Source organism: Micromonospora sp. SL4-19 (genome assembly GCF_047921475.1).
Taxonomy (GTDB): domain Bacteria; phylum Actinomycetota; class Actinomycetes; order Mycobacteriales; family Micromonosporaceae; genus Micromonospora.
The window spans coordinates 1-57,671 of sequence record NZ_JBLROB010000018.1 but is presented as its reverse complement, the minus strand read 5'-3'; the positions used below and the strand labels follow the sequence as shown (position 1 = coordinate 57,671).

Here is a 57,671-nt window from a genome sequence, read left to right as displayed (position 1 = left end):
TCTCGACTACCTGGTGTGCCGCGACGTGGGAGAGTCGACGCTGCGGGGGAGAGGCAAGATCTCGCTTCCCCGTCACATCCTGCATCAGTCCCCCGACCCCAGACCCGACGTCCTTGGTGCCAGGATCTCCACCAGCCTCGAGGATGCCTGGCGCGCGGAACTGAGCCGACACGCACTACCGGGCGGCGTGGAAGTCTCGGTGGCGTGGGTCGAGTACCGGCTCAACAACTCGACCACGTTGATGTGACGTCGATGGACCAGACCCTCACCCAGGCGGTCCAGCCCGCGAGCATCGCGTCCCGGTTCACGTCGAGAGCAGCTTACGGAGTTGGTCGTCAAGCCCGATGAGCCGTTGCAGCGACGACGGCGCGTCGGTGGCCAGCGTGCGTACGGTGTGCATGACGTCGTGACGGAGGTTGATGAGGGGCGCCGATACCTCTTTCTCCCACTGGCCGGCGCTGTAGCTTCCAAAGCCGCTACGAATCGGCTCGGTCTTCTTCACCACGTTCATCAGGTCGGTAAAGTCCATCGCCGCGACTACATCCGCCACGACATCGTCACGTGCCTCGGCGGCGAGGCGTTCCCGGATGCGTTCCCGCCGCGACTCCCGCAACAGCTCCAGCGCCTTGTCCTGGTCGTCGAAGAACCCCCGCGTCCGCTCGGCGAGGGTGAGTTCCAGTGTGCTGACCAGCAGGTAGAAGTACGTCCGTGCCGGCTGTTTGTTGAGGTCGGCCGGGCTGACGATCCCGACGATGTCGTGGCCATCGACGACGAACAGGAACTCGGCGTTACGAAGGGCGGGCAACAGAGCGGCCAGCGGGGTGTCGCCGGCGATGACCCGGGATGCGGTCAGCGGGCGGGCCTGCGCGGCCAGGGGACCACTGCAGTCAACCAGGTCGACGCGGCGTACGTAGCCGCAGATCTCCCCGTCTCGGGTGACGGGCGCGTAATCGAAGCCAGCATCGGCCAACGCCCCGGCGACGTCCGAGGCGGGCGTGTCGACGCCGTAGCAGAGCACGCGAGCGATCGGTGTCTGCAGGTGTCGGGTGCGGATCGCGGTCGCAATGTCATCCGAGTACGGCAAGATCATGCCGACAGTGTGATTGCGCCGCCGGCCACGTTGACGGCGGGGTCGACGCGGCACTCGAGGGTCAGCTCCAACTGAACCGGCAGGGACACTCGGGCGAGATGCGGCTGCGGCGGAAGACCGCAGGCCCGGCCCAGCGCGGCCTCGCCGATGTCACCCGGGCAGCGTCCGCACCGGTCGGCGCGGCGTTCACGCGGACCGCCCACCGCGATCGCCCCGCTGACGGGCCACATCGAGCAACTGGTCGAGGGCATCCCGCGAACGGCCGGTCGCGATGGCCAGTGCCCCGAGCGGGTCGGCGTGCCCACGACCGGCCAGGTCCTCGAAGACCGCGAGCAGGTCGGACTCGAAGCCGTGGGCAGTCGCACCCCGTACCTCGGCCAGGTCGGCGAGCCGGCCTTCGATGTAGCGGCGCACCATCATCTGGTACGCCCCGACGCTCGGCAGGTCGTGGAACTCGGCCACCATGTCGTCGACCTGCCGGCCTATCCGGTGCAGAAGCGCCGAGGTGACGCCCCGTCGCCGGGTCTCGGGCGCCGCGTGGTCGGCGACGCGGATGACGACCTCGTCCGGTCCGGTGATCTCGTGCGATCCGACGTCGGTGTGCCAGCGGGCCGTGATGATGCAACCGTTGTCCTCGCGGGTCAGTTCACCGGCCCGGTCGCGCTTCTCCTGGGGCATGTGCTCCTGTCCTTCCTGCGCCTCGTGGGCGCCTGTTGCCCGGCCGCGGTGGGGCCGATGTCGTACCTGGTGCTTCTCAGGGCGTGGGGCTGGCCGCGGTCAGGACGCTGCCGAAGAACACCATGACGGTGAAGGCGATCATCGGGCCGACGAAGATGTAGCCCAGGACGAGACCGGCGACCGCCATGCCGTGCCCCGACCGGGTGCCGTCCCGGGTCTCCCGCAGGGCGAGGTGGCCGAGGACGACGGCCAGGATGCAGGGCAGCCCGAACAGGCACCAGCCGCCGAGCACGCCGAGAATCCCGAGCACCAGCGACGCCGTCGCCATACCCGACGTCAACGCGGGCTGCCCGGCGACCCGGAGCGCCGCCTGCGGGTAGCCCGGCTGGTAGGGCGCGACCGAGACCGGCGGGTACGCGCCGGCAGGTGCGGACACCGGCGGGTAAGGCCCAGGAGCGGCGGACACCGGCGGGTACGGCCCCGGGATCGCGGGGACCGGCGGCTGCGGGCGGGTGGGGTCGAAGCCGGGCTGCGGGTAGGTCATCGTTCGGGTTCCGTTCTTCCGTCGAGTCGGGTGAGCAGGAGGCTCACCTCGGTGTGCAGGCGACGCAGCTCGGCGGCCGTCGGCGCCAGCTCGTAGCAGTGGTGGTGAGCGGCTGCCGAGAGAGCCGCCCAGGCGAAGGCGACGCGGCGGGCGACGCCGACGCCGGGTCCGAGCCGGCCGTGCAGCATCAGCTGCTTCGCCCGGCCCTGCCGGCACGCGGCAACCGTCGGCTTGACCCGCCGCCAGTAGGCGTCGACGCCGCCCTCGAGCGCGAGCCGGATCAGGCAGGCGCACGCCCGCGGCCACCAACCGCCAATCACCGCGGTCGCGCCGAGCCCGCCGGCGCCGCGCAGCATCTGGTCGGCCGCCGCCAGGCAGCGCTGCGGCGCCGGCGCGGTCACGACCGGACCTCCGCGCCACCTGGGACCGTCACGCGAGGCGGTGACAGCACCTCCGTGAGGTGGCGGGCGTCCGCGACCAGACCGGGCAGGTCGAACAGGTACGCCCCGTGCACCCCCTCCTTGCACGCCCTGTACGCGCCCACCGCCCGTGACCCGTGCCAGCGGCCCAGGTAGCCGAGCACGTCACCGCCCCGGTCGGCGTCGTCGAACAGCGCCAGCGCGAGCGTGGTGTTCAGCCGCCGGGACGCGCCCACGATGGCCGCCTCGATCTCGTCGTGCGGCACACCACGGGCCACCCGCCGCCGCCACACGATCCGGTGGCAGGCCGCCTCGATCGCCGAGCGGCACAGCTCCGCCACCACCGGCCCGCGCACCTCGGCGGCGATCTCCTCGTTGCCGGCGAGGGCGTACGCGTCATCGAGGTGGCGGCGCACCGGGTCGGAGCCCGGCCGCAGCGTCACCACGGACCGCTCGGCGCGGGTCACCTCGACGATGCGGGACTGACCCAGGTCGAGCCGGCCGAGTGCGTCGGGCAGCCGGGTGTCGTGGGTGAAGACCACCACCTGCCGCTGCTCGGCCAGCTCGGCGAGCACCCGCGCCAGTCCGTCCACCTTGCCCGGGTCCATGCTCTGCACCGGGTCATCCACCACGATGAACCGGAACGGGCTCTCCGGCGCGCAGCCGCGCGGGAGGAACGTCGCCAGCCCGAGGGCGTGCATCTCACCCTGGCTCATCACGCCGAGCGCGGTGCCGTTGTCGGCGCCGTCCACGCTGACCGGGATCACCACCCGCCGTCGGGTGTTCGTACCCTCCAGAGTCATCGCCCCAAGTTCGACGTTGCTCTCCTGGCGCAGCTGCGCCCAGATCCGCTGCGAGTGCTCCGCGAACGGCGCCACCCGCTGGTTGCGCAGCTCCGCCCCGGTCGCCTTCAGCCACGCCCGCGCGGCCTTCACCCGGGCGAGGGCTCGTTCCCGCTCCGGCAGCCTCTCGGCCGCCGCGACCCAGGCCCGCAGCTCCCCGGCCGCCGCCGCCCAGCCCGTGTCGCGCCGGCGGAGCAGACCCTTCGCGTACGCCTGTGCGGGCTGCGCCGCCGCGAGCAGCGCCGGGTACCGCGCGGTCAGATGGTCGGCCAGCTCCTCCGGGCCGCCGGGAGTCAGCTGCAGCGCCGCAGCGGCGGCGTGCAGCTCGTCGACCGGCACGCCGGCAGCGTCGCCGTCGGGCACGTCCAGGTCATCGATCAGGTAGTGCGCCCGCTGCAGCAGCGCGGTCAGCCGGGCCGCGGCGGCCTGGGCGGCGAGCGTACGGTCGCGCAGCTCCGCCAGGGACGCCGCCGCGCTGGCCCGCCATTCGCCGTCGAGGCGGCCCGTGGCGCAGACCGGGCACGGTCCGTCACCCTGGTCGTCGTGGTGCTCGATGGCGAGGCGGAGCAGTTCGGCGCTGCGCAGCGACGCCCGCGACCGCCCGCCGTCGTGCCGGCGCGCGTCGGCGGCGGCCTCCCGCAGCTGCCCGGCGAGGCGGGTCACCTCGTCGGCGTCGGGCAGCTGCATCGCCACCAACCGCCGGCACAGCAGCACCGCCTCGTCCGCGGTCAGCTCGTCCGGCTCGTCGAGGATCGCCGTCAGCGCCGCCAGGTCGGGACGGGTCACGAGCAGTGCTGCCGCCCGGCGCGCCCGGTCGTCCGGCACCTCGGCAATGGTGGCGGCGAGGGTGGCGCGCTGTGCGCGTACCCCTTTGATGGCGGCGTCGAGAGGGCGTCCGGCGGCCATGAGCCGCCGATCGGCGTCGGTGATCGCCTCCAGGCCGAGGATCGCCGAGATGGCGTCGAAGAGCTGGCTCTGCGTGCCGGCGGTGAGCCGGCCCAGCTCGGCGGCGGTGAGGAACGGGCGGTACAGCTCCAACGGCCGGGCCAGCCCCAGCTCGGCGAGATCCTTGTGGCTGCCGTGCGCGCTGGTGACGCTCACCTCGGCCTCGCCCAGCTCCGCCCCCGCCGGCCATTCGCGGACCACCCGGGTCGGCGGGGCGACCCCGTCGATCCGCAGCTCGACGGCGATGCGGCACGGGTCTCCGGCGTGCAGGTTGCGCCACCCGGTACGCCACACGCTGTTGCGGTCGGCCCAGCGGGCGCTGTCCCCGGTCAGGGCCAGCTCCACCGCCTCGGCGAAGCTGGACTTGCCGGAGCCGTTGCGGCCGACCACCACGGTCAGCCCCGGGCCGGGTTCGATGGGGAGGGTGCGCTGCGGGCCGACGCCGCGGAACCCGGCGACGGTGACCGACGAGAGCCAGATCCGCTCCGCCGGCTCGTCCGCCGCCGTACGCGGCGGCTCCAGGGCGGTCCGCTCGCCGGTGAGCGCCGCGTCCAGGTCGTCCTCACCACTGAGCGCGGCGAGGACCACCTCGGCGGTGTCATCGGGTACGCGGTCGGCGGCGAGCCGATCGAAGATCAGGTCGACCAGGGGTTCGGTGCGGTTCATCGGACCTCCGCTGTGAGCGGGCGGGCAGGGCGTGTGGTGCCGCCGCCGCGACTCGGCCTGTGCTGGCTGCGGTGGCGATGCGGCAACGTCGGGTAACTGCCTCTATCTGTGGATCGGTGCTCAAGCCGCCAGTGCAACGTGCCAGTCGCGCAGGAACGCCTCGACCAGGTCGTGCGCCCGGACAGCCTCTTCGACCGGGCTGACCGGGTGGATCTCCTGATCGGCGGAGCAGGACACGGGCTTCGCGGCCCAGACCTCGGTGAAGTCGGGGCGGCCGTCGTTGCCGGTGAGGATGGTGAACGGACTGTTCTCGTCGAAGTCGTCGGTGAGGTAGCAGGTGATGACGAAGGGCTCCTGCTGGGGGATGTTCTTCGGGTCGTACGGGTAGGTGTCGCTGCTGTCGGGGATGCCGTCGCCGTCCTGGTCGGCCGGCGGCGTCAGGCTCGGAGTCGGGGAAGGCGGCGAGGTCGACGGGCTGGCCGACGGCGTCGACGGGGCAGCTGCCGTCGTGCCGTCGTCGCTGCACTCGGTGAGGCCAACTGCCGCGAGCGCGGCGGCGAGAATCAGACCAGCAGGCCGGCACCCAAGCAGGCCGGGACCGGCCCAACGGGCGTGGTCGGAGTCGGGGCGAATGAACGTCATCGTCGTCTCCAGGCGCGTGCGGTCTACGGATCGACAGCTCGTCGATCCGCTGCTGGTGGATGGTGGGATCCGCCGGAAGCGGACTGCCGACCACCTGCCCGCCGTGAAGCGACGGGCGGGTGCGTGGTCGCGAGGGGCGTCGCCAGAGTCGCTGTGGAGCTGATGCCGGCGGCGAAGCAGGCGACGGCACTGGGCAGCCGAGCGCCAGCTAGCGGGCGAGGCTGGCGTGCCAGTCCCGCAGGAACGCGTCGACGAGGGCGTTCGCTCGCGGGCGCACGTCGAAGGCCTCGTCGAGCCGGCGCCGGGCCATGTGGGAAAGGCCGTCGGCGGCCTCGTTGAGGGCGTGCCCGCTGTGCCCCTTGACGTGCTGGAAGCACAGATCGGGCCGCCGGCTCACCTGCTCGGCGAGCCGGACCAGTGTCGGCTGGTCGGCCCACCGGCGCGGCCGCAGGCTGTAGCCGGCCGGCATCGCGGCCACCTCGCCGGCCTGCCAGCGGCACAGCCAGCGCAGCGCGACGACGCTGTCCAGCAGCACCGTCATCCCCGCCGGCACCTCCTCGTACGCCGACAGCAGGAAGTCGACCGCCCGCAGCTCGCTGATCAGCACCCGGGACGGCCCGGTCGGGTCGAGCCGACCGGTGCCCCGGCCGCGCAGGCCGTAGTGGCCGTCGCTGACCACGTACGCGATGCCGCCGGCGCGCCCCTTCCAGCTCGCGTCGGTTGCGGCGACGACCGGCGCGGACGCCGCCGCCCAGCGGTTCACCCGGCCGCAGCCTCGCTGTTCGTCCGGCTGCGGCCGGCAGGCCGTGCCGTGGGCGGCGGCGAATCGCTCGGCGGTGTGGAGGAGATGCTCGGCCGAGGCGAGCTCGTCGTTGTGGACGGCGGTGAGCGCGAGGGCTAACGCGTCGCCGATCCGCTGGCACTCGTCACAGGTGGTGCGGCGGGCGTAGTGGCGGAGCGGAACGGCACGGGCGTGCAGCGGAGCGGGGAGCAGCTGCAGGGCGCGGAGGAACTCATCGGGACGCACGACGCCTCCTGACGTCTCGCGGGTGGGGGATGGAGTCAGAGCACCTTGATCGAATCGACCTGGAGCAGCGGCACCGTCGTCGAGCCGCCGATCTGGGTGTCGTAGCTGTACGAGCCGAGGACCGTGACCTTGGCGCGGAAGATGTCGTCCTCAACGAGGTTCGCCAGGCCCGACTCAGAGCCGGAGAGCATGGTGTTGGTCTCGTAGTCGTACTTGTCCGGCATCCGTCGGTCGGCCACGTCGGCGCGGAACGTCTCGGTCCCGGTCGCCGCGTCGAACTGGGTCACCCGGCCGTACACGACGTAGTGCTCGCCGAGGTGAGCGTCGGGATTCTTGGCGATGAGCTTCCACTGCCGGGCGCTCAGCGTCTTGTACGACGGCGGCTTCGGCTTGAGTGGCGGCGTGGTCGTCGTCGGCGACGGAGCGGCGCTGGTGGGAGCCGCCGTCGTGGGGGCGGCGCTGGTCGGCGTCACGGTGGTTGGCGCGACGGTGCTCGGGCTGGCGGACGTCATGGCGCTGCCGGCGGTGGGCTTCGCGCCATCGCCCGTTGTAGCGATGACGGCGCCGCCGATGCTGAGGGCGATGACGAGCGCGATGCCACCGACCGCCCAGGGGATCACGGTGGAGCGCCTGGCCAGGCTGGGCGGACCGGCGAGGGTGGTGCCCTGAGGCGGGCTGGCGGGCGTGGGATCGGCAGCGGCCGCCGGATCGGGCATGTAAGGCGGTACTCCGGACTGGTCGGCCGGCTGGCCAGGCGACGTCGGGCTGGTCTGATCGGTCATGGCGATCTCCTCGGTGAGCAGGGGTGACGGGCACAGGAAAGGAGCGGGGCGGGCGATGGTGCCCGCCCCGGGCCGAGCGGTGGATCAGGTGAGGGAGACGGTCACGCCGCCGGAGAACATCGAGTCGTGGAGCTCGAGCTTGGCGAGCTTCACGTCCTTCGGGATGTCGAACACGAACACACCGGTCACCTGGTTGCCCGGGTTGATCTCCTCGAAGAAGGTGCTCTGCTCCTTGTTGGCGTAGAGGCCCGCCTCGGTGTCGGACGAGTACTCGGTGCCATCGGCGGTGTAGGCCTTCTGGCTGCTGCCGTCGAGGGTCTGCGGCTCCTTGCCGATGTTCTTGACGTTGATGGTGATCAGGCAGAACTGACCCTGGGCCTTGTCGCCGAGCATCGAGGTCCCGACCTTCGCGACGCCGCACTTCGACGACTTCACCGTGAACTCGAACTTCCCGTCCCGGGCCGGCTGGCCGATCTTCGCCGTCTTCGGCTTGTCGTCGCCCTTGGCGCCGCCGGCGTCGGCCTTGGTGTCGGTGCCCTCGTCGGTGCTGCCGGCGCCGCAGCCCAGCGCGACGAGGCCGGTGGCGATCAGGGCGAGGGTCGTGGTCTTGCGCATCGTTTTCCTCCTGCTGTGAACGTGGCGGCGTCAATAAGAGCATCATCCGTGAACGCTGTCAACAGACATGATGCTTGACAGGTGTGACACACTACGGAGGTGCAGGAGACACCGACCATCACGGCGGCGGAGATCGCCCGGCTCGCCGGGGTCGGTCGTGCCGCAGTCAGCAACTGGCGCAAGCGGCACGCCGACTTCCCCGCCCCGGTGGGCGGCACGGCGGCCAGCCCAGAGTTCGACCTGACCCAGGTCGAGCAGTGGCTACGCACCCAGGGCAAGCTCCCCCAGCTGGCTACCGCCGACCGGTTGTGGCGGCACCTCGCCGCGGCCAGCGAATCCCCAGCCGCCGGCCTTGCCGCCATCGGGGCCTCGCTGCTGGCGCGGCAACGCGGGCAACGTCCCCGCCGACCAGCGGATTCGTACCTGAAGTCGCTGCTGCCCGACGTTGACGCTCTCGCCGAGGAACTTGGTCCGCTGGGCGCCTTCGATGAGCTGTGGCAGCGGTTCTCCGCACCGGGGCCCGGCCGCCCGTTTGCCACTCCCGACAACCTGGCCGACCTGATGGTCGGGCTCGCTGGCGTCGGTGGCGGCACCGTCCTCGACCCTGCCACCGGCTCCGGCGCCATTCTGCGGGCCGCCGTCCGCGCAGGCTGCACCTCGGTGTACGGACAGGAGATCGACGAGGACCTGGCCCAGCTCGCCGGACTGTGGCTGGCCCTGCGTGATGTGCCTGCGGAGATCCGCACCGGCGACTCGCTGCGCGCCGACGCGTTCGCAGGCCGCACCTTCGACGCGGTGGTCTGCCACCCGCCGTTCGGCGTCACGAACTGGGGCGACGAGGAACTTGCCCATGATTCCCGCTGGATTGTCGGCACCACTCCGCGTACCGAACCCGAGCTGGCCTGGGTGCAGCATGCCCTGGCCCACCTGCCGGTCGGCGGGCACGCCGTGCTGCTGATGCCGCCCACTGTGGCCAGCCGGCGCGCCGGCAAGCGAATCCGCGGGGAGTTGCTGCGTAGAGGGCATCTGCGCGCTGTCATCGCGCTGCCGTCGGGGGTCGCCGCGCCGCACGGCGTACCGCTGCACCTGTGGGTGCTTCGGCGGGCTGCGGCCGACGCGCCGCCACTGGCGCGGGCGCTGCTGGTCGACGCGGCGGGCAAGGATCTGGTCACCAATGCGTCCCGCGTGCTGGCCCTGTGGCGGGCCTTCAACGCCGCACCTGACACGGAGATCGAAGAGGCGGGCTTCGCCCACGCGGTTCCGGTGATCGAGTTACTTGACGAGGAGGTGGACCTCACCCCTGCCCGCCGCCAACCCGGCATCACGGACAAGGCCACCGAGGAACACCTAGTACGCACCCGGGAGCGTCTTGCCGCCATCGTCGGCGACCTGCCGGCGCTGATGCCGCAGGTCACCCCCGCAGCCGACGGACCGGAGGGCGAGTTTCTCTCGGTTGGCGAGCTCGCCCGGGCCGGTGCAGTGCAGTTGATGGGCCCGATCCGTGCCGCGTCCCCTGAAGGCGGGGAGCCGCCAGCGTTTGGGCTACCGGTGCTGAACGTGGAGGACGTGCTCAGCGGTGAGGGCCCCACGAGTCGGGACGACGCCCGGCTCGGGCAGGACGTCCGGCTCGCGGTCGGGGATGTCGTGGTGCCGATGACCGCGCGGCAGCTCACCGCGCGGGTCGTGACCGCCGAGGGGGCGCTGCTGGGGCGGAACCTCTACCTGTTACGTCCCAACCCTGCCGCCTTGGACTCATGGTTCCTCGCCGGGCAGTTGCGGACGTCGGCGAACGAGAAGCAGGCGTCCAGCCTGTCCGGGACGCTGCGCTTCGATATCCGGCGGGCGCAGGTGCGGCGGCTGTCGCTGGATGAGCAGCGGGTGCACGGGGAGGCGTTCCGGCGGCTGGAGGCGTTCGAAGCGGCGATCCGGCAGGCGGCGTCGTTGGGCGCGGAGTTGGTGCAGCTCACCGCCGACGGCTTGGCCCGCGGCGCGGTCCGCCCCGACGGGGCGTCGAAATGACGTCAGATCTCCAGAATTCCCAGCCGTCGCCGAGCACGACCTGCCCGTCAGCAACGCCCCGCTAACACTCCCGGTTGATCATCTTGGCCAGACGGCGGACTACAAGGCACGGTCACGCTGCTTGACTTAAGGCAATCGAAAGGAAAACGATGATCTCTTCGGCGGCAAAGTCGCTTCTGATCTGAACTGTGTCCAAGTGACGGTGAAGTACGGATAACGGCTGATGGGGGATGTAAGGGTGGCCGTGGACCTGGAACTGGTGGCGAACCGATTCCGTCTGCTGAACGCACTCGGCAGGGGCAACATGGGGGAGGTCCACCAGGCGGAGGACCTGCAGGCGCAGGAGGACTCGTCGGATCGCGTCGTCGCGGTCAAGCTGATCCTCCGGAGCCGGTCCGGCGCGGTCATCGACTCGACCGCCGACAGCAAAGCGGTCCAGAGATTCGAGCGTGAGGCCCGCATCATGCGCCGCCTCACCCACGCGAACCTGCCGCGTTCGATCGCAGGCGGCGTCGATTCGTCCGGCCTTCCGTACATCGCCATGGAGTTCCTCGACGGCGAGACGCTGCGCGACCTGATCTCCGAGCAGCCGCAACTGCCGATCTCGTGGGTCGCCGCGATCGGCGCCCAGATCGCCGACGCCCTCACCGCAGCACACACCGCCGGTGTCATCCACCGCGACCTCAAGCCGTCCAACGTGATGCTGTTGCGTGGTGGAGTCGTCAAGGTCCTGGACTTCGGCATGGGTCGGATCATCGACGCCGACGAAGCGGAGAGGCTGACCAGCACCGGTGTCACGGTGGGGACCGCCCGCTACATGGCCCCCGAACAGTTCCGGGCCTCGTCCGTCACGCAGGCTGCCGACCTGTACGCCCTGGGCTGTGTCCTGTTCGAGTTGCTGACCGGTGTGCCGCCCTTCCACAGCGGCTCGGCGCACGAGGTGGGACAGAAGCACCTGGAGGAGCCACCGCCCCCGGTGCGGGTGCTGCGCTCGGACGTTCCGCGGGGTCTCGAACGACTCATCGAACGTCTGCTCGCCAAGGACCCCACCGAGCGACCGGACGATGCGGTGGCGGTCCGTGAGGTGTTGTTGCCGCTGGTGCAGGGGGAGGACAAGGTTCCTGGCTGGGACGACTTCAACCCGGTCGGCCACTTCCGTGCCGCCTACACAGTCGGCGCTGCGGCCACTCGGCCAGCAGGTCCGGCTTCAGCACCTCTCTCCAGCCCGGCACCGGGCATGGACGTCTTCGAGGTGCACCGGCAGCTCATCAGCGACTACCGCGCCTTCACCGAGGGCGGTACGACGATCCGTAATGACCGAATCGCGGACTTTGTTGAGGATGACCTCGATGCGAAGTCGCAGTGGCCCGACCCGTGGCTGTCGCTCAACCCGTTCTTCGCCTCCGGCGGCACCATGCTGGAGCTTGTCAACGAGGGTGTGCTGCATCCGGAGTGCGCGCGCATCTTCCAGGCCGGGAAGACAGAGGGCGGCAAGACCTGCGACGGCCGACCCCTGACGCTGCACCGGCACCAGCGCGAGGCGATCGAGAAGGCCCAATCGGGCGAGTCCTACGTCCTCACCACCGGCACCGGCTCTGGCAAGTCGCTGTCCTACATCGTTCCGATCGTCGACAAGGTGCTCAAGGCGCGCGAGCAGGAGGGCCCGAAGGCCCCGAAGCGCGTCCGCGCGATCATCGTCTATCCGATGAACGCGCTGGCCAACAGCCAGCTCAAGGAACTCGACAAGTACCTCTGCGACGGGTACGGGCCGGGCCGCGAGCCCGTGACGTACGCCCGGTACACCGGGCAGGAGAGCGACGAGCGGCGTAAGGAGATCCGCGACAACCCGCCGGACATCCTGCTCACCAACTACGTGATGCTCGAGCTGATGCTGACCCGGCCGGACGATCGCCGATCGCTGATCAAGATGGCTCGGGGGCTGGAGTTCCTCGTCTTCGACGAACTGCACACCTACCGTGGCCGCCAGGGTGCCGATGTGGCCCTGCTCATCCGCCGGGTGCGCGAAGCCTGCCAGGCGGCTGAGCTGCAGTGCATCGGCACCTCCGCCACGATGTCGACCGAGGGAACCCTTCACGACCAGCGGGAAGCGGTGGCCCGTGTCGCCACCACTTTGTTCGGTAACCCGGTCAGCAGCCAGAACGTGATCGGGGAGACCTTGATCCGGGCGACCGGGGAAGCACCGGACACGCTGCCGATCGACAGGCTGAAGGCCCCGGGCGCTCCTCGGGCTTACGCCGACCTTGTGAACGATCCGCTGGCGCGCTGGATCGAGGCCCGCTTCGGGCTCGCCACCGATCCCGTCAGCGGGCACCTGGTGCGGCAGAAGCCGGCCAAGATCGAGGACGCCGCGCTGGAGCTGGCCCGGGAGACCGGCCTGACCGTCGCTGACTGCACGAGCGCCATCCGGAACACGCTCAAGGCTGGGTCCGAAGCGCGGCACCCCGTTACCGAGCGTCCGTTGTTCGCCTTCCGCCTGCACCAGTTCCTCTCCAAGGGCGACACGGTGTATGTCACCCTCGAGGACGAACTCACCCGGCACCTCACCCGTGAGTACCAACTCGTTCTGCCCGGCTCGGACGGCAAGATTCTCCTGCCGCTGGCCTTCTGTCGCGAGTGCGGCCAGGAGTACCTGACGGTGTGGCGGTCCGACAAGGACGGCAAGGTCGTCTATGCCCCGCGCCGGGACACTGCTGCCACGGGTGGGCGCGCAGGCGACGGCTACCTCTACATCGATTCGGAACGCCCCTGGCCCGCTACTGAGGAGGAGGCCATCGGGACCCGCCGAATCCCTGACTCCTGGCTGGAGGTCGACGCCGGCGGCCGGGAGGTGGTCCGTAGCTCTCACCGGGAGCGTCTGCCCCAGGCGATCACGGTCAACCCGCAGGGTTGGGAAGGCCACGGCGACCTCAGGGCCGCGTTCATCCCATCGCCGTTCCTCTTCTGCCTGCACTGCGGGGTGAGCTACGAGCAGACCCGGGGGAAGGACTTCGCCAAGCTCGCGACACTCGACCAGGAGGGCCGCTCGTCGGCCACCTCGCTGGTGTCGGCGTCCATCGTCCGGTCGCTCATGCAGGCACCGCCAGAGGCGCTGAGCAAGAAGGCGCGCAAGCTGCTCACCTTCGTGGACAACCGGCAGGACGCCTCGCTCCAGGCCGGCCACTTCAACGACTTCGTCCAGGTCACGCAGCTTCGCGGCGCCCTCTACCGGGCGGTGGTCGAAGCGGGCGACAAGGGCATCACCCACGAGGACCTCGCCACGCAGGTCACCGCTACGCTCGGATTGAGCCTCGGCGACTACGCGCGGGAAGCCGACCTTCCACCGTCGCTGGCCAGCCTGGCGGCGAAGACCCTCCGGGACGTCGTCGCGTTCCGGCTGTATCTCGACCTGGAACGCGGCTGGCGCATCACCATGCCGAACCTGGAGCAGACCGGCCTCCTGAAGATCGACTACCAGGACCTGGCCTGGCTCGCCGAGAAGCAAGACCGCTGGTCCAACACTCACGAGAAGCTCCGCGAGGCGGAGCCCGACGAGCGGGTCAAGATCATGCGGGTGCTGCTGGACGAGATGCGCCGGGGCCTGGCGATCGACGTGCAGTACTTCCGCGACGACTTCGACTCGCTCCAGCGGGCCAGCGAGGAACGGCTCATCGACCCCTGGGTGCTCTCCGCCAGCGACAAGCCCAAGGTCGGAGCGGCCTACCCCCAGCCTTCCGGGCGGGGCCTCGACCGGTCCAACCTGTTCCTCTCCGGGCGGGGGAAAGTCGGAAAGTACCTGCGCAGGGTGCACTTCCCCGATCTGTCGTGGAACGATGCCCAGGAGGTGATCGCCGACCTGCTGGAGGTGCTCAAGCGGGGCGGCCAGGTCACCGAGGTCGTCCAGGCGCCGGAACGGGCGGGTCGCTACCGGCGTTCGGCCGGCACGCCTATAACCGGCTACCAGGTCTCCGCCGCCGCGCTCATCTGGCGTGCGGGATCGGGTCAGACCGGCAGCCACGACCCGCTGACGCGGACATACGCCAGCGGCGACGGTCCCCGGGTCAACACCTTCTTCCGGGAGCTGTACCGGACTGCGGCCGGCACGCTCGCCGGCCTGACGGCCCGCGAACACACGGCACAGGTCGACCCCGTCGAGCGGGAGCGGCGGGAGGACGCCTTCCGCAAGGCGGAGCTGAAGCTGCTCTACTGCTCGCCGACCATGGAACTCGGCGTCGACATCTCCGAACTCAACGCCGTCATGATGCGCAACGTCCCGCCGACCCCGGCGAACTACGCCCAGCGAAGCGGTCGAGCCGGACGGTCGGGGCAGCCAGCGCTGGTCACCACCTACTGCGCCACCGGCAACAGCCACGACCAGTACTACTTCCGGCGCTCCGATCGGATGGTCGCCGGTGCGGTGGCGCCGCCGCGACTGGACCTGGCCAACGAGGACCTGGTGCGCTCGCACGTGCACGCCGTATGGCTGGCCGAGGCGGGCCTGAAGCTGGGCCGGGCGATCCCCGAGATCATCGACATCAGCTACCTGGAGGACAGCCGCCGCCCCGACCCGGCCCTGGAGTTGCAGGATCACGTTGCTGCGGCGCTTCAGGACACGTACGCGCATGGCCGGGCTGTGACCGCGGCCCGGACGGTGTTCGCCGGGCTGCTGCCCGACTTCGAGAAGTCGGCCTGGTGGGACGACAACTGGATCGAGGACACCGTCCGGACCACACCGGAGCGGTTCAACCGTGCGTTCGACCGCTGGCGGGACCTGTTCCGCGCGGCGCTCGTCGACCAGGCCGAGCAGAATCGCCGCGTCCTCGACCACACCCTCTCCGAGCGCGACCGGCGCATCGCTGTCGGCCGCCGGAAGGAAGCCGAGACGCAGCTCAACCTGCTCAAGAACGAAACCGTCGAGAGCAGATCGGTGCTGTCGGACTTCAACCCGTACCGCTACCTGGCCAGCGAGGGTTTTCTGCCCGGGTACTCGTTCCCGCGTCTGCCGCTGGCCGCGTACGTGCCAACGACCGGTCGTAGGTCGGGCGACGGGGACTACCTGCAGCGTCCCCGCTTCCTCGCCATCCGGGAGTTCGGCCCGGGCGCGCTCATCTACCACGAGGGTGCCCGCTACCAGGTCACCCGGATCCAGTTGCCGCCCGACGCGGCCGGCGAGGTGGTGACGAGCGAGGCGCGGCGTTGCACCAGTTGCGGGTACCACCACGACACCCGCGGCGGCGCCGTGCGCTGCGAGATGTGCAAGGAACCGCTGGGCGACACCACGTACGGCCTGCTGCACCTGCACACCGTCTACACGAAGCGCCGGGAACGGATCTCCTCAGACGAGGAGGAGCGGCGCCGGGCGGGCTTCCGGCTGGTGACGTCGTACCGCTTCCAGGACCACGGCGCCCGGCCGGGCCGGCAGGACGCGGTCGTCTCCGACGGAGAGGACCGGCTCGCGACCCTCTCCTACGGCGACTCGGCGACCGTCCGCATCACCAACATTGGCCGGGTCCGCGCCAAGCAGGACGAGCCCGACGGCTTCTGGCTCGACCCCGCCGACGGGCGGTGGATGAACGAACGCGACGCCAGCGAGGCGTCCGGCGACTCCAGCGAAATGCCGGTGGTCGACGCCGACGGCAACGAGAAGCGCCGCAAGAAGCGCGTCATCCCATACGTCGAGGACCGCCGGAACATCCTCGTGCTCAAGCTCGACGAGCCGCTGGAGCACGACATCGCGCTCACCCTGATGTACGCGCTCGAACGCGGCATCGAGGCCGCCTTCGAGCTGGAGGACTCGGAACTCACCACCGAGCTGCTCCCGCCGGACGACGGACCGCGCGACCGGATGCTCTTCACCGAGGCGGCCGAGGGCGGCGCCGGCGTACTCCGGCTCATGCAGTCGGACCCGGAGGCGCTGGCCCGCGCCGCCGCCACGGCCCTGGACATCTGCCACTTCGACTCGGACGGCACCGACCAGGGAGGGCCGCACAAGGACCGCCCGTGCGCCTGGGGCTGCTACGAATGCCTGCTGACCTACGGCAACCAGCTCAACCACCACTCCATCAACCGGCACCTGGTCCGCGACCTGCTGCTGCGCTTCGCCCATGCCGCGGCACGGACGACCGGGGAGGGTGAGTCCCGCACGGAGCAGCTGACCCGCCTCACCGCGCAGTCGGACACCAAGCTGGAGGGGAAGCTGATCGCCTGGTTGAAGGAGCGCGGCCTGCGGCTGCCCGACGAGGCACAGACCTTGGTCACCGAGGCGCTGGCCCGCCCGGACTACGTCTACCGCCTGCCGGGGGCGAACGTCGCCGTGTTCGTCGACGGACCGGTCCACGAGCACGAGTCGGTCGCCGATCGCGACCGCGAGGCGGAGGAGCGCCTGTTCGACATGGGCTGGGACGTCGTCCGTTTCCCGCATGACGCCGACTGGTCCGCCATCGTCACCAAGAACAAGCGCTACTTCGGCACCGGCACCAACGCCTGACCACCCAATCCCACGCCACCACGACAACGACGCAGGGAAACCCTCATGACCACCTTCAGCGCCGGAACGCTGGTCTCCGCCCGGGGCCGCGACTGGGTCGTGCTGCCCGAGAGCGCCCCCGACATGCTGGTCCTGCGACCGCTGGGCGGCGCCGACGACGACATCGCCGCCGTCTTCCCCGATTTCGAGCCGGTGAAGAGCGCCGAGTTCGCCCCGCCCACGCCGTCCGACCTCGGCGACGCGTACGCGGCGAGCCTGCTCCGTTCCGCGCTGCGGATCGGATTCCGCTCCGGTGCCGGCCCGTTCCGCTCGCTCGCCGGGATCGCCGTCGAGCCCCGCGCCTACCAGCTCGTGCCGCTGCTGATGGCGCTGCGGCAGCGAACCGTCCGCATGTTGATCTCCGACGACGTCGGCATCGGCAAGACCGTCGAGGCCGGCCTGATCGCCAGCGAGCTGCTGGCCCAGGGGAGTGCGAGCAAGCTCGCCGTGCTCTGCTCGCCGGCCCTGGCCGAGCAGTGGCAGGCGGAGCTGCGCACCAAGTTCGGCATCGACGCCGAGCTGGTGCTGGCCTCCACCGTCTCGAAGCTGGAGCGCGGGCTGGACTTGGGCCAGTCGCTTTTCGACAAGCACCCGCACGTCATCGTGTCCATGGACTTCATCAAGTCCACCCGGCACCGCGACGACTTCGTCCGCCACTGCCCGGACCTGGTCATCGTCGACGAGGCGCACACCTGTGTGGCCGCCGACGACAACACCTCCGCCCAGAACCAGCTCCGCTTCGAGCTGCTGCAACGGGTCGCCGCCGACCCCGAGCGGCACCTGCTGCTGGTGACGGCCACCCCGCACAGCGGCAAGGAGAGCGCATTCCGTAACCTGCTCGGCCTGGTCAGGCCGGAACTCGCCACCGTCGACCTCGGCTCGGAGCCCGGCCGGCGGATGCTCGCCCAGCACTTCGTGCACCGCAAGCGCGCCGACGTGCGCCAGTACCTCACCAAGAGCGACGGCGTGGACGACGACAGCCTCGCCGAGGAGACGGCGTTCCCGTCCGACCGGCACTTCAAGGACGAGACCTACAAGCTCTCCCCGGCCTACCGGGCGCTGCTCGACGACGCCATCGCATACGCCAGCGAGCGGGTGACCGCCGCCGACAGCCAGGGCCGACGGGAGGCCCGCATCGCCTGGTGGTCCGCGATCGCGCTGCTGCGCTCGCTGGTCTCCTCGCCGCGCGCCGCCGCGCAGACCCTTCGGACCCGGTCGGCGACTGCGACGGCCGTGACCGCCGAGGAGGCCGACCGGCTCGGCGCCCCGCTGAGCAGCGACTTCTCCGACGCGGACGCACTCGAAGGGCTGGATGTCGCCCCCGGCGCAGAGACCGGCGGTGTGGAGGTCGACGCGGGCGCGCGGCTCGCCGAACTGGCCGACCGTGCCGCCGAGCTGGAAGGACCGGCCGAGGACAAGAAGCTGGCGGCGCTGGTCAAGCACCTCAAGGATCTGCTCAAGGAGGGCTACCACCCGATCGTCTTCTGCCGCTACATCCCCACCGCCGAGTACGTCGCCGAACACCTGGAAGGCGCACTCGGCAAGAAGACCGTGGTACGCGCCGTCACCGGCACCCTCTCCCCGCAGCAGCGCCTGCAACGCATCGAGGAACTCGCCGAAGCAGCCGGCGACGCCCCGGATGCCCGCCGTGTCCTGATCGCGACCGACTGCCTCTCCGAGGGCGTCAACCTCCAGCACCACTTCGACGCCGTCGTCCACTACGACCTCGCCTGGAACCCCACCCGCCACGACCAGCGGGAAGGCCGGGTCGACCGGTACGGCCAGAAGCGCGACGTCGTGCGGGTCATCACCCTCTACGGCAGCGACAACGGCATCGACGGCAAGGTCCTCGACGTCCTCATCAAGAAGCACCGGCAGATCCGCAAGGACCTTGGCATCTCCGTCTCCGTCCCCGACGCTGCCTCCCAGGGCGTGACCGACGCGATCGTGGAGTGGCTGCTGCTGCGTGGCCAGGAGCAGGAGCAGGGCAGCCTCTTCGACGTCGAGGAGTACCGCGCGATCGACAAGAAGGCCGCCGCGCTGGCCACCGAGTGGCAATCCGCCGCCGAGAAGGAGAAGACCTCCCGGTCCCGATTCGCCCAGCACGCCATCCGACCGGACGAGGTAGCTCAGGAAGTCGGCGCGATCCGCGACACGCTCGGCCGCGCCGCCGAGATCCGCGACTTCGTACGCCAGTCGCTCCGCGCGCTCGACGGCGTGCTGCGCGACGAGCCGGGCGGATCCGGTGACTTCACCGCCGACGTCAGCGGCACCCCGGCCGGGCTCCGCGACGCCCTCCTCCCCGTGCTCGGCGGAGACGCCGTCGGGTCGGGCCGCCCGGTCCCGTTCCGGGCCACCGCGGCCGTCGCGCGCGGCGAGGCCGCCCTGGTCCGCACCGACCAGGCGGTGGTGGCGCTCGCCGGGTACGTCCTGAACGCCGCCTTGGACGACCAGGTCAGCGGCCCGCGCCCGGCCCGCCGCTGCGGCGTCATCCGCACCCGGGCCGTCACCGGCCGCACCACGCTGCTGCTGGTCCGCTACCGCTTCCACCTCACCTTGCCGTCCCGGACCGGGGTACGGCAGCTCGTGGCCGAGGACGCCCGGCTGCTCGCCTTCGCCGGCGCGCCCGCGAACGCCACATGGCTGCCCACCGGGGACGCGCTGCTGCTGCTCGACGCGGCCGCCGACGAGAACACCGACCCCGGCTTCGGCGAGCGCACGATGGATCGGATCCTCGACGGCCTGCCCGACGTCACCGACCACCTCGAGGCGTACGGCGAGGAGCTGGCCGCCGACCTGCTCGCCTCGCATCGCCGGGTGCGCAGTGCCGCCGGCGAGATCGTCCGTGGCCTCACCGTCACCGTGCAGAAGCCCGCCGACGTCCTCGGCGCGTACGTCTACCTGCCCGCTTCCACCCCCGTCGCCGCCGGAGGCAACGCCTGATGTCCGCCACCGCCCGCAACCAGGTCTTCTCCGCCGTTCACACGATCGGTGGGCTGATCCCCGCCGACATGCTGGTCGGGATCGCCGAGGGCAAGGACGTCAGCGGATCCAAGCCCGCCGACTACCGGGTGATCGGCTCCCGGTCGGTCCGCGACGAGGCCGAGCGGCACTGGGACTACCTCAAGTCGGTCTGGAAGGAACTGCGCGACCAGCTGCCCGTCGCCCCGGAGGCCGAGACTCCCGCTGACCCGACGGGCATGGCGGTCACCCAGTGGCTGGAGCCCCTCTTCGCGGAGCTGGGTTTCGGCCGGCTTAACGCGATCGGTGCCGCCGGCATTACGTCGGACGACGGTGCCAAGTCGTTCGCGATTAGCCACCGCTGGAACCACGTGCCGATCCACCTGGCGCCGTGGAACGCGGCGCTGGACAAGCGGCCGGCCGGCGCGGGCAGCGTGCCGCCACAGTCGCTGGTGCAGGAACTGTTGAATCGGTCCGAGGCCCACCTGTGGGGTGTTCTCACCAATGGCCGGCAGCTGCGACTGCTGCGCGACTCCAGCGCACTCGCCACCGCCGCGTACGTCGAGTTCGACCTGGAGGCGATCTTCGACGGCGAGCTGTTCAGTGAGTTCGTGCTGCTGTATCGGCTGCTGCACGTCTCCCGCTTCGAGGTCGCCGAGGGCGCCGCGGCGTCAACGTGCTGGCTGGAGAAGTGGCGCACCGAGGCGATCTCTACAGGCGTACGGGCCCTGGAGTACCACCGGGACGCCGTCAAGAACGCCATCACCGTCCTCGGCACCGGCTTCCTCAAGCACCCTGCCAACGGTGACCTGCGGCGAAATCTGGACGTGAACGCTTTCCACGCCGCCCTGTTGCGCCTCGTCTACCGGCTGATCTTTCTCTTCGTGGCAGAGGACCGCGACGCTCTTCACGCCCCGGAGACATCTGACGCAACCCGCGAGCGGTACGTGAAGTACTTCTCGTCCGTGCGGCTACGCCGCCATGCTCTACGGCGCCGAGGCACCACGCACGGGGACCTCTACCAGGCGCTGCGGATAGTCCTCGACGCGCTGGGCAGTGAGGACGGGCGACCAGAGCTGGGTCTACCGGGCCTCGGCGGCCTTTTCGACGACAGTGCCGCCGATACTCCTCTGCGTGGCGGTGTGCTGGCCAACGCCGACCTCCTCGAAGCCGTGCGGCACCTCTGCCGGGTCTGGGACGTTCAGTCCAGTCGTTGGCGCCCTGTCGACTACCGCAACATGGGCGCGGAGGAACTCGGCTCGATCTACGAATCGCTGCTGGAGTCTGTGCCCAAGCATCGGGCCACTGACAGTTCCTTCGAGCTGGTCGACCGCGCCGGCAACGATCGCAAGAAGACGGGTTCCTACTACACGCCGGCTGCCCTGATCGAGACGCTTCTCGATTCCACACTCGATCCGGTCCTAGACGACGCGCAGAAGCGTGGTGAACTTAAGGCGTCTGCTGCCAGCCAGCCGGACGGCACTCAGACCATCGTGGACGAGATGCTGTCCGTGACAGTCTGCGACCCGGCATGTGGGTCGGGCCATTTCCTGGTCGCAGCCGCTCGCCGAATCGCCAAGCGAATCGCCGCCGTTCGAGAGCGCAACCCGGAACCGACGGCGGACGCCGTCCGTCATGCGCTGCATGAGGTGGTTGGCCGCTGCGTGTATGGCGTCGATCTCAACCCCATGGCCGTAGAGTTGGCGAAGGTGTCGCTGTGGCTTGAGGCGCTTGAGCCGGGCCGGCCGCTCGGCTTCCTTGACGCGCAGATCAAGCATGGAAATGGTCTTGTCGGAGCGGCACCGGCACTGATCCGGGACGGCATCCCGACCAAGGCGTTCAAGCCCGTGGAGGGCGATGACCCGGCGTTCGCCCGCGCTCTGGAGAAGCGCAACGAGCAGGAGCGGGCGGAACACCCTGCGCTGTTCGAACTCGCTGCCGGCGTAGAACTGACCAACACCGTGTTCGCAGCCAGCCTGAGTCGCATCACTGAGGCACCAGTAGGCACTCTCCGGGATGTTCACCAGCAGGAGGCCGCCTACCGGGACTGGGCAGCCGCCTCGGACTACGTCCAGGCCAAGTTGGTGGCGGATGCTTGGTGCGCGGCGTTCATGTGGCGCAAGGCCAAGGACGCACCCCCAGCAATCACTCACGAGATCTTCCGCAACCTCCGCGACCAAGCCGGTGGGAAGTTGCCGTTAGAGACGCACCATGAGGTGGTGCGGCTGCGCGAGCAGTATCGGTTCTTTCACTGGCACCTGGAGTTCCCTCGGATCTTCGTCGTACCGAGGGACGAAGCCGCAGCCGATGCCGATCCGCTTACCGGCTGGGCCGGTGGCTTCTCCTGTGTCCTCGGTAATCCACCTTGGGACAAGGTCGACTTCGAGGATAAGAAGTACTTCAGCGTGGTGGATCCCGCCATCGCCGCGATATCCGGGACGGCTCGGCGGGATCGGATCAGCGCGTGGGTCAAAGAGTATCCGGAGGCAGGTGAGCGCTATCGGGCGGAGCGCCGTAAAGTGAAGGGCACCTTCCACTTCGCCAGCAAATCGAGAGTATTCCCTCTGTGTGAAAAGGGCTTGAGTGCAAAGGGGGTTAACTCGCTGTTCGTGGACCACCTCTTTGCTGAACGGTTCTTGTCTATCGTGGCGCATCAGGGGCGTGTAGGGTGCATTATCCCGACGTCCATCGCGACCGGTGCTGGAGCTCAGCACCTGTTTGGCAGTCTCACTCAGCGGGGCGCCATCGCCTCCCTATACGACTTTGAGAACCGCAAGCCACTGTTCGTCGGTGTGCATTCCAGTTACAAGTTCTGTCTGCTTTCAGTCGTAGGTCGAGGTCTGCGTGAAGCCGAGGCAAGTTTTGCGTTCTTCCTTGAAGATGCCGTCGACATCGATGATGCCGAGAACGTGTTCGTCCTGACTCCCGAAGAGATCGCGCTCATTAGTCCAAACACGGGTAATTTGCCAATCTTCCGGAGTCGCCGTGATGCCGACCTCACGAGTGCGGTCTACCGGCGCATCCCGGTTCTCTTAGACGAGACCATTAATGGCGGAAACCCGTGGGGGCTTAGCTTCAAGAACCTCTTTAATAGCACTGACGACTCGGACCTTTTCCGAGTCAGTGACAACTTGGAGTCGGAGGGTTGGAAGCGGGAAGGTAATGCCTTCGTGCGGGGGGATGAGCGGATGCTCGCTGTTTACGAAGGTAAGATGTCGCACCTTTTCGACCATCGATGGAATCGATATTACGGTCTAGGAGACAATGACTACGAGGCTGTGCCACCGAGCATCAAAGCCGATGCCCGCGGCGTAACAGATCCTCGACGCTGGATTAAAGAAGGTGGCTTCGTCCAGACGAATCGGAAGAACAAGCAGGTTAAAGTTCCAGGCGTGTCCCTCAGGCTGCAAGAAGAAGGGTGGCGTCACGACTGGTTGTGTGGTTGGCGAGACATTGCCCGCACGACCGACGAGCGCACGGCTATACCAGCCTTCGTCCCCCTCTCGGCAACCGTCGAGACGTTTCCTCTAATGCTGCCATCGACAGCTCCAAGGCTTACGAGCGCTCTTGTTGCCGTACAGTCCTCACTGGTTTTCGACTATGTAGCTCGACAGAAGGCTAGCGGGGCGCACATGGGACGCCGGATCTGGAAGCAGCTTCCTGTACCTACACCCGCGATGCTGGAGCCGCACATCGCCTTCATTGTGCCCCGCGTCTCGGAACTCATCTATACGACCTATGACATGGCCCCGCTCGCACGGGACCTCGGCGACGCAAACCCCCCCTTCTGCTGGGACGAGGGCCGGCGTGCCCGAATCCGGGCCGAATTGGACGCCTACTTCTTCTATCTGTATGGGCGCTCGCGGGATGACGTGGACTACATCATGGAGACTTTCCAGACCGACAACGGCGGCCTGAAGCACAACGACATCGCAAAGTTCGGCACGTACCGCACCAAGGAGCTGATCCTTGCCGAGTTTGACCGTATGGCCGTCGCGGGCGTGAGCCTGACTAATCCATTGGTGGACGGCGAGAACTACACGTCGACGCTCACACCGCCGCCGGGGTGCGGTCCTCGACACGCAGCGACCTCGGCCGCAACGACAGCGGGATAACCACTTCGCGGTCCGCCCCAGGGTAACCTCCTGGGGCGGTTTTGCGCTTATAGATCTCGGCCTGAGGTGTCAGCGACGAAGACGCCGACGCCTTGTCGCCCCTCCAGGACGCCTGCCTCGATGATGAGGTCGATCGCCTTCCCGACGATGACCCCCGAGCGTACTGCTCGGCCAGTTCCTTGGTCGCGGGCAGTTTGTCGCCGAGCTTCAAGATGCCAGCATCAACCTTGGCCTGGGCCTCCCCCCGGATCCTCCGCCACAGCGGCTCGAAGGTGCGATCCGGGGTTCATTACAGCCATCGGTCGATCCTGCAGCCGATGTGCCTACTCTTCCGCGTCCTGGAGATCCGGCCTGTGCTCTCTGATCCACCGCTCCACGTCCTCGGCTCGCCAGATTCGCCCGACTGACAGAACGGCCACCGGGTCAGGGAAGGATTTCGAGTTGGTGATCTGGTAGGCCCGCGTACGGGAGACGCCGAGCATCTCCTGTACCTCCTGGCTTGCCACGAGCCGAAGCTTCCCCATGCGTCGACGCTAGGAGCATGCGAACTGAACACCTGTACTCTGCGCAGATGCTCTGCTCATACGCTTAGAGCCGTATAGGCTGTGCACCTGTTCACTCAAGAGGCGGAAGCCACCACGGGATGGGAGGGACATGGGCAGGCGGTGGAAGGGGTTCTTGCGGCCGGGGCACGTCGCAGTTGACCTGGCCGGGCAGGGGGTACCGGATGGCAACGTGCAGGGGCGCGACCATCGGCCGGGCGGACCTGACGGCGTACCCGATGGGCGGCTGACGTCGCGGTGCGACGGCGCGGTCGTCTACGAGCGGCCCGAGCGGGGGCGGGCGGCTCCGACGTGGAACTGGCGCGCGGACCGCTACGACCCGCGGGCGTCCGGCGAGTGGACCGCCGGGCAGCGTCGGGGGAGTGGCCCGGCCGAGGGGCGGGGATCGGATGGTTGAGGACATGGGGTCGACGGTGCCTCGGCGGCAGCTCGGGCGGGCGCTGCGGGAGTTGCGGACCCAGGCGCGGATGACGTTGGACGGCGCGGCGGACGCGTTGCAGTGCAGCCGCCAGAAGATGTGGCGGATCGAGACGGGTCTCGGCGCGGTGCGCGGCCTCGACGTGCGGGCCATGTGCGAGCTGTACGGCGCGACCCCCGAGCTGACCACCGCGCTGACCGGCCTGGCCCGCGAAACGAAGGCGAAGGGCTGGTGGCATGCGTACGGCGACACCATCCCCGACTGGTTCGAGCTGTACGTCGGCCTGGAGTCCGCCGCCGGCCGGCTACGGGAGCACGACGACACCCTGATTCCCGGACTGCTGCAAACCCCTGGCTATGCGTCCGGCGTCTACCGGCACCGGTCACGCATGGCCGACGACGAGTGGGAGCGCCTGGTCGAGGTGCGGCTGCGACGGCAGGCGCTCCTCCGGCGACGGCTGCCTCCTCCGCCCCGTCTCGACGTCATGCTCTCCGAGGCGGCGCTGCTGCGCGTCGTCGGTGGCCCAGCGGCGATGGCCGAACAGCTCCGGCACCTGGCGGAGATCGGCCGGCTGCCCCACGTCTCTATCCGGGTCGTGCCGCTGGCCGCCGGCCTGCACTTCGGCGCGGTCGCCGGATCCTTCGTGATGCTCGACTTTCCGCTCGGCAGTCGCGTCGAACCCGAGCCGTCGGTCGTCTACAGCGAGTCGTTGACCGGCGCGCTCTACCTCGACCGGAAGGAAGAGTTGGCCGCCTACGAGCGGATCTGGGCGAGCCTCGACTCGCTGGCCCTAGATGAGGGGCAGTCCCGACAGCTGATCATCAAGATTTCTGAGGAGGTCCACCATGGCTGATCTGACCGGCGCTCACTGGCGCAAGAGCACCCGCAGCGGCGACAACGGCGGCAACTGCGTCGAGGTCGCCGACAACCTGCCCGGCGTCGTCGCCGTACGCGACAGCAAGGACCGCAGCGGGCCGGCCCTCGTGTTCACCCCCGATTCCTGGGCCGGCTTTATCGGTGCGCTGCGGCAGGTGCGGTAGGGCTGCGATCCAAGACGGGAGCCGGCGCGGTTCCCTGCGGGCCGACCCCCGCTGCATCGGCTGGCCGCAATCTGTCGGAAGGCCGACGAAAGATCGGTTCGATTGAGGGGCTTTCGGGCCGGCGGAGGTTGCTTCGCCCGTCGTTGATCTGGTTGTCTTGCCGGCTTAGGGCAGGTCCAAAGGAGACGGGGAGCCGGGTATGGTCGCGGCAAGCGAGACGACGCTGCAGGGGTTGCTGGAGGGTGCCAAGCAGTACCAGGTGCCGCTCTATCAGCGCACGTACTCGTGGACCACGTTGCAGTTGCAGCGGCTCTGGGACGACATCCTCAAGCTGGCTGACGACCGGATCCATGACCCGAGCGCCACGCACTTCATCGGCTCCGTCGTGCTCGCCCCGAGCCCCACAATCGGTCCGGTGGGTGTGGCCGAGTATCTGGTGGTGGACGGCCAGCAGCGACTCACCACCCTGACCATCCTGCTTTGCGCCATCCGCGACTACCGCGCCGAGCACGAGGGCCCTGTTCACCACGAGCGGATCCACACGCAGTACCTGATCAACCCGTTTAAGGCGGAGCCGCAGCGGTTGAAGCTGATCCCCACCCAGGCCGACCGGGACGCCTACCTAGCCTGCCTGGACTCGACGCCGCAGGCCGGGGGCGCCGACCCGGTCGGTGCCGCCTATCGCTTCTTCGTGGGGGAGTTGGCCGCCGCCGACGACCCGGACGACCCGCTCGACATCGAACGCATCGAGAGCGCGGTCATCTCCGGCTTGGCCCTGGTGTCGGTCACCGCCCAGCCCGGCGACAACGTGTACCGGATCTTCGAGTCGCTCAACAACACCGGCCTCAGGCTCACCCAGGCCGACCTGCTGCGCAACTACCTGTTCATGCGGCTGCCCACCCGCGGCGCGACCGTCTATCAGGCCCTGTGGCTGCCGCTGCAGAAGCAGTTGTCGGACGAGTTGGTGCTGCTCTTCTGGCTCGACCTTGTCCACCGCGACCCGCGGGTCAAGCAGACCGACGTCTACTCGGCCCAGCAGGCCCGGCTCAATCGGCTGCGGTCGGAGGAGGAGATCGAGGCGGAGGTGCAGCGGTTCAGCCGCCTCGGCGCCCTGCTCCGGGTCATCCTCCACCCCGGCGACGAGCAGGACCCGGGCGTACGGCGGCGACTGGAGCGGCTGAGCGCCTGGGGCACGACCACCGTCTACCCCCTGCTGCTGCATCTGCTCGACCGCCGTCAGCAGGGCACCGCGACCTCGGAGCAGATCGCCTCGGCGATGCTGTACGTGGAGAGCTTCTTCGTCAGGCGGCTGTTGATCGGCCGGGCCACCGCCAACATCAACCGGATCCTGCTCGCCATCGTCACCGAGATGGACAAGGACCTGCCGGTGGACGAGGCAGTGCGGGCGTACCTGTCGACCGGCCGCAAGTACTACGCCAGCGACGCCAACGTGCGGGCCGCGGTTCGGTCGATCCCGTACTACCTCAACGGCCGCGTGTCCCAACGCAAGCTGATCCTGCAGTGGCTGGAGGAGTCGTACGGCAGCAAGGAGCCGGTGGCGCTGGACAAGGCGACCATCGAGCACGTGCTGCCGCAAACCCCCACCGCCGATTGGCGGCAGGTGCTCGCCGCCGACCTCGGGCCGGACGAGAACTTCGACGAGGTGCACGAGGCCCTGCTTCACACCCTGGGCAACCTGACTCTCACCGGATACAACTCCGAGCTGAGCAACAGCTCCTTCGCGGTCAAGCGCATCCAACTGGACAAGAGTGGGATCCGGCTCAACCAGGAGATCGCTGCGCACGAACGGTGGGGGCGCCCTGAGATCCACGCCCGGGCCGACGCCCTCGCCGATCGCATCGTCTCACTCTGGCCGGGCCCGACCGAGCAGGCGCGGGACCAGTCGAACGCGCTGTGGGACCTCATGAACAAGGCCCTCGCCGAACTGCCGGCCGGCTCCTGGACCACGTACGGCGACCTCGCCGCGCTCATCGGCACCGCGCCGCTACCGGTCGGTACCCGGCTCGCCAACCACCCGGCTCCGAACGCCCACCGAGTGCTGCAGGCCGACGGCATCGTCGCGCCCAACTTCCGGTGGCTCGACTCGCACCGCAAGGACGACCCGCAGGACATCCTGCGCGCCGAGGGAGTGAAGTTCGACCAGCTGGGCCGGGCCGACCGGTCACAGCGCATCGGCACCGAGGAGCTGGCCCAGCTCGCCGGCCTAACGCCGGAGGACCTGCCCGAGCGGCTGCCTCGACCGCGTTCCGACGACGACCGTACCTACAGCGAGCGGTTCATCGAACAGGTGACCGCTCTGCAGGGCCCGGCCGTCGCCACCGCCACGCTCGTCGTACTGGAGGCCTGGACCTCGATCGGAGGCACCCTGCTCTACGGCACCGGCGGAGAGACCTCCTGCTTCCTCATGGCTCGCGGCAAGGAGCACGAACTGGGCAACATCTGGCCGGCGGCGATTTATCCGAGCGGCAAGTTCGAGGTCGTGTTCCAGCACCTGAGCGTGCGCCCGCCCTTCGACGACGTCACGCTGCGGGAGGAACTGCGCCAGCGGTTGAACCAGCTACCGGGCGTGGACATCGCCGCTGCCAAGATCGCCCTGCGTCCGGGTTTCCCCCTGGCGGTCCTCTCGGATGCCGACGCCCGAGAGGCGCTGCTCGACCATCTCCACTGGTTCTACGACCGGGCGCAGGCGTCCGCCTCGGACAGTCTCGTCACGGTCTAGGCACTCGTCCCGACCTCCGACACCAGAGTCCTGCGGCGCCCGCCCGGCGTCGCAGGACAACCACCGCCAGGACCGCTAGTCTGCCTCCGCCGCCATCACCTTCAGGAGGTCCGCCGTGCCGCAGCTCGCCCTCGCCAACAGCTTCTGGCAGAGCTACGACGTCCTCGAAAAGCCGATCAAGGCCGGGGTCCGCAAGGCGATGGAGAAGTTCCAGCAGCTCACCGTCGCCGAGCTGTACGCCGACAAGGGCCTGCACCTGGAGTCGGTGAACAACGCCCGGGACCCGCGGATGCGCACCATCCGGATCACCGACTTCTGGCGCGGGGTGGTGCTGGCGCCCGACGACGGCAGTGACACGTTCCTCCTGCTCAACGTCGTGTCGCATGACGGCGCGTACACCTGGGCCGCGAAGCGGCTCTATACGGTGAACACAGCGACCCGGGCGTTGGAGGTCCGCAACGTCGTCGCCATCGAGCAGCTCACGCCGGCGTTGGAGAAGGCGGCGGCGCAGGCGCCGACGCTGCTCTTCGCCCGGCACTCGGACACCGTGCTGCGCGACCTCGGCATCGACGACCAGGTGCTGCGGGCCGTCCGGACGATCATCGACAAGCCGCAGCTCGAAGCGTTCGGCACGCTGCTGCCCGAGGATCAGTTCGAGGTGCTGCAGTACCTCGCCGAGGGCTTCTCGCCCGACGAGGTCTACCGGGACGTCGTGGCCGAGCGTCGGCCGGCGGACGCCACGCCGGAGCCGAGTGAGAACCTGGCGGCGGCTATCGCCAACACCAAGAGCCGGATCACCATGGTGACCCGACCCGATGAGCTCGCCGAGATTCTGGACAAGCCGTTCGCGGCCTGGCGGGTCTTCCTCCACCCGTCCCAGCGGCGCGTCGCGTACCGGGTGTCGTACAACGGGCCGGCGCAGGTGACCGGCGGGCCCGGCACGGGCAAGACGGTGGTCGCGCTGCACCGGGTCAAGCACCTGCTGTCCCGCTCCGCCGACAGCCGCGTGCTGCTCACCACGTACACCAATGCCCTTGCCGCGACCCTGCGGGAGAACCTGGCGCTGCTCCTCGGCGACGAGGAGCAGCTGGCGCGGGTGGAGGTGACCACGGTGAACGCCTTCGCGCACCGCACCGTGCGAGCCCTCGCCGGCCGGGTCCCGACCCCGATCGGGGAAGCCGATGAACGGCAGGTCTGGCGGCGGGTGTGCCGAAGGCTGAACCTTCCCTGGACCGAGCAGTTCCTCGCCCAGGAGTTCCGGCACGTGGTCCTCGCCCAGAACGTGCAGAGCCGAGAGGAGTACCGCGCGGCCAGCCGGCGCGGCAGGGGGACGGCATTGGGTCCGCGGCAGCGCGACCGGGTGTGGGACGCCGTCGAGATGTTCCACAAGGAGGTGTCCGCTGTCGGCAACGCCACCCACCTGCAGATCTGCGCCCAGGCAGCGCAGTTGCTCGGCGGCACCGACCTCACCGTCCACGGATACGACCACGTCGTGGTCGATGAGGCGCAGGACCTGCATCCCGCCCAGTGGCGGGTGCTGCGGGCCGCGGTGGCTTCCGGCCCGGACGACCTCTTCATCACCGGCGACCCACATCAGCGGATCTACGACTCCCGGGTTTCGCTGAACGCCCTCGGTATCTCCGTCGCCGGGCGCAGCAGCCGGCTGCGGGTCAACTACCGGAGCACCGAGGAAATCCTCTCCTGGTCCACTGGAGTGCTCGTCGGGTCGCGGGTCGAGGACCTCGGCGGCGACGGCGACGACAGCCTCGTCGGCTATCGGTCGCTGCTGCACGGCAAGCGACCCCATGCTGCGGGGTATCCGACGAGCCAGGCCGAGATCGCGGGGCTCGTGGAGCGGGTGGGGGAGTGGCTGACGCAGGGCGTTCAGGCGAGCGAGATCGCTGTGTGCGCCCGGTTCAACATCACCTTGGGAAACGTGCAGGAGGAGTTGGCCGCCGCCGGGATTCCGGCTGTCCGCGTACGGGACCAGCCCGGGGCGGACGTCGATGGGGTGCGGCTCGCGACCATGCACGCGATGAAGGGGCTGGAGTTCCGGTGCGTGGCGGTGGTCGGGGTTACAGCGCGGGCTGTGCCGTTTGCCAAGGAGGTCACCCCGCCCGATGTGGATCCGATGCAGCACGAGAGCGACCTGCTCCGGGAGCGGTGCCTGCTCTTCGTGGCTAGCACTCGGGCTCGGGAGGCGCTGCACGTGTCATGGAGCGGTCCGGCCAGCCCGTTCCTATCGTCTATTCTCGATCGCCAGTAGGAAAGGATGCTTCGCTGTGGCTTCTGCTAACTACGCAGCTTGCAAGTTCAGCGTCACCCTGAGGACGGACGACTTGGCCGTCCTGCACATGCTCCGCGGGCTGACACAGCATTGCTATTCGGGGCCGCACCCGCAGATTGCGTGGGGAGGCACGACCGCCAAGTCTTGGCGCCTCAGCGGCGGAATGGCCACCTTCCGCTTCGGCACTCCGGCTGACCGAAGCCGATTCCTCAGTGAAGCTGGCCGTCTTCTGCCTGCTGGGATCTGGAAATTGGTGGGGACAAACGACAACGATCCCGCCTCCCCTCAGCGGAAATGACAATGCACCTTCTATGAAGGTGGCGGGCCATCGGCCGCGAGCTGCGACGTAAGCCCTGGATGTTGAGGCGGGACGGGAGTTCGAGGCCTATGAAGCACCGAGGCTGATGGCGTGCGTCCAGAGCACAACGTCGAGCACCCGCAGGGGATGGGTCTTGAACCTCGACTCGGATGCCGCCCTGGCTTGTCGCGCTGGTCTTCGCATCATCGAGCAGCCTGAGGATCATGCTGTCGCGCATAAGCCCGCAGTGGATCAGCCAGTCAGTCGCAAGCTGCTTGTCTCACCAGAGCCCTGCCAGGCGCGCAGTCAGATGGATCGGCCGACGGTTGCCGCGCTTTCGGAAGTGGTAACGCCATATGCCTGACGAGCTGCGTGTATGAAATCCAGTCGAACCTTCCACACTTCCTCGCGTGCCGCCTCGCCTCCGGCGGGCCATCGCTTATTGCGATAGCGCTTGTCAATGAGGTCTGCGAGTTCGCCTACGGCGCCAACTAGCTGCTGAGCATGTTGCGCCAACGAGTCGGGACCAGCGACCTGCACCGTCGCGTTGGAAGCAACGAGCTGGTTCCATTCGGCCGTGTACTGCCGATGCACGTCAACGAGCCGATCATCACCGGCAGGCAGATCAAGAAGGTCATTGAGTTCTCGAGCTTGATTAAGGAAGCTGTCTACGCGCGTCAGAAACCCAATGCAGGCGGCACTCCGAGCATCAGCGAGTTGGTTGCTACGAGTCAGCTCGGCCGCGGCGCGCTGGTTGCTGCGAGTCCTTTCGGCTTCGGCGCGTTGGGCCCGGTTGTTCAGGTACGCGACGCCCAGGGTAACGCCGCCACCCACGAGGGCACCTGCCAGGCCGATCGCTCCCACAGCGAGATCAGCGGTCATGGGGAGCAGTAAACCATAGACGTTTAGGCATCTCTGGTCCCGCTCCGCTATGGCCAGTAGTCCTCGCTGGCCTGCGGCTCGTCGAGATTTCGCTGGCCTTTCTTGATTCGCGGGAGTGGAGATTCGCTTGGCGGCCTACACCCTCAGGCGTTGTCGGTGCGCCGCTTGACGCGCTCGAGGAAGGCCGTCCAGGAAGCGCGCTCGAACATCAGGGCCGGGCCGTCGACATCCTTGCTGTCTCGCACCGCGACCATGCAGCGGAGGTTGGTCGCGACCTCGACGCAGTCGCCGCCGTTGTCGCCGCTGCGGGTGCTCTTGCGCCAGATGGCGCCGGTCAGGTCAGTCATGCCGCATCTCCCCGGCGAGCCGCTTGATCATGTCCCTCGATTCTGCCTCACCTAACGCGAGAGCCTCTACACCGTTCCAGGTGTTCTGGTAGGCCGCGAGTTCGTCGGGCTTGTCGAGGTAGAGCGCCCCGGTCAGCGATTCGCTGTAGACGACGGACGGCTCGGGCGCCGCGCGGCCCCCCTTGGTAGCGGGGAAGTCGAGGATGACGAAGGACCCTGCGACCGCTCCGGGATGCGGCCCTGCCGCAAGCGGCACCACGCGCACCGATACGTTCGGCAGCTCAGAGGCTTCAAGCAGGTGATGGAACTGGCCAGCCATGACTGCTGATCCGCCGGCCGGCCGACGGAGCACAGCTTCGGAGAGCACCGCCTCAAGCCGTGGCGGTTTCGGCAGGCGACGGGTCAGTAGGCCCTGACGCTGCATGCGCACCTCAATGGCGCGTTCCCGTTCCTCGGTGCTGAGCCGGCTGCCTGGGTGGTACAACCCGAGCGCGTACTGCCGCGTCTGAAGTAGCCCCGGGATCAGGGATTCGTCGTAGCGGCGCAGGTGGGACGCGGCGGATTCCAGGCCGACGTACAGTTCGAACCAGCTCGGCACCGCGTCCCCGTACGCGTGCCACCAGCCCTTCGACTTCGTCTCCGCGGCCAGCCCCTTCATCGCCTCGGTCATCTCCGCCGAGACCCCGTACAGCTCGCACATCGCCTTGACGTCGAGCACCCGCACCGCGCCCAGGCCGCACTCGATGCGCCAGATCTTTTGCCGGCTGTATTCGAGTGCCTCGGCGGCGGCGTCGAGCGTGACGCCGGCTTCGGTGCGGTATTGGCGCAGCAGTCGGCCGAGCTGACGGCGCGGCACGGTCGATCCGATGTCCTCGGCCATCCGGGCACTCCCTGATTCCATCCTGCAACGCTGAGTGACCTCGCTCTGCAACACGTACAGGTTTCAGTAAAGAAAGTCAATACATCTGGCGGGAAATCTGCTGTGGAACGTTGCATTACCACCTCGCAGTGTCACAAGCTGACCACAAGTGCCGTGCTGTCGTACCGCTGAATGGAGCTGCGGTGGCAGGGCGGGGTGGGACGCCCGTGCGCGGAGGGCGGGTGATCTCACCCATCCAACCCACGACGAGAGGCAGGCCCGCGAATGAGCGTCCGCAACCAGCGACCGGCCCGGGGGAGCGGAGCGACCTACCGCTCCACCGCGTACACCAGTCTGCTGCCATGGCAGGTGCGCGAGCGCCGCTTCAAGCCGGTCGGGCTCGGACGCCGCGGCCTGAACCCCGACGACGTGTACGCCTTCCTCGACCGGGTCGCCGGCGACATGGCAGCCGTCTACGCCGCGCTTACCGAGAGCCGCCTGGAGACCGTGCGAATCAAGGCCGCACTGCGCCGCTGGCAGTCCGACCAGGCCCGTCTCCGCGACGCCCGGGGACGCGAGCGTTGACCCAGCGGTACGTCATTCATCTGCCGGTCGTCGCCGCCGACCTGCCCGCCGCGCAGCGCCTGGCCCGGGTGGTCGGCCGCTGGCTGCTCGTCCTGCCGCAGGCCGACCCGGGGGAGACCACCGTCTCCGCCGAGGATGACCAGAACGTACGGTATCGGGTGTTCTGCGACCTGCTGATGCCCGGCGGTCGACGTTGCCTGCTCCGCGCCGACCACGACGGCCCATGCTCCCGCCGCCTGCGCCGCTGACCCGGCTGTCGCCGTAGTACGCCTTGGTGATTCGCCCGATGGGGATGAGGCAGCGTCACCCCTCGTCCCGGGAGGCTGTCGGGGTAGCAGTTCGTCGGCAGCCCGGCCGGAGAGGAGAATCGGGTGGAAGAACAGGATTTCATCAACGCGGTGGCCATGCGGGCAAAGGTGTCGACCGATCAGGCGGCGACACTCACGGGCGCGACGTTGGAGATATTGGCAGATCGCATCACCGCTGGTCAGGCCGAGGATCTCGCCTATCAGCTTCCGGACGCGCTGGCCGATCACCTGCGCAGACCGGTTGGACGGGAACGGGCCATGCCGTTCGGGCTCGAAGAGTTCGTGCGGCGGGTGGGGGACCGCCCGAACGTCGACCGTGCGCTCGCCGATGCCGGCGTCCGCGCGGTGCTCACCACGCTTCGTGAGGCTGTCACCCGTGACGAGTTCGAGAACGCGCTGGCCCAGCTTCCGAAGGAGTTCTCGCAGGTGATCGAACCGGTGGGTGCGGGTGGCGGGCGGCGCCCCGGCTCGTAGCACGCACAGTTTGAGGCAGGAGCAGGTGTGCCCGCGCCGGCAGCGCCGCCGACAGCTGTCGGCGGCGCTGCCGGTGGGCCTGTTACGAGGGTCAGCCGACGAGCGGGCTGAAGCCGCGTCCATCGAGCACGTTGATGAGCTGGTCGTCGCGGGTCACCTCGTAGCCGCGCCCGCGCAGCTCCGCCACCAGCTCGGCCTCGCGGTCCATCGGGATCTCGAGGATGTCGCCGTTGAGCACCGTGGCCTCGCTGGTGCCGAATCGGGCCTGCAGGTCCTGCGGCAGCAGCTTCATCGCCCGCTCCGCAACCATCGGAGGCCAGTCTCCGTCCGCGACCGAACCCACCTTGTTGATGTCGAACGGCTCGTCGTCGGCGGGCCCGTCCTCGGGGTCGTGGTATTCGGGTCCGACCGGGTTCCACACCTGCATGGTCCGGACCTGACGCGCTTCTCCCCAGGTACGCGCCGAGGCGATCGCCGTGATCTCGGCGGCCTCCGCAACGGCGGTCTCAGCGTCGGCGAAGGCGAGGCAGTCGTGCAGCTGTGCGTGGCCGTAGACCAGGCGCTTGGCGTTCGGGTTGTGCGTCGTCATGGCGCACATCGTGCCGCAACGGTACGACATCAAGATCAAGGGAGGGTCGACGGCGGCAACGAGTCGGCGAGTTCCGCGATCACCTCGGCGTGGCAGCGCTCCGGCACACACCAGCAGCCGAGCCTGCGTCCGCGCAAGTCGGGCAGGAGGGCAAGGAGGTCGGGACGGCCGAGCAGGTACGCGCGATACTTTGCGACGACCTCGTCCCGGCTGCCGTCAGGCCCGGGGCGATAAGGGCTGGACAACGCGGACTGCGGGAGACGCCAACCACCGCGATACATGGCCCGCCCGACGTAAACCACGTCGGCGTACGCCGGGTCGTCGCGGTGGCCTTTCAGGTTCACGACCGTGGTGACCTCCATGGCTCCGCTCCCTTCAGGTTCCGGCAGCGCCAGAATAGGCAGGTCCGGTTACCCGAGGTCGATCGGCCGGTCGACCGACGCGGCCAACCTCTGCCGCCTCGCCCGCCTGGGCCGGCCGGCCCAGGTCAGAACGACACGCCCGAGGCCTTGATCTGGGCTCCGAAGACGCCGATCGTCGTACCCGAGGAGTACGACTAGCTGAGACCGATGAGTTCGGTGCAGTAGAGGGGTCTACCGAGTAAGACGCACGGAAGGATGAGGGTATGAGCGGCGTACGGGTGCTGGTCGGCACGCGCAAGGGCGCATTCACGTTGACATCCGACGGCAGACGCGGCGACTGGACGGTCGACGGGCCACACTTCGGCGGTTGGGAGATCTACCACCTGAGCGGCTCACCCGCCGATCCGGACCGGCTCTACGCCTCCCAGTCCGGCGGGTGGTTCGGGCAGCTCATCCAGCGCTCGGACGACGGCGGCAGGACGTGGACCACCGCCGGCAACGACTTCGCCTACTCCGGGGACGTCGGCCAGCACCTCTGGTACGACGGCACCCCGCGGCCCTGGGAGTTCAAGCGCATCTGGCACCTTGAGCCGTCGCGCGACGACCCCGACACCGTGTACGCGGGCGCCGAGGACGCCGCCCTCTACGTGTCCACCGACGGTGGCATGAAGTGGGAAGAGTTGACTGCCCTTCGTACCCACCCGACCGGCGGGACGTGGCAGCCCGGCGCCGGCGGGATGTGCCTGCACACGATCATCCTCGACCCGGTGAACAAGGACCGCATCTACGTCGCCATCTCGGCAGCGGGCGCGTTCCGCAGCGACGACGCCGGCGCCAGTTGGCTGCCCATCAACAAGGGACTGCGTTCCGGGGAGATCCCCGACCAGGACGCCGAGGTCGGCCACTGCGTGCACCGCATCACCCAGCACCCGTCCCGCCCGGACACCCTGTTCATGCAGAAACACTGGGACGTCATGCGCAGCGACGACGCCGGCGCGAACTGGCGCGAGGTCAGCGGCAACCTGCCGTCGGACTTCGGGTTCCCGATCGCGGTGCACGCCCACGAGCCGGAGACCATCTACGTCGTGCCGATCAAGAGCGACTCCGAGCACTTCCCGCCGGAGGGCAAACTGCGCGTCTACCGCAGCCGCACCGGTGGTGAGCACTGGGAGCCGTTGACCACGGGCCTGCCGCAGTCCCACTGCTATGTCAACGTGCTGCGCGATGCGATGGCGGTCGACACGCTCGACCCGTGTGGGATCTACTTCGGCACGACCGGTGGCCAGGTCTACCACTCGGCCGACGGCGGCGACAGTTGGGCGCCGATCGTGCGGGACCTGCCGGCCGTGCTCTCTGTGGAAGTCCAGGTGTTGCCATGATCCGGGTGGTCCTCCCGGCCCACCTGAAGAACCTGGCGCACGTAACCGGCGAGGTACAACTCGAGGTGGCCGAACCGGTCACCCAGCGCCTGCTCCTGGACGCCCTTGAGGGGCAGTACCCGATGCTGCTGGGCACCATCCGCGACCGCCGCAGCGGCAAGCGCCGCCCGTTCGTCCGCTTTTACGCCTGCGAGGAGGACCTGTCCAACGAGTCGCCCGACGCGCCACTGCCCGAGGAGGTCGTCACCGGCAAGGAACCGCTCATCATTCTCGGGGCGATGGCCGGGGGTTAGCGCAGCATGGCGAACCGCAGAACGGCAGCGACGATGGGTCACGGAGTGGCGGGCATCCAGTGCTCAAGCAGCCTGGGGTCGGCGACGGCGGACTCGACCTGACTACGCTCGTCCATGGTGAGGACCAGTTGCCTGAGCCGGGCTCCCCACTCCGGTACTCGTTCCGGCTCCTCAAGCGCCGTCGACAGCTCGATGAGCACGGCCAACGCCACCGCCTGCTCCACCGCCAGCGCGCCGTCACCGTGGCGGCGCAGCCCGGAGTTCAACGCTCGAAACGCGGCCTGGTCGTCGTGTTTGAACTCGCGCAGGATCCGCGCGTTGTCCAAGACCCGGGCAAGCCCTTGAAGCTTCTTGGAGCCGCCGTACTCCAGCTCTGTCGGTTCGTCCCGCTGGATGAAAATGATCGAGTTTCCGGACGGGTCCATGATGGTGAACCGCGAAGCGCCGGGCCGGAACCGCGTGATCCGGGGCAGCCCCTTGGCGAGTACCTTTCCATACGCGCGGCGCATCGCCTCGGTGAACGCCGCGTGGTAGGGCGCGACCGCATCGACCATCACCAGGCATCCGCCGGTGTTCTCCTGGGACGGGTCCACACCGCTGGCGGCCCGCCCGTAGTGCAGGTCGAACCCGCTCCACTGGAACGCCAGGTACAGATAGGGCTTTGTCTGTTCGTAGGCCACGGTGAAGCCCAGGGCGCGCCAGAAAGCCAGGGTCTCCTCCGGCGCGACGCAGGGCAGCAACGGCACGGTGGTCTCGTTGGGCTGAACACTTCCGACAAGCATGGTCAGCACCTCATCGTTCGACCTGAGTCGTCGACGCAGTAGTGTGCCAAATCCGCGACCGCCACGCTCGTAGCCGTCCGGAAAGATGCCGGGTCCCCGCCCCGGTCTGCGGGGCGGGGACAGGCGATCAGTTCAGGCGGGCGGATGCGGTGTCCAAGCCGCCGCGAACGCTGACTGCCTTCACGGTGATCGTGTCGTTGCCGGCCTTGATCACCCGAAGCCGGACCTTCTGCTTGTCGCCGCCGTCCAGGTAGAACTGCGGCGCGGTGCCGACGGTCCGCGCGCCTTCGACCTTGACGGTGTCCGGCGCGACGATCTTGATCTCCCTGGCCTGCTCGAGAGCGGTCGGGATGCGGCCGATGTTCTTGACCGTAGCCGTGATCTCGTGCGTCGCGCCGTCGCTCTGGGTGCCTGTGAGCTTCTTGGCGCTGACCTCGGTGAGGTTGACCTGCGGCAGGGAGTCGAGCAGATACAGGTTGAACCGTGCCTGGTTGGCAGCCCAGGTGCCGATCAGATCGGCGGACGGGTTCTGCGACCAGAACTTGGGGTTGATCCCGCCGATTTCGACCGTCCCCAGCTGCGGGTGCTCGAACGTGGTCCACGGCAGGAAGCAGTTCGTGCGGCCGTTCTCGACGCACCACCGCGACCGCTCCCAGTCGGCGTACCTGCCGTCCTTGTCATAGTCGATGTAGTCGCCGCCGTTCCAGATTTCGTCCCCGTACCAGACCGCGCCGTACTGGAAGTAGCCGAAGTCCGGCCCGTGCCCGAACAGCGCCGTCGGCTCGCCGCCATTGCGCGTGGCGTAGTCGATGTAGACGCTTCCGGTGTTCCGGTAGCCGGTGAACGAGGCGCCGGCCTTGTCGAAGTGTTCGTAGAGCTTGCGGTCGCTCGGATACATGCACTCGACGGGGTCGCAGGTCGAGGGACCGCGCAGGTGCATGGGCACCCGGGTGTCCATGCTGTTCACCGCGGCGATGTTGGTGTGCGACATCAGCCAGGTGTACACATGCCGGGTCTCCGGTTCCGACAACGGGTGTGCGCCGGCCCCGCCCTGAGTGAGGTTCCGGCCGGTCGCGTCGTCCGCCGGCATGACATGCCAGTTGTACGGGTAGTTGCGGTGGAGGTCGAGGCCGCCGATGCCGTCCTCGTTGTAGCGGCCGTCGCCGTCGTTGTCGATGCCCTCGGAGTACATCAGGTAGTCGCCCTTGCCCGCGCCGACACTGAGCATGGCGTTCCCGGCCGGATCCCGCTCGTCAATGACGTGGGTTCCCTTGCCTGCGCCGACGTACTTGCGCATCTGGCTCAGGTATCCGTCATCGTTGAGGTCCTCGCCCGGATCCTCGTCGCGCTTGCCGTCCCCGTCGTTGTCGTCCGGCCGCACCGTCGACCGGTTCGTCTGGGCGGTGTACAGGTACATGTCGTGACCGTCGGGGTTGTTGACCGGCCGGATGTACACGGTCTTGTCGTCGAGCAGTTTGTCGACTTTCTCGTCCTTGCCGGCCTGCGTGATGAGGTGGTGCGCCAGCCACAGCGAGCTCTCCGCTGACGACACCTCGCCCGAGTGGCGGTTCCCCTCGAAGTAGGCCGCCGGCTTGTCGGTGTCCTTGCCGGTGGACTTGTCCGTGATGGTCAACTGGTAGATCGGCTGCCCGCTGTAGCTCTCGCCGACGATGTGCAGGTCGACGAGGTCGGGGCGCTCGTGGGCCCACTTCCGCAGCCACCACTGGATTTCGATGCCGGTGTGGAAGTGCTCGAAGTCCATCTGCGCCGGGGTCTTCGGCTGCACCTGGTCGTATTTGACGACCTTGAACGTGCTTTCTCCGTCCCGCTGGCCGGCGATCGTGATGGTGGAGGACGTGGGCGTCACGCTGCTGGGGAACGGACCCGGATCCTGCGGCGGCTGCAGACCGACGGTGTAGGTCGGAGCCGCGGACATCGCCGCGTCGTCAAGGACGTCGCCTGGCCCGCGCAGGTGCGTGGTGCCGAGGACGAGGGCGCCCGCTGCCAGGGGCACCAGCAGGGAGGCTGGGCGGATGCGCTGAAGGAAACCCTTCTTCGGCGAGTGCTGGATTGCGGTGTCGTGCGAGGAGGTTTGTCGCTGACCGGATGAGCTATGTGAGGCGTCGGAACCCAAGGCAAATCTCCCACTGTCACTTCGGTGCTCCCATGCACAGCAAGCACGAGAGTCACGCGGTGTAAAGGGGTGGCCACCCTTGGTGTGCTCGAGCTCTGATCACCGTAGGCAAACATGGCATAGATGTAAATACTTAGTTGGCGGTCACTCCTTACCCATTGGGCGCTGGCGGAAGCGGCTACCCGAGTTCAGGCGGCCGGTCGACCAGGGCGGCCAGCTTCTTCGGTGCCAGGACGCAGTAGCTCTCCGTGAGCAGTTCGGCCACCTCCTCCCAGTCGACGCCGTCGTCGAGCATCATGCCGACGACGTCGGCGCCCCAGCCCGGCTTGAAGAACGGGTCGCCACTGCCGATCAGTCCGGCGATCTCGTCGCCGGGCGACCGGAACGTCATCACGCAGATCGGCTGGTCGGTCGCGGCAGCTCGGGCATAGGCCACCTGGTGGTCGGGGTCGACCGTGAGCACGTGGGCGAACGTGCGTTTGCGGATCCGCCAGCGCGTTCCCACCCACGCTGGCTCCTCGTAGGCCTCCGGCAGCTTGAGGCAGATGAGCCGCAGCCGGTCGAGGATCTCGGGTGGGACGTCACCAGGGCCAGTCACGGGCGGGACGCTACCGGGACCCTCCGACAGCACCAGCCCAGCTGCTGGTGGAAGGCGCCGTCCGTGAAGATCTGCGACGGGCACTTCCGCGCCCTGGGCTCCCAGCTGGTCAGCGACATCCAGACGTACGCCCCGGGGAGGGGGAGAGGAGGCGGTAGCCCCCGAATCGGGTGCCGGGGCCACCGCTGGACAGGTACGACACGTGCCGCTGTCCCACCCGGCTCGGCTCATGGTGGTGTGCACTGCCTGGGCCGTGAACCTGGTCGAGCGCGTGGCGTAGTTCGTCGGGCAGCGGGTATGGGGCGGTGAGCGCGTGGTTGCCGGCACGGATCCCGATCCGTGCGGCAGCGGCGGCGGTGCGGGCGAGCTTCCTGATCGACCAGGCTGTGCGGCCCTCGACCCAGCCGATGACGGCGAGGTTTGCGAACACGACGGTCAGGCAGGCCTCGATCCCTGACACTGCACGAGGGGCGGCCGCAGGCGCCCTGGCCGGCACGGCAGGAAGACGCCCCTGTCATCGCTTTCAGGAGAGGAAGGCCCCTTGTCAACGTCTCGGGTGGCGGCGCCGGCAGGTCTACTGAAGGGTGCCGGCGGGCGGCGGGGAAACCATCCGCGGAAGCGGTCCGGGCAGGGGAGGGCCGGATGACCGACGCCCGTCCGGCACTTCATATCGCCGACCGGCTCGGCCGGCTCCTCGGCCTGGCCGCCGCCGCGCTGGCGCTGGTGCTGTTCGCCCTGCTACACGTGCTGGTGAGCCGGCTCAGCCCGGTGACGGACACGATCAGCGACTACGCCCTCTCCTCGGACGGCTGGATCTTCGACGCGGCGGTTCTGGTGCTGGCCGGCGGCTCGGTGTGCCTGCTCGGTCCGTTGCTGTGGCGGCGGCACGCCGCCGTACCCTCAGCCACCGCCTGCTACGCCTGCTGGTGCCTCGGACTGGTGTTGTTGACGGTCTTTCCGCGCGACCCGGTGGGGGCGCCCGTCACGGCGGCCGGCGAGATCCACAAATGGGCGTCGGTGATCGCCCTGCTCAGCCTGCCGCTCGGCGCGCTGCTGACGGCCCGGCGGCGGCGCGGACCAGGGGCCCGGGTGGTAGCGGTGACGGCGGCGGTCTGCCTGGTCGCCCTCGTCCCGTTCGTCTCCGCCTACCTGGCGAGTTCGCCGCTGAAGCCGTACCTCGGGCTGATCGAACGGGCCGTCGCGCTGGGCGAGATCGCCCTGCTGCTGTTGCTCGGCACGATCCGCCTGGGTCTGCGGGCAACCGCGCACCTGGGCGCGGCGGGATCGACCGCCGGCCTGATTCAGCACACCAGCCGGTCAGGTCAGCGTTCCGTGGATGAGTGGCGCGGCGGCGCGTACCGGGCCGGAGATGCCCAGCCAGGTGGTCCAGTGGACAGCATCGGCCAGCGAGGTGTGGCCGGACAGTTCGGCGGCGGCGAGCGCCGCGGGTAGGGCGTTGCGGTCGCCGCAGGTACTGCCACTGGCGCCCGCTGAGTGCCGAGCAGCGTTGAGTCGTGCGAGCGGCGCCCTCGTAGGCTTGGGCGGTGATCAACTCAGCGCCGTGGCCGAATCTCGCCGGTGATGTGGCACGTTGCCTGTTGGCCGGCCATCGGGCGCGGGTGCCGTGGGCGGCCCGGTGAGCGAGCAGCTGGTACGGCACCGACGCTCCGCCGCGCCCGCGCCCGGTTCGCGGCTGTCGCGGGTGGCCCGATGGTGTGCCGGCATCGTCGAGTCACGCGGGTTCAAGATGGCGATCGTCGTCGTCATCGGGGTGAACCCATTGGTGCTCGGCGTCGAGACCTATTCGCTCGCGGGGTCGGTCGGGCCGCTGCTCGAGGCGCTGGAGTGGTTCTTCCGTACGGTGTTCGTCGCCGAGGTCGTCCTTCGGGTGTTGGCGTACGGCCGCCGGCCCCAGGACTTCTTCCGGCAGGGGTGGAACGTCTTCGACGTCGTCGTGATCGCCGCAGCGTTCATCCCCGGCCTGCACGGCGATTCGGCTGCTCTGCGGGTGGTTCGCGTTGCCCGGGTCGCGCGGCTGCTGCGCTTCTGGCCGGCGTTGCGTACCATCCTGGCGGCCCTGCTGCGCAGTCTCCCCAGCGTCGGTGGGTTCCTCGCCCTCGCCCTGGTGACCCTGTACGTGTACGGCATGGCCGGGTGGCTCATCTTCGGCGAGGTGGATCCCGAGGAGTACGGCACGATCGGTCGATCGGTGCTGACCCTGTTCGTGCTGCTGTCCCTGAACACGCTGCCCGACCTGATCGAGCAGGGCATGACGTTGTCGCCGTGGACCCTCGTCTACTACATCAGCTACGTGGTCATCACCGTCAACCTGCTGCTGAACATCCTGATCGCGGTGATCGTGAACGCGATGGAGGAGGCCCGCCGGTTGGAGATGGCCGACCGGCCGGCGGCGGACCAGGGCGGCGACGGCGTACGTGGCGACATCGACCGGATCATGATCAGCAGGCGGCTTGACGACCTACGTGCCCTGGTGGCCGAGCTGGAGCGGGACCTACGGATCGACCGCGCCGGACCCCCGAAGGCGGGCCCCCGAGAGCGATGACGGCGGTTGGCCGCGCCTGTCGAGACGAGGGCGGCCGAGCGTTCACCCGGACGTCGGGCCGCCGGCAATGCCGTCCGGCCGCGGGCGGCCCGCTCAGGCGCCGCGGGCGAACAGCGCCAGGCGTACCCGGTTGGGGCTGCCGGTCTTCGTCATCAGGCTGGTGATGTGGGTCTTGACCGTGGTGACGCCGATGTGGAGTTGCTCGGCAATCTCCGTGTTGGACAGGCCCTCCGCGACCAGGTTCAGCACGTCCTGCTCGCGGGCGGTCAGTCCCTCGGCCGGGCGGGGCGCCTCGGCGCGGGCGTGCACCGCGCGCTGGACCAGGCGCCGCAGCACCTCCTGGCTGAACGGGCTGTCGCCGGCGGCGGCCCGGCGGACCCCGTCCAGCAGGTCGGCGGGTGGCGCGTCCTTGAGCAGGAATCCGCAGGCGCCGGCGGTCAGGGCCGGATAGAGGTGGTCGTCGTCGCCGAAGGTGGTCAGCACCAGGACGCGGGTCGCGGGACGGTCGGCGAGGATGCGGCTGGTCGCGGTGATCCCGTCGACGCCCGGCATGCGCAGGTCCATGACGACGACGTCGGGAATGAGCCGCGCGGCGAGGGAGACCGCGTCGCGGCCGTTGTCGGCCTCGCCGACGACCTCGATGTCGGGTTGGGCGTCACAGAGCATGCGCAGGCCCGCGCGGATGAGGTGCTGGTCGTCGACCAGCAGCACACGGATCATGCCGGCTCCGTCGTGCGCGGGCCCACCGGCGCCTCGCGTTCCCGCGTTGCCGAGGCGGCCGGCGTGACGGCGGGGGATGGCGCCGGCGCGTTGGATGCGGCCGGGAGGACGCTACGCACCCGCCAACCCGCGCCCGTCGGGCCGGCCTCCAGGTGACCTCCGAGAACCTCGACCCGCTCGCGCATCCCGGTGAGGCCGTGGCCGCCACCGGACGGCACCGCCGCCGGCACCCGGCCACGCCCGTCGTCGGTCACCTCCCAGTGCACGGCCCCGTCGGCCACGCTGACCGACAGGCGGGCCAGCGCGGACGTGCCGGCGTGCTTGGCCACGTTGGTCAGCGCCTCCTGGGTGAGGCGCAGCACCGCCAGACCCCGAACCGCGTCGAGCGAACCGATCGCCGGGTCGATGTCGGCCTCCACGGTGACACCGGCCTGGCGGGCCCGGTCGACCGCCGCGCCGAGGGCTGCCGGAAGCGCCGACGGCTCGATCGCGGTCAGCGCCGCGTCGCCGCGTACCCCGTCGGGGTCGCGCAGGACCGCGACCAGCCGGCGCAGGTCGGCCAGGGCCGCGCTCCCCGTGCCGTGCACGTCGTCGAACACCTCACCCACCCGCGGATCCAGGTCGGTCAGCACGTGCCGGGCCACGCCGACGCGCAGCACCATCGACGCCACGTGGTGCGCGACCACGTCGTGCAGCTCCCGCGCGATGGCGCTGCGTTCGTCGGCGCGCGCGGCACGGCTCTCCGACTCGCGCCGGCGCTGCTCCTCCGCCGCCCGCTCCTGCGCCTGCCGAGCGAGCTCCCGGGTGGTCCGGATGACCAGGCCGAGCAGCAGCGGGACGCCGACCTCCACGATCAGCCCGAACACGCCGGAGAGGACTCGTGGAAGCGGGTCGCCGATCGAATCGGTCAGGTCGACCGCGGCCAGCAGCCCGGCGGCCAGCCAGATGGCCCGCGGACGGCGCGCCCGCATGGTCAGCTCGAGCAAGGCCCAGCTGGCGCCCACCTGGTTGATCGTGATGTCGGCGACCAGGCAGATCGCGACCGCCAGCAGCGCGACCTGCACCACCAGGTTGACCCCTGGCCGCCGGTGGAAGATCAGCGCGACGGCGAACGCGACCATTGCGAGGATCCACTGCGCGACCGTCGGCGCGTCGTGGATGTTGAAGAACAGATAGCCGATGCCGCTGAGGTCGAGCAGCAGCATCCGCACGAGGGTGTCGCGCTCGTCGAACAACCGTCCTGCCCACCCCACGGCGATCAGCCTATGCGCTGCGGCTCGGCGGCACGAGCGACCACCGGCCGCACCCACCTGGTCCGGGCTGGGAGGTAGGCGGCCAGACCGAGCGGCCCGAGCAGGATCGTCAGCACCAGCAGCGGCGCCATGACCAGCGGTGGCACACCCCGTTCCCGGCTGTCGAGCCACGCCCACCTGCCGACGAACAGGTCGAACGCGATCATGTGTGCCCAGGCGGCGGCCGCACCGTGGTCGGTGCCCAGCAGGTCCCGTACGCCGTCCAGGGTCGGGGACGCCACGGCCGGCAGCACCTGCCCGATCGCCGGGATCACCAGGATCGCGTAAATGACCAGAATCGGTGCCACGATCAGCGGCGAGCTGATGATCCGGGCGGTCAGGGACCAGCGCGGCAGCAGGATCATCAGTGCCCAGAACGGCGCGGCCACCGCGAACGTCAGCGTGAACAACGTGGCGGTCATGCGGCCAGTGCCAGCTGGGGGTGGCGCCGACGGGCCACGACCACGCCGGCGGCAGCAACGGTCGCGACCACCAGGGCAGCCGCGGCGGTCAGGGTGAGGGCGTCCGGCCGCAGCAGCGGCTGCCCGCGCAGGGCCTGCCAGGTGAGCAGCAGGGTGAGTGCGCCGTACGCGCCGCCGGCGACGAGCAGCAGCCGCGCCTGGGTGCGCTCGTCCAGTCGCCTTCCGAGGAACCGGCTCAGCAGGATCGCCAGGATCGGCAGCGCCTGCAACGCGTGCATCCCCACGAAGTGTCCGATCCGCAGGTCTCCGCCGGTGGTGCTCCAGCCGACCAGCGGCAGCCCGGGCCCGCCGTCCGGTACGCCCACGCTGTGCGCCCCGGAGATTCCCTCGATGCCCGGCTCCTGGGTGGGCAGCACCATGGGGATCGCCACCGCCATGCCCAGCAGCGTCAGGCCGAGCCCCAGCCCGACCGCGTACTTGGCGGCCCGGTCCGCGATCGGCTGACGCAGCACCACGATCCCGATGACGAGGTGCGCGGTGAACAGCACCATGATCGCCGCGCCCATCAGCTCGAACAGGGCGCCGTTCAGCGGGGTGGTCCCGTTGAAGTGGCTGGTGGTGCCGCGCAGCACCTGCCCGACGATCACCACCATCTCCACCACCCCCATGGCGACGATGACGGTGCCCGCCCACTCCGCGATCCGGCTGCGTCGCGGCAGCAGGGAGAGCATCCAGGCCAGGGTGGTGCCGTACAGCACGAAGGACACGGAGAACTTGAGCGGCTTGAGCCAGATCGGCGCGCCGGTGAGGACGCGCGAATCGGCGAAGACGCCGACCGCGGAGACGACGGCGAGCACCGCCATCGCCGAGACGAAGAGCATCAGTGGGCGGTGCCAGTGTGCCGCCCGGCGCATCACGGTAGTCATGCCTGTAGATGCTGGTGTGCCGGCCGCGGGACTTCGCCCGACCTGAAGCCCCGGTTGCGGCCGGCGGTCGGAGCGCCGTCTCCTCCCTGGGGAGGAGGCGGAACGCTGAGCCCGGGGGGCCTTCCCGCCCCGACCTGCGGGGATGACCGAACGTAGTAGGAGATGTTCGGCCTGTAGCGCACCGCCTCGTGACCGCGAGTCTGACCGGGATGGCCGCCCAAGGGCAACGAGAGCCCGATCCGTGGATCCTCCGCACTCCCGACGACGCCTTAGCGTATTTACAGTCCGATCACACGGAGGCGTCATGCCGATAGAGACGCTGTCCCTCATTCTGGCGGCGATCGCTCTCAGTAAGCTGATCTCCAAGATCTATTTTCGGGTCCGATATCGCAAGGGCATGCCCGTCGTGCTCAATCCGATCGTCAACGGAGACGACGCCGCGGCCGAGGGCAGCCGCCCGACCCGACAGTCGCCATACCGGCTGGGAGACTTCAAACTGTTGACGGCGTTGACCGACTTCCTCGCCTCCGACTCGGAATGGCCCCTGGCCCCCGGCACGATGGAAAGCGCCGCTCCCGTGCTGCCCACGGTGGCGCCGGACTCCCAGAACTACTGGGTGTCCGTGCTGATGGCGCTCGCCTTCGCCCGGCGGCCCTGCTATCAGGTGCACATGATTCGCGGCGAGGCGGACGGTGACGTCAACGTGCGAATCGTCGCCGAGCCGCGCCGTGACGTCATCGGAGCGACGACGATCGCGTCCACTGCCGACGATCTCGTCGCCGAGATCGGCTGCTTCGTCATCCACCAGATCCGCAGCCAGGAACGCACCGCGAAGTGGATACCACGGTGGGAACGGTGGAACTCGGAAGGCGGCTACCGCGACTACCGGCGGGGAATGGCACTGCGCGACGAGGGACTCGGGCTGCTGAGTTCGGCGCGAGTATTGATGTCGGACAAGGATGCCGACAATGCGCGCCGGACCCGTCAAAGCGGCAAAGACAGGCTGCAGTCGGCTGCCGAGTCGTTCCGGAAGGCATCGGTTGCCGAACCGAGCAACGTCCTACCGCGCCTCGCCCTGGCGGCCATCATGGAGCTCTTCGACGACTACCCGGCCGCGGCGCGGCTGTACGCCGGATGCCGCGACCTGTGGCCGGAGAACATCGAGACCACGTACCGGTTGATGGCTGCCTCCCACGCCGGCGTCCGCCGGGGCCACGGCAGCGCCGTCGCCGACCCACAGACAGTGGTACGCGACCTGGAGCGACGGCTGTGGCGGCGCCGGATCATCGGCCTGTGGTTGCGTGGTTGGCAGCCCGGCCGGCTCAACGCCGGCGAGCGCCGGTACTGGCTGGGCTGGTTCCTGCCCTCGCACCCCCGGGCGCCGCTGACCAGCCTGCGGTCCAAGCGGACCGAGTTCCTCGTCGCCGCGCAGGTTGCCCAGTTGGTGATCACGATGAGGCAACTCGTCGAGGGCCCGCCGGCACCTGCCGGTCCGTCACCCGATCGCTGGCGGTCCATCGCGAAGCGGGACCCGCGACGACGGACCAAGGCGTTGTTCAATCAGCTCACCCTGTTGGTCATCGGACGCCGGTGGCACGGGGCGGCCTGGCTGCTGCACCCCGAGCAGGTCAAGTGGTACCAGCCGTGGCCACGCCAACACCCCGCGCATGCGCCGACGAATGGGACGTACGCCCCGACCTTCCCGCGGCGGCGCCTCGGCGCGGGCCAACCCGGCTCGCGAATCGGTTGGCTGGCGCACTACAACGCGGTCTGCTTTCTGTCCATCGCCAGCAACCTGGCAGAGCCCTACCGGCCCTGGGAATGCACGGAGGACGAGTGGCGCGACGACTGCGCCAAGGCTGCGCTGCGCGAACTCGGCCGGGTGCTGCGCGACCCCTACAGCGACCTGCGCCCGAGCTGGTCCAACACCGACGACGACCTCGAGCCGCTGCTCCGTTGGATGATGCGCCTGCCTCCCGACCATTCGCTCGCCGTCTGGAACGACTACCTCGGCTGGGGAGGCGACGCCCAAGGCAACGGTGACCTGCAGCCGTCTCCGAACGGGACACCCGCAGCGGTGCGTCCGAGCCCGCCGCCCGGAGAAGCCGTAGAGAAGGAGCCCCTCTCATCCTGAGTGGGTTTGCCTCAGGCCGCTGAGACGACGGGCTGTCAGCCCGCCGCGGACCACGCCGACCAGTGGGAAACCCGGATCGCGACCAGCGGCCCGGCCGGTGGCTGCTGGACGTACTGCGGATATTTGTCGGCCAGCGCCGCGCAGGCCGCGGCCTCCTCCGCCCGGTCCTCCACCAGCCGGCCGTGCCCGTCGAGCCGAACCCACCACAGCCGCGACCAGTCCTCGTCGTACTCGTCGACCAGCAGGCAGGCATGCCCCGTCGCGCGGATGTTCTCCAGCCGGCGTAGCCGCCGGTGGCGCTTGGGCTTCTCGTCGACCGCGTGGTAGACGACGTCGCCGAGCAGGACGAAGCACACCGGAACCAGGTGCGGACGGCCATCGGCCCCTACGGTGGCCAGCCGGGCCACCCGGGCCGCACCGACCCGATCGCGGAGTTCGTCGGCGGGCACAGGTCCGACCGTAACAGCCGACCGGTCGGGCACGAGCCGTTCTCAGGACCGTTCGTGGACGACGGCGCCGTTGGCGATCGTGTGGGTGACACGCGCGTCGGCCGGTAGCCCCGCGCCGGCGGCGAACAGGTTGCGGTCGAGCACGGCCAGGTCCGCGCGCCTGCCGACCGCGATCGTGCCGGCGTCGGCGTCGTGGTTGACGTACGCCGAGCCGGCCGTGAACGCGGCGAGGGCGACGGACAGCGGGAGCGCCTGCTCCGGCAGGAACGGCGCGTTGCCGCGGCTTTCCGGGTCGACCCGGGTCACGGCGACCTCGATCTCCTCGAGCGGGTTCGCGGTCGTCACCGACCAGTCGCTGCCCATGGCCAGGGTGGCGCCGGAGCGCAGCAGATCGCCGAAGGGGTACTGCAGCTCCGCCCGCTCCCGGCCGAGGAACGGCAGCGTCAACTCCTCCATCTGCGGTTCCATCTGTGCCCAGTAGGCCTGGCAGTTCGCGGTCACGCCCAACTGTCGAAAGCGCGGCAGGTCCCGCGGGTGGACGAGCTGCAGATGGGCGATGTGGTGACGGTTGTCGGTACGCCCGTTGGCGGCACGCGCGGCCGCGACCGCGTCGAGGGCGTTGCGTACGGCGCGGTCGCCGATGGCGTGCAGGTGCACCTGGAAGCCGAGCCGATCCAGCTCGGTCACCGCCGCGGTGAGCAGCTCCGTGTCGACGTACGTCAGGCCACGGTTGTCGGTGTGGCCGCCGCAGCCGTCGCAGTACGGCTCGAGCAGGGCGCCGGTGTAGTTCTCCAGCACCCCATCGGTCATGATCTTGGTGGTGGTCGGATGGAAGGCGCCGCCCGCCGCGGACTCCCGCTGGGCGAGGAACTCGGGGATCTGGTCCAAGCCGCGGTGCCGGTCCCACCACAGGGCGCCGACGACCCGGGCCGCGAGCCGGCCGGATCCGGCGAGTGACCGGTACGCCTCCAGGGTCCCCGGCGTCACCCAGGCGTCCTGCCAGCCGGTGATGCCCAACGAGTGCAGGTGCTCCTGCGCGTTGAGGATGGCCTCCTCCCATTCGGCCCGCCCCGGCAGCGGCACGTGCCGGTCGTTGAAGCCGTACGCGGCGCCCTCGTGCAGGGTGCCGGTCGGCTCGCCGGTGTCCGGGTCGCGCTCGATCCGCCCGTCGGCCGGGTCCGGAGTGTCCCTGGTGATGCCCGCGATCTCGAGCGCCCTGGAGTTGACCCATGCGCCGTGCACGTCCCGGTTGAACAGGAAGACCGGGCGGTCCGGCACGATCGCGTCCAGGTCTTCCTTGCGTGGGGTGCCGCCCGGGAAGTACTCCATCGCCCAGCCACCCCCGATGATCCAGGGTTGGTCGGGGTTGTCGGCCGCGTAACGCGCGATCCGGTCCAGGTAGGGCTGGCGGCCCGCGAGGTCGTTGAGCCAGACCCGGAGCCGGTTACGCCCGGCGAAGGGCGCGTGAATGTGGGCGTCCTGGAATCCCGGCAGCACCATGCCGCCGGCGGCCTCGATCACCCTGGTCCGCGGGCCGATGAGCTCGGACACGGGCTCGGAGCCGACCGCGACGATCCGGTCCCCGCGTACGGCGACCGCGTCGGACCAGCTGCGGGCGGCGTCGACGGTATAGACGTCGGCGCCGGTGATGACCAGGTCAGCGTGCTCGGTCATCGTTCCACCTCTTCGATCGCCGCGTCGGGCCAGGATCGAAGCACATGCCGAACCGCTTCGGCAACCGATGACCAGCACCCGCTGTCCGGCCTATTCGGCGACCCGCAACACCAGAGAGCCCGTCCCGTTCGTTCGCACCGCATTCAGCGTCCAGCAGCCAGCCGTGGGAAAGACCCAGCCGGTGCCCCACTCGTCGCCCGGCCGATCCCAGTTGCTGCCCCCGTGCGGCTCCGGCCCCCAGACAGGCTTGACGACTTCTCCGTCAGGACCGGTGGCGCTGATCGAGAAGTCACCACTTCCGGTCATACGCCACACCACCTTGAGTTCCTTGCCAGCCATCAACAGCGGCTCCGTTGGAAACAGCAGCGCCCAGAGTGTCGCGCCGTCGCCGGTGCCCTGCCGATCCCCGGACGCATCGGGTCCGGTCAACTTCGCGGTCGGCGGACAGGTCGCGGGGGCAGACGGACTGGCTAGCTCCGGTTGCTCGGAGCTAGCCGTCTGGGAAGGTGGCTCGGATGGGGTCTGGGAGGTGGAGCACCCGGTCATCACGATCGCTGAGATCAGACCAAACCACCAGAATCGGATGGCAGGCCGGACGGGGAATGCCGAAGCCATGAACAACCCTAGCGCCGATCTGCTGGAGCGGACTGGGATGCCGGTCTCCCTACTGGCCGAGCCCGGCGGAGCGCGCTCGGATGATGGCTTCGGCCCTGCTGGCGACCTGGAGCTTGCCGAAGATGCTGCTGATGTGGTTGCTGACGGTGGCCGGTGCCAGCCCGAGCCGTACGGCGATGGCGGCGTTGCCGAGGCCGGCGGCGATCAGGTTGAGTACCTCGCGTTCTCTCGGGGTCAGCTCGGGGAAGGTGCGCTGATCTGGCGTACGGCCGGAGAGGTAGTTGAGGGCGCGGCGGGCGACGCCGGGGCCGAAGATGGCCTCGCCTGCGGCGACGGCGGCGATGGCGCGGATGACGTTGTCGGGGGCGGCGCCCTTGAGGACGTACCCTTGCGCGCCGGCCCGCATCGCGGCGAAGACCGATTCGTCATCGTCGAACATGGTGAGCATGAGCACGGCGACGTCCGGCGCGACGCGCGAGATCTCTCGCGTGGCTTCGACGCCGGTCAGGTCGGGCATCTGGATGTCCATGACGAGAACGTCGGGGCGCAGGGTGACCGCTGCGCGGACCGCCTCCGATCCAGTGCTGGCGGTGCCGACGAGTTCGTACCCGCCGTGGGCCGACAGCAGCGCGCCCAGCCCTTCCCGGACGATCCCATGATCGTCAGCGATGACAACGCGCAGCGTCATGCCGGCACCCCCGATCCCAACGTCGCTGAACTGGATGACACCTTCTCCGACTGCGCCGGTGCCGAGGCTGACGCCAGGGGCAGTGACACGCTGACCCAGGCGCCCGTGCGGTCGTGGCGGATCTCGCATTCTCCACCGAGTTCGGCGGTCCGCTCGCGGATCGAGGTGAGCCCGACGCCGGGCTGCCACCGATCGACGCCGTCAACGTCGTTCGTCCCGTTGTCGTGAACGGACAGCCGTAGTGTGGCGCCGCTGAGGCCGAGCTGGACCTCGGCGGCGGTCGCACTGGAGTGGCGTACCACGTTGGTGAGCGCCTCGGTGGCGATCCGGTACACCGCCATCTCGACGGCGGCGGGCAGGTCGGGCAGAGCCTGGGGCGCGTCGAGGGTGACGGTCAGTGCCGCGCCGTCGTCATGGCGAGTGAGCATCGCCGCGTGCTCGCGCAGCGCGCCGATCAGGCCCATGCCGTCGAGCGCGGGCGGCCGCAGCTCGTACACCAGGCGCCGAATCTCCTCGATCGCGGCGATCGTCTGGTCGCGCAGGTCGACCAGAAGCGTCGCGCTGCGGTCCCGGTCGGTGTTCAGCAGAAGCCGCGCAGCGTCGGCGTTGAGCACCACCCCCGTCAGGATGGGACCGAGGCCGTCGTGCAGGTCGCGCCGGATGCGGCGGCGTTCCTCCTCCCGGCCGCTGATAACTCTCTCCCGAGACACCTGCAGTCCCTCCGCGAGACGGCCGGCCTGCACGGCCACGGCCAGCGGAGCAGCCAGGAGGGTGAGCACCTTGGCGTCGGCCGTGTCGAGCCGGTGCTCGCCGACACGCAGGCCGACGAGCAGCTCTCCGACCACGATGTCGCCGGAGCGCAGCGTGATCGCGTGCCGGGCAGCGGGTGGCTCGCCGTACACCGCGACCTGGGTGCCGTCGACGACAATGGCCGCGGCGGGGAAGCGCATCACCTGGCAGAGCGCCTCCAGCACCCCCGGCAGGCCGCCGCCGGCGGCCACGCCCACCTCGCCCAGGCGGGCGCCGACCTCGGCCATCGCGCGGACCGGGTCGTTGCGCGCACCGTAGAAGGCCCGGTGGAGCAGCCGCTGCAACCAGACTCGGACCGGGTTGAACGCCAGCGCGATCACGAGGGTCGCGGCCAATGAGGAGTTGAGCGATACGTGCCGGCGTGCGGTGGCCTCCAACATGGCCACCAGGGCGAGGTAGCCGGCGACCACGCCACCGGTGAGCAGCAGGTACAGCACGGAACGTGAGACCACCAACCGGATGTCGAGCAGTTGGTGGCGCAGGACCGCGATGGTGATCGCCAGCGGGATCAGCAGGATCGGCAGCACCCCGAGGATCAGGGACTCCAGCCCGAGAACGCCCTCGGCGGTGAAACAGCCGATCATCACGATCAGCGCCTGCAACAGCCACAGCAGCTGGCGGCGGACCTGGTCAGACGCGCGTCGGTACCGCAGCACCAGGGCCACCAGGGCGGCGATGAAGCTCACCAGGATGAGCCCCTGGCCGATGGCGAGGAACCAGGCGATCTGCCAGAACCCGGCCTGGGCCGGGTAGCCCGGGATGCCAAGTTCGGCCGTCAGGCCACCCTTGGGATCGAGCACACCCGCAGCGGTCCAGATGATCCCGTTGAACCCGAGGACGGCCAGCAGCCAGCGCCAGCCGCCGCCGGGCAGACGCCCATCCGGAAACAGCACCAGCGCCAGCGGGATGAACAGGGCCAGCGACCACGTCCAGCCACCATTGGTCACGGTGGCGAGCAGCCGCCAGGGCGGGGTGGGTTCGCCCGCCCAGGCCAGCAGGGTGAGCCCGGTCGCGGTCGAGCCGTAGCAGCAGCCGCCGGCCAGCAGTGACCAGCCCACGGCGTTGCGCGGGCGGTGGAACGCGATCAGCCAGCCGCACACCGCGAGCGACAGGCCGATGATCGCGTTGGTGACCACGAACAGGTCGGCCAGCCGGGCCCAACCGAGACCCGATGCGGCGCCCGCGACAACGGTCGTGACCGCCTCGCCCAGCGCCAACGCGAACACCACCGTTGCGGCGGTACGCCGGCGGCGGTCGGTGTCTACGGTCACGCCCTCATCATCCTCAGCCCAACCCACAGTCGGGTAGGGGCCTGCCCCTACCCGAACCGTGAACATCCGGCACCTCACCCAGGGGACAGCTGGCTGCCGACCAGAGGTGGTCCCGACGCACGCTGTCCGCACCGATGTAAGAAACGTGAGGAGTTACCGATGTCCATCACCGACGCCGCCACGGTCGACGCGACCACCCGCGCCCGGCCACGAGATGTCCGCGGCTTCTGGCGGGTCCTGCTCGCCGTCATCGCCCCGCTGCCCATGCTGTTCATGGGCGTGCAGTATGTGCTCCTGCCGGTCGACGGCGGTGTGTCGTTCGACAAGAGCGTCGCGGCCTTCGCCGCGCACCAGGGCCGACTGGATCTGCTGGAGTGGCTCGAGCTGCCGTTCCTGGTTCTGCTTGTCCCGGCCACGTTCGCCGTTGTCTGGGCGGCTCGGCGCGCCGCGCCCCGCCTGACCACGGCTGGAGCGCTGGTCGCGCTCACCGGGCTGCTCGCCGGCTTCGGCATCCTGAGCGGCACGCCGCGCCTGGAGAACGTCACCGTCAGCGAGGGCCTCGACGTCGCGACCATGACACGAGTCTCCACCGCGATCGAGGACCACCCGACCACCCTTCTCGGCGGGCTGCTGTTCATCCTTGGCATCACCGTCGGGCTGCTGCTGCTCGGCATCGCGCTGTGGCGCAGCCGCATCGCACCCGCCTGGATGGGTTTCGCCCTCGCCGCCGGCGGCTTCACCCACCCGTTCATGCCCGGCCACGTCGCGGCCGGCATCGGTCTGATCGTGGCGGCGGTCGGCTTCGCCGGCGCCAGCGTGGCGCTGCTGCGGATGCGCAACGACGACTTCGACCTGCCCCCGGTCGTGCAGGCCCGCCCAAGCTGACGCCGCGGACCCCGCTGCCCAGCCGCCCCACCGGCTGGGCAGCAAGTGTCCCTCCCGCCGCACGGCCAGGGCGGCTACCATCGTGAGTGGCTCGGTGCAGCCGGCCGCTCGCGCCCGTTCAGGGTTGGGTGAATGCACCGGACGGGTTGCCGAGCATCGGCTCTCTGACCGCGGCGCCAGCCGACAACGCGAGCATCGGCAGGACGGGCCGCGGGAAAGGCCGACGCGATGACGTTGCCCAGCACGGAGCATGCCAAGAGACTTGCCAAGCTCCTGCGAGATGACCTTGCCGCAGCCGGATTCAGCATCCCGCACAGCCTCGCGCTGGAACTCATCGCCCACCAGTTCAACGCCAAGGACTGGAACGTCCTGGCCGCGGCGGTGGGCCGCCCCGGACGCTCAGCGTCGCCGGAGATCCGACCAGGCGTGCCGGTCCTCCGGGTGATGTCCGTCGAGGTTGCGCTGCCGTTCTACGTCGACTATCTCGGCTTCAAACTGGACTGGGAGCACCGGTTCGAGCCCGGCTTGCCCCTGTACGTGCAAGTGTCCCGGTCACAGGCCGTGCTGCACCTGTCCGAGCACCACGGCGACGGCAGCCCGCACGGTGTGGTCTGGTTCCGTGTGACCGATGTGTTCGGCCTGCACAAGGAGTTGCTTTCCAGGCCGAACGCGCCGCTACGCCCGGGCATCGACGCGGGCGCGCCCGGCGGACCGACGATCGAGGTCATCGACCCTTACGGCAACGTGCTGCGATTCGCGGGCGAGGGCATCAGCAGCTGAGATGATGCCAACGTGGCTGACGACGGCGGTTATCTGCTCGACAACCAGCAGGCGGAGGCGGGCATCCGCTTGACGCCCTGGCGACGCTGTTCAACCCCTCCACGTTTCGGCACATCGGCACCCTCGGAATCGCAGCGGGCTGGCGATGCTGGGAAGTCGGCGCGGGAGGCGCGAGCGTGCCGTCCTGGCTCGCCGAGCGCGTCGGACCGGCGGGGCACGTGCTCGCCACCGACATCGACGTCTCCTGGATGACCGCCGACGCACACTACGAGGTCCGCTGCCATGACGTCGGCGCCGATCCACCGCCGGGGGAGGGATTCGACCTGGTGCACGCGCGCCTGGTCCTCGTCCACGTTCCCCAGCGTGCCGCGGCGCTCGCCGCCATGGCCTCGGCGCTGCGGCCCGGCGGCTGGTTGCTGTTGGAGGAGGCCGACCCGATGATGCAGCCGCTGGTCTGCCCGGACGAGTCAGGTCCGGCCCAGCAGTTGGCCAACAAGCTCAAGCGCGACTTCCGTACGCTGATGGCCCAGCGTGGTGTCGACCTGTCCTACGGGCGCACGCTACCGCGGTTGCTGCGCGACGCGGGGCTGGCCGACGTCGAAGCCGACGCCTTCTTCCCGATGAGCGGTGCCGCCTGCGCCCTGCTGGAACAGGCCACCGTGAGACAGATCCGCGACCGGCTGATCACTGCCGGCTTGTCCACCGACGATGAGGTCGACCAGCATCTCCACAACATCGCGACGGGGCTCCTCGACCTCGCCACCTCGCCCATGATCTCGGCTTGGGGCCGGAGACCTGCCTGATGGCGGATCGGCTGCCCTCTCGGCAGTGGCGTCGATCGGCCGTGTCAGGCCATGACGCTCACCAGCGCTCGACAAGGTGCTCGCGACCGGAGGGCGGCTCATACTGCTCCGGCCAGTAGTCCGTCACCCGAACGATCAGCCCGTCCTCGGAAAGGTCGAACCACACACAGGCGTCCTGGTGCTCGTCGCCGACGCGGGCATCGATCCAGGCCGCGGCAAAGCCGCCGTCGGCGACGATGCGCCGTACCTCCATGTGCCAGTCGCCTGGGTATTCCTGATTGAACTGCATGAACGCCGACTTGCCTCGGATGCGCTCACGGGTCTGCGGCATCTCATACACCACATCGTCAGCAAGCAACTCGCCGAAGCGGCGCCAGTCGCGCTGCTCCGCGCTCGCTACGTAATCACGCACCGCCTGCCGGGTCCTGGAGGTTTCATCCATGCGCGGCACCGTTACCTTTCAGCGGGCTCTGGTGAGCACGCGGTCGGCAGTCCCGCCTGATGGTGGGACGGTCCCGGTCTTACCCGCCTGAGCGGTGCCGGGTTGACGTTTCACGGCCACCGGCCCGCTGGTGCGGGTCTTACGGTCGGCTCCACGTCCTGCCACCGGGCCACTCCCGGCGGTGGTTGCCTCAGCCGCGATCGCGGCGAGGTTGCGTGCGGCGTTGACATCTCGGTCGAGGACCAGGCCGCACGAGTTGCAGGTGTAGGTGCGCTCGGACAGGGCCAGCTTGGCTTTCACCGTGCCACAGCCCGAGCAGGTCTTGCTGGAGGGATACCAGCGGTCAGCCACCACCAAGCGGCCACCGTTCCATGCGATCTTGTAGGCCAAT

At 69.3% G+C, this 57,671-nt stretch carries 50 protein-coding genes (1 of these 50 running past the window's edge); 20 read left to right on the top strand and 30 right to left on the bottom strand.

Annotated features, from left to right (window positions below; genetic code table 11):
- A protein-coding gene (locus ACNAVT_RS20905) for a hypothetical protein (protein WP_416298687.1) crosses the window boundary here: on the top strand, positions 1–247 show its 3' portion. The gene continues 1,415 nt to the left of window position 1, outside the view; the window shows 247 of its 1,662 coding nt (coding positions 1,416–1,662); the start codon falls outside the window, past its left edge; the stop codon is at positions 245–247.
- 57 nt (positions 248–304) lie between these two features.
- Here ACNAVT_RS20905 and ACNAVT_RS20900 read toward each other — a convergent pair whose 3' ends face one another.
- The 9 genes from ACNAVT_RS20900 to ACNAVT_RS20860 all read right to left on the bottom strand — a co-directional run bounded on the left by ACNAVT_RS20900 (position 305) and on the right by ACNAVT_RS20860 (position 8,250).
- Positions 305–1,144 (bottom strand): CBS domain-containing protein, encoded by an 840-nt coding sequence (locus tag ACNAVT_RS20900; protein ID WP_416298685.1) that lies wholly within the window; start codon positions 1,142–1,144, stop codon positions 305–307.
- Between the two features lie 132 nt (positions 1,145–1,276).
- A complete protein-coding gene (locus ACNAVT_RS20895) occupies positions 1,277–1,768 on the bottom strand; it encodes a hypothetical protein (protein ID WP_416298684.1) in 492 nt (163 codons plus the stop codon).
- Positions 1,769–1,844: 76 nt separating this feature from the next.
- Positions 1,845–2,312, bottom strand: a complete 468-nt coding sequence (locus ACNAVT_RS20890) for a DUF4190 domain-containing protein (protein ID WP_416298682.1) — start codon at positions 2,310–2,312, stop codon at positions 1,845–1,847.
- Positions 2,309–2,713 carry a hypothetical protein gene (locus ACNAVT_RS20885; protein ID WP_416298681.1) on the bottom strand — a complete coding sequence of 135 codons (405 nt, stop codon included), beginning with the start codon at positions 2,711–2,713 and terminating at the stop codon, positions 2,309–2,311. The genes ACNAVT_RS20890 and ACNAVT_RS20885 overlap by 4 nt, the downstream gene beginning before the upstream one ends.
- Positions 2,710–5,184 (bottom strand): AAA family ATPase, encoded by a 2,475-nt coding sequence (locus ACNAVT_RS20880; RefSeq protein ID WP_416298679.1) that lies wholly within the window; start codon positions 5,182–5,184, stop codon positions 2,710–2,712. The genes ACNAVT_RS20885 and ACNAVT_RS20880 overlap by 4 nt, the downstream gene beginning before the upstream one ends.
- A gap of 120 nt (positions 5,185–5,304) precedes the next feature.
- Positions 5,305–5,826, bottom strand: coding sequence for a hypothetical protein (locus ACNAVT_RS20875; RefSeq protein WP_416298677.1), 522 nt, complete (start codon positions 5,824–5,826; stop codon positions 5,305–5,307).
- A 208-nt stretch (positions 5,827–6,034) separates the two neighbouring features.
- The gene (locus tag ACNAVT_RS20870; RefSeq protein WP_416298676.1) at positions 6,035–6,853 is read right to left on the bottom strand and encodes a ribonuclease HI; all 819 of its coding nucleotides are present in this window, start codon (positions 6,851–6,853) and stop codon (positions 6,035–6,037) included.
- A 35-nt stretch (positions 6,854–6,888) separates the two neighbouring features.
- Entirely contained in the window at positions 6,889–7,635 is a 747-nt protein-coding gene (locus tag ACNAVT_RS20865; protein WP_416298674.1) for a hypothetical protein, read from the bottom strand.
- A gap of 84 nt (positions 7,636–7,719) precedes the next feature.
- On the bottom strand, positions 7,720–8,250 hold the full coding sequence (locus tag ACNAVT_RS20860; RefSeq protein WP_416298672.1) for a DUF4352 domain-containing protein: 531 nt from the start codon (positions 8,248–8,250) through the stop codon (positions 7,720–7,722).
- 99 nt (positions 8,251–8,349) lie between these two features.
- Between ACNAVT_RS20860 and ACNAVT_RS20855 the strand changes: the two genes are divergently transcribed.
- From ACNAVT_RS20855 to ACNAVT_RS20840, 4 genes are all read left to right on the top strand, one after another.
- A complete protein-coding gene (locus ACNAVT_RS20855) occupies positions 8,350–10,269 on the top strand; it encodes an N-6 DNA methylase (RefSeq protein ID WP_416298671.1) in 1,920 nt (639 codons plus the stop codon).
- 223 nt (positions 10,270–10,492) lie between these two features.
- Positions 10,493–16,753, top strand: coding sequence for a protein kinase domain-containing protein (locus ACNAVT_RS20850; protein ID WP_416298669.1), 6,261 nt, complete (start codon positions 10,493–10,495; stop codon positions 16,751–16,753).
- 45 nt (positions 16,754–16,798) lie between these two features.
- On the top strand, positions 16,799–19,735 hold the full coding sequence (locus tag ACNAVT_RS20845; protein ID WP_416298668.1) for a DEAD/DEAH box helicase: 2,937 nt from the start codon (positions 16,799–16,801) through the stop codon (positions 19,733–19,735).
- Positions 19,735–23,868, top strand: a complete 4,134-nt coding sequence (locus ACNAVT_RS20840) for an Eco57I restriction-modification methylase domain-containing protein (RefSeq protein WP_416298666.1) — start codon at positions 19,735–19,737, stop codon at positions 23,866–23,868. The genes ACNAVT_RS20845 and ACNAVT_RS20840 overlap by 1 nt, the downstream gene beginning before the upstream one ends.
- Positions 23,869–24,191: 323 nt before the next feature.
- Here ACNAVT_RS20840 and ACNAVT_RS20835 read toward each other — a convergent pair whose 3' ends face one another.
- Entirely contained in the window at positions 24,192–24,392 is a 201-nt protein-coding gene (locus ACNAVT_RS20835) for a helix-turn-helix transcriptional regulator (protein ID WP_416298664.1), read from the bottom strand.
- A 428-nt stretch (positions 24,393–24,820) separates the two neighbouring features.
- Between ACNAVT_RS20835 and ACNAVT_RS20830 the strand changes: the two genes are divergently transcribed.
- The 4 genes from ACNAVT_RS20830 (at position 24,821) to ACNAVT_RS20815 (ending at position 30,895) form a co-directional block, all read left to right on the top strand.
- A complete protein-coding gene (locus ACNAVT_RS20830; protein ID WP_416298662.1) occupies positions 24,821–25,702 on the top strand; it encodes a helix-turn-helix domain-containing protein in 882 nt (293 codons plus the stop codon).
- Positions 25,695–25,889 carry a DUF397 domain-containing protein gene (locus ACNAVT_RS20825; protein ID WP_416298661.1) on the top strand — a complete coding sequence of 65 codons (195 nt, stop codon included), beginning with the start codon at positions 25,695–25,697 and terminating at the stop codon, positions 25,887–25,889. The genes ACNAVT_RS20830 and ACNAVT_RS20825 overlap by 8 nt, the downstream gene beginning before the upstream one ends.
- A gap of 199 nt (positions 25,890–26,088) precedes the next feature.
- A complete protein-coding gene (locus ACNAVT_RS20820) occupies positions 26,089–28,629 on the top strand; it encodes a GmrSD restriction endonuclease domain-containing protein (RefSeq protein ID WP_416298659.1) in 2,541 nt (846 codons plus the stop codon).
- A gap of 115 nt (positions 28,630–28,744) precedes the next feature.
- Positions 28,745–30,895 carry a UvrD-helicase domain-containing protein gene (locus ACNAVT_RS20815; protein ID WP_416298657.1) on the top strand — a complete coding sequence of 717 codons (2,151 nt, stop codon included), beginning with the start codon at positions 28,745–28,747 and terminating at the stop codon, positions 30,893–30,895.
- 625 nt (positions 30,896–31,520) lie between these two features.
- Here the strand turns inward: ACNAVT_RS20815 and ACNAVT_RS20810 are convergent.
- The 3 genes from ACNAVT_RS20810 to ACNAVT_RS20800 form a co-directional block, all read right to left on the bottom strand.
- The gene (locus ACNAVT_RS20810; RefSeq protein WP_416298655.1) at positions 31,521–32,096 is read right to left on the bottom strand and encodes a hypothetical protein; all 576 of its coding nucleotides are present in this window, start codon (positions 32,094–32,096) and stop codon (positions 31,521–31,523) included.
- Positions 32,097–32,239: 143 nt separating this feature from the next.
- On the bottom strand, positions 32,240–32,443 hold the full coding sequence (locus ACNAVT_RS20805; RefSeq protein ID WP_416298653.1) for a DUF397 domain-containing protein: 204 nt from the start codon (positions 32,441–32,443) through the stop codon (positions 32,240–32,242).
- Positions 32,436–33,323, bottom strand: a complete 888-nt coding sequence (locus tag ACNAVT_RS20800) for a helix-turn-helix domain-containing protein (RefSeq protein WP_416298651.1) — start codon at positions 33,321–33,323, stop codon at positions 32,436–32,438. The genes ACNAVT_RS20805 and ACNAVT_RS20800 overlap by 8 nt, the downstream gene beginning before the upstream one ends.
- A 264-nt stretch (positions 33,324–33,587) precedes the next feature.
- Here ACNAVT_RS20800 and ACNAVT_RS20795 point away from each other — a divergent pair, with 264 nt between their 5' ends.
- The 3 genes from ACNAVT_RS20795 to ACNAVT_RS20785 all read left to right on the top strand — a co-directional run bounded on the left by ACNAVT_RS20795 (position 33,588) and on the right by ACNAVT_RS20785 (position 34,669).
- Positions 33,588–33,887, top strand: coding sequence for a DivIVA domain-containing protein (locus ACNAVT_RS20795; RefSeq protein ID WP_416298649.1), 300 nt, complete (start codon positions 33,588–33,590; stop codon positions 33,885–33,887).
- Positions 33,884–34,135, top strand: coding sequence for a hypothetical protein (locus tag ACNAVT_RS20790; protein ID WP_416298647.1), 252 nt, complete (start codon positions 33,884–33,886; stop codon positions 34,133–34,135). The genes ACNAVT_RS20795 and ACNAVT_RS20790 overlap by 4 nt, the downstream gene beginning before the upstream one ends.
- A gap of 123 nt (positions 34,136–34,258) precedes the next feature.
- Positions 34,259–34,669 (top strand): DUF2267 domain-containing protein, encoded by a 411-nt coding sequence (locus tag ACNAVT_RS20785; RefSeq protein WP_416298646.1) that lies wholly within the window; start codon positions 34,259–34,261, stop codon positions 34,667–34,669.
- A 91-nt stretch (positions 34,670–34,760) separates the two neighbouring features.
- On the opposite strand, the gene ACNAVT_RS20780 is transcribed toward ACNAVT_RS20785, so the two are convergent.
- Positions 34,761–35,258 carry a hypothetical protein gene (locus ACNAVT_RS20780; protein ID WP_416298644.1) on the bottom strand — a complete coding sequence of 166 codons (498 nt, stop codon included), beginning with the start codon at positions 35,256–35,258 and terminating at the stop codon, positions 34,761–34,763.
- Between the two features lie 35 nt (positions 35,259–35,293).
- Positions 35,294–35,620, bottom strand: coding sequence for a DUF4326 domain-containing protein (locus tag ACNAVT_RS20775; RefSeq protein WP_416298642.1), 327 nt, complete (start codon positions 35,618–35,620; stop codon positions 35,294–35,296).
- 263 nt (positions 35,621–35,883) lie between these two features.
- Between ACNAVT_RS20775 and ACNAVT_RS20770 the strand changes: the two genes are divergently transcribed.
- The gene (locus ACNAVT_RS20770; protein WP_416298640.1) at positions 35,884–36,999 is read left to right on the top strand and encodes a WD40/YVTN/BNR-like repeat-containing protein; all 1,116 of its coding nucleotides are present in this window, start codon (positions 35,884–35,886) and stop codon (positions 36,997–36,999) included.
- Complete coding sequence (locus ACNAVT_RS20765) at positions 36,996–37,292, top strand: MoaD/ThiS family protein (RefSeq protein WP_416298638.1); 297 nt, start codon at positions 36,996–36,998, stop codon at positions 37,290–37,292. The genes ACNAVT_RS20770 and ACNAVT_RS20765 overlap by 4 nt, the downstream gene beginning before the upstream one ends.
- A 38-nt stretch (positions 37,293–37,330) precedes the next feature.
- Here the strand turns inward: ACNAVT_RS20765 and ACNAVT_RS20760 are convergent, their stop codons facing one another.
- The 4 genes from ACNAVT_RS20760 to ACNAVT_RS20745 form a co-directional block, all read right to left on the bottom strand.
- Complete coding sequence (locus tag ACNAVT_RS20760) at positions 37,331–38,074, bottom strand: glyoxalase (protein ID WP_416298636.1); 744 nt, start codon at positions 38,072–38,074, stop codon at positions 37,331–37,333.
- A 127-nt stretch (positions 38,075–38,201) separates the two neighbouring features.
- Positions 38,202–40,088: a M14 family metallopeptidase gene (locus ACNAVT_RS20755; RefSeq protein ID WP_416298635.1), complete on the bottom strand. Its 1,887-nt coding sequence runs from the start codon at positions 40,086–40,088 to the stop codon at positions 38,202–38,204.
- Between the two features lie 298 nt (positions 40,089–40,386).
- Positions 40,387–40,806, bottom strand: a complete 420-nt coding sequence (locus ACNAVT_RS20750) for an MmcQ/YjbR family DNA-binding protein (protein ID WP_416298633.1) — start codon at positions 40,804–40,806, stop codon at positions 40,387–40,389.
- A gap of 109 nt (positions 40,807–40,915) precedes the next feature.
- The gene (locus ACNAVT_RS20745; RefSeq protein WP_416298631.1) at positions 40,916–41,266 is read right to left on the bottom strand and encodes a hypothetical protein; all 351 of its coding nucleotides are present in this window, start codon (positions 41,264–41,266) and stop codon (positions 40,916–40,918) included.
- A 182-nt stretch (positions 41,267–41,448) separates the two neighbouring features.
- Between ACNAVT_RS20745 and ACNAVT_RS20740 the strand changes: the two genes are divergently transcribed.
- Both ACNAVT_RS20740 and ACNAVT_RS20735 read left to right on the top strand, forming a co-directional pair.
- On the top strand, positions 41,449–42,258 hold the full coding sequence (locus ACNAVT_RS20740) for a DUF998 domain-containing protein (RefSeq protein WP_416298629.1): 810 nt from the start codon (positions 41,449–41,451) through the stop codon (positions 42,256–42,258).
- Positions 42,259–42,442: 184 nt separating this feature from the next.
- Positions 42,443–43,369, top strand: coding sequence for an ion transporter (locus ACNAVT_RS20735; protein ID WP_416298627.1), 927 nt, complete (start codon positions 42,443–42,445; stop codon positions 43,367–43,369).
- Between the two features lie 93 nt (positions 43,370–43,462).
- Here the strand turns inward: ACNAVT_RS20735 and ACNAVT_RS20730 are convergent, their stop codons facing one another.
- From ACNAVT_RS20730 to ACNAVT_RS20715, 4 genes are read right to left on the bottom strand one after another with little or no spacing between them, the layout of a single operon-like run.
- Entirely contained in the window at positions 43,463–44,089 is a 627-nt protein-coding gene (locus tag ACNAVT_RS20730; protein ID WP_416298625.1) for a response regulator transcription factor, read from the bottom strand.
- Entirely contained in the window at positions 44,086–45,342 is a 1,257-nt protein-coding gene (locus tag ACNAVT_RS20725) for a sensor histidine kinase (protein WP_416298623.1), read from the bottom strand. Before ACNAVT_RS20725 ends, ACNAVT_RS20730 begins: the two co-directional genes overlap by 4 nt.
- Positions 45,343–45,347: 5 nt before the next feature.
- Entirely contained in the window at positions 45,348–45,803 is a 456-nt protein-coding gene (locus ACNAVT_RS20720; protein WP_416298622.1) for an ABA4-like family protein, read from the bottom strand.
- Positions 45,800–46,729 carry a hypothetical protein gene (locus ACNAVT_RS20715; protein WP_416298620.1) on the bottom strand — a complete coding sequence of 310 codons (930 nt, stop codon included), beginning with the start codon at positions 46,727–46,729 and terminating at the stop codon, positions 45,800–45,802. Before ACNAVT_RS20715 ends, ACNAVT_RS20720 begins: the two co-directional genes overlap by 4 nt.
- A 304-nt stretch (positions 46,730–47,033) precedes the next feature.
- Between ACNAVT_RS20715 and ACNAVT_RS20710 the strand changes: the two genes are divergently transcribed.
- Complete coding sequence (locus tag ACNAVT_RS20710) at positions 47,034–48,863, top strand: tetratricopeptide repeat protein (protein WP_416298618.1); 1,830 nt, start codon at positions 47,034–47,036, stop codon at positions 48,861–48,863.
- A gap of 35 nt (positions 48,864–48,898) precedes the next feature.
- Here ACNAVT_RS20710 and ACNAVT_RS20705 read toward each other — a convergent pair whose 3' ends face one another.
- The 5 genes from ACNAVT_RS20705 to ACNAVT_RS20685 all read right to left on the bottom strand — a co-directional run bounded on the left by ACNAVT_RS20705 (position 48,899) and on the right by ACNAVT_RS20685 (position 54,370).
- On the bottom strand, positions 48,899–49,312 hold the full coding sequence (locus ACNAVT_RS20705; protein WP_416298616.1) for a TIGR03668 family PPOX class F420-dependent oxidoreductase: 414 nt from the start codon (positions 49,310–49,312) through the stop codon (positions 48,899–48,901).
- Between the two features lie 42 nt (positions 49,313–49,354).
- Positions 49,355–50,986 carry an amidohydrolase gene (locus ACNAVT_RS20700; protein WP_416298614.1) on the bottom strand — a complete coding sequence of 544 codons (1,632 nt, stop codon included), beginning with the start codon at positions 50,984–50,986 and terminating at the stop codon, positions 49,355–49,357.
- A gap of 90 nt (positions 50,987–51,076) precedes the next feature.
- The gene (locus ACNAVT_RS20695) at positions 51,077–51,415 is read right to left on the bottom strand and encodes a hypothetical protein (protein ID WP_416298612.1); all 339 of its coding nucleotides are present in this window, start codon (positions 51,413–51,415) and stop codon (positions 51,077–51,079) included.
- Positions 51,416–51,650: 235 nt separating this feature from the next.
- Positions 51,651–52,289, bottom strand: a complete 639-nt coding sequence (locus tag ACNAVT_RS20690) for a response regulator transcription factor (protein ID WP_416298610.1) — start codon at positions 52,287–52,289, stop codon at positions 51,651–51,653.
- The gene (locus tag ACNAVT_RS20685; protein ID WP_416298608.1) at positions 52,286–54,370 is read right to left on the bottom strand and encodes a sensor histidine kinase; all 2,085 of its coding nucleotides are present in this window, start codon (positions 54,368–54,370) and stop codon (positions 52,286–52,288) included. Before ACNAVT_RS20685 ends, ACNAVT_RS20690 begins: the two co-directional genes overlap by 4 nt.
- A 159-nt stretch (positions 54,371–54,529) precedes the next feature.
- Between ACNAVT_RS20685 and ACNAVT_RS20680 the strand changes: the two genes are divergently transcribed.
- The 3 genes from ACNAVT_RS20680 to ACNAVT_RS20670 all read left to right on the top strand — a co-directional run bounded on the left by ACNAVT_RS20680 (position 54,530) and on the right by ACNAVT_RS20670 (position 56,838).
- Positions 54,530–55,255 carry a hypothetical protein gene (locus ACNAVT_RS20680; protein WP_416298606.1) on the top strand — a complete coding sequence of 242 codons (726 nt, stop codon included), beginning with the start codon at positions 54,530–54,532 and terminating at the stop codon, positions 55,253–55,255.
- Between the two features lie 228 nt (positions 55,256–55,483).
- On the top strand, positions 55,484–56,035 hold the full coding sequence (locus ACNAVT_RS20675) for a glyoxalase superfamily protein (RefSeq protein WP_416298605.1): 552 nt from the start codon (positions 55,484–55,486) through the stop codon (positions 56,033–56,035).
- 176 nt (positions 56,036–56,211) lie between these two features.
- The gene (locus tag ACNAVT_RS20670) at positions 56,212–56,838 is read left to right on the top strand and encodes a methyltransferase domain-containing protein (protein ID WP_416298603.1); all 627 of its coding nucleotides are present in this window, start codon (positions 56,212–56,214) and stop codon (positions 56,836–56,838) included.
- 58 nt (positions 56,839–56,896) lie between these two features.
- On the opposite strand, the gene ACNAVT_RS20665 is transcribed toward ACNAVT_RS20670, so the two are convergent.
- Positions 56,897–57,280 carry a nuclear transport factor 2 family protein gene (locus ACNAVT_RS20665; RefSeq protein WP_416298602.1) on the bottom strand — a complete coding sequence of 128 codons (384 nt, stop codon included), beginning with the start codon at positions 57,278–57,280 and terminating at the stop codon, positions 56,897–56,899.
- Positions 57,281–57,298: 18 nt separating this feature from the next.
- Positions 57,299–57,671 (bottom strand): zinc ribbon domain-containing protein (locus ACNAVT_RS20660; protein WP_416298600.1); only part of this gene is annotated, 373 nt, incomplete at its 5' end.

Coding starts and splice junctions, on each gene's coding strand:
- ACNAVT_RS20720 (WP_416298622.1), bottom strand. CDS start 45,803: ATGACCGCCACGTTGTTCACGCTGACGTTCGCGGTGGCCGCGCCGTTC.
- ACNAVT_RS20765 (WP_416298638.1), top strand. CDS start 36,996: ATGATCCGGGTGGTCCTCCCGGCCCACCTGAAGAACCTGGCGCACGTA.
- ACNAVT_RS20890 (WP_416298682.1), bottom strand. CDS start 2,312: ATGACCTACCCGCAGCCCGGCTTCGACCCCACCCGCCCGCAGCCGCCG.
- ACNAVT_RS20895 (WP_416298684.1), bottom strand. CDS start 1,768: ATGCCCCAGGAGAAGCGCGACCGGGCCGGTGAACTGACCCGCGAGGAC.
- ACNAVT_RS20680 (WP_416298606.1), top strand. CDS start 54,530: ATGTCCATCACCGACGCCGCCACGGTCGACGCGACCACCCGCGCCCGG.
- ACNAVT_RS20825 (WP_416298661.1), top strand. CDS start 25,695: ATGGCTGATCTGACCGGCGCTCACTGGCGCAAGAGCACCCGCAGCGGC.
- ACNAVT_RS20840 (WP_416298666.1), top strand. CDS start 19,735: ATGTCCGCCACCGCCCGCAACCAGGTCTTCTCCGCCGTTCACACGATC.
- ACNAVT_RS20700 (WP_416298614.1), bottom strand. CDS start 50,986: ATGACCGAGCACGCTGACCTGGTCATCACCGGCGCCGACGTCTATACC.
- ACNAVT_RS20715 (WP_416298620.1), bottom strand. CDS start 46,729: ATGACTACCGTGATGCGCCGGGCGGCACACTGGCACCGCCCACTGATG.
- ACNAVT_RS20820 (WP_416298659.1), top strand. CDS start 26,089: ATGGTCGCGGCAAGCGAGACGACGCTGCAGGGGTTGCTGGAGGGTGCC.
- ACNAVT_RS20665 (WP_416298602.1), bottom strand. CDS start 57,280: ATGGATGAAACCTCCAGGACCCGGCAGGCGGTGCGTGATTACGTAGCG.
- ACNAVT_RS20730 (WP_416298625.1), bottom strand. CDS start 44,089: ATGATCCGTGTGCTGCTGGTCGACGACCAGCACCTCATCCGCGCGGGC.
- ACNAVT_RS20770 (WP_416298640.1), top strand. CDS start 35,884: ATGAGCGGCGTACGGGTGCTGGTCGGCACGCGCAAGGGCGCATTCACG.
- ACNAVT_RS20690 (WP_416298610.1), bottom strand. CDS start 52,289: ATGACGCTGCGCGTTGTCATCGCTGACGATCATGGGATCGTCCGGGAA.
- ACNAVT_RS20675 (WP_416298605.1), top strand. CDS start 55,484: ATGACGTTGCCCAGCACGGAGCATGCCAAGAGACTTGCCAAGCTCCTG.
- ACNAVT_RS20780 (WP_416298644.1), bottom strand. CDS start 35,258: ATGACGACGCACAACCCGAACGCCAAGCGCCTGGTCTACGGCCACGCA.
- ACNAVT_RS20710 (WP_416298618.1), top strand. CDS start 47,034: ATGCCGATAGAGACGCTGTCCCTCATTCTGGCGGCGATCGCTCTCAGT.
- ACNAVT_RS20865 (WP_416298674.1), bottom strand. CDS start 7,635: ATGACCGATCAGACCAGCCCGACGTCGCCTGGCCAGCCGGCCGACCAG.
- ACNAVT_RS20860 (WP_416298672.1), bottom strand. CDS start 8,250: ATGCGCAAGACCACGACCCTCGCCCTGATCGCCACCGGCCTCGTCGCG.
- ACNAVT_RS20795 (WP_416298649.1), top strand. CDS start 33,588: ATGAGCGTCCGCAACCAGCGACCGGCCCGGGGGAGCGGAGCGACCTAC.
- ACNAVT_RS20845 (WP_416298668.1), top strand. CDS start 16,799: ATGACCACCTTCAGCGCCGGAACGCTGGTCTCCGCCCGGGGCCGCGAC.
- ACNAVT_RS20810 (WP_416298655.1), bottom strand. CDS start 32,096: ATGACCGCTGATCTCGCTGTGGGAGCGATCGGCCTGGCAGGTGCCCTC.
- ACNAVT_RS20830 (WP_416298662.1), top strand. CDS start 24,821: ATGGTTGAGGACATGGGGTCGACGGTGCCTCGGCGGCAGCTCGGGCGG.
- ACNAVT_RS20880 (WP_416298679.1), bottom strand. CDS start 5,184: ATGAACCGCACCGAACCCCTGGTCGACCTGATCTTCGATCGGCTCGCC.
- ACNAVT_RS20760 (WP_416298636.1), bottom strand. CDS start 38,074: ATGCTTGTCGGAAGTGTTCAGCCCAACGAGACCACCGTGCCGTTGCTG.
- ACNAVT_RS20850 (WP_416298669.1), top strand. CDS start 10,493: ATGGGGGATGTAAGGGTGGCCGTGGACCTGGAACTGGTGGCGAACCGA.
- ACNAVT_RS20775 (WP_416298642.1), bottom strand. CDS start 35,620: ATGGAGGTCACCACGGTCGTGAACCTGAAAGGCCACCGCGACGACCCG.
- ACNAVT_RS20805 (WP_416298653.1), bottom strand. CDS start 32,443: ATGACTGACCTGACCGGCGCCATCTGGCGCAAGAGCACCCGCAGCGGC.
- ACNAVT_RS20875 (WP_416298677.1), bottom strand. CDS start 5,826: ATGACGTTCATTCGCCCCGACTCCGACCACGCCCGTTGGGCCGGTCCC.
- ACNAVT_RS20835 (WP_416298664.1), bottom strand. CDS start 24,392: ATGGGGAAGCTTCGGCTCGTGGCAAGCCAGGAGGTACAGGAGATGCTC.
- ACNAVT_RS20740 (WP_416298629.1), top strand. CDS start 41,449: ATGACCGACGCCCGTCCGGCACTTCATATCGCCGACCGGCTCGGCCGG.
- ACNAVT_RS20800 (WP_416298651.1), bottom strand. CDS start 33,323: ATGGCCGAGGACATCGGATCGACCGTGCCGCGCCGTCAGCTCGGCCGA.